Origin of the sequence: Dorea sp. BIOML-A1 (genome assembly GCF_009875615.1) — a bacterium.
GTDB lineage: Bacteria > Bacillota > Clostridia > Lachnospirales > Lachnospiraceae > Dorea_A > Dorea_A amylophila.
Map to the genome: position 1 here is coordinate 1 of NZ_WWSA01000019.1, position 57,671 is coordinate 57,671.

At 42.5% G+C, this 57,671-nt stretch carries 50 protein-coding genes and 1 riboswitch; of the genes, 5 read left to right on the forward strand and 45 right to left on the reverse strand.

Going from position 1 to position 57,671, the window contains the following annotated elements; genetic code table 11:
- From GT508_RS08640 to GT508_RS08650, 3 genes are all read right to left on the reverse strand, one after another.
- A partial coding sequence (locus GT508_RS08640) for a DUF5662 family protein (RefSeq protein WP_243144097.1) occupies positions 1-271 on the reverse strand: 271 nt, incomplete at its 3' end.
- Positions 231-1,988, reverse strand: a complete 1,758-nt coding sequence (locus GT508_RS08645) for an alpha-amylase family glycosyl hydrolase (protein ID WP_161144041.1) — start codon at positions 1,986-1,988, stop codon at positions 231-233. The genes GT508_RS08645 and GT508_RS08640, both read right to left, overlap by 41 nt.
- A gap of 33 nt (positions 1,989-2,021) precedes the next feature.
- Positions 2,022-3,041: a sugar ABC transporter substrate-binding protein gene (locus GT508_RS08650; protein WP_161144042.1), complete on the reverse strand. Its 1,020-nt coding sequence runs from the start codon at positions 3,039-3,041 to the stop codon at positions 2,022-2,024.
- A 142-nt stretch (positions 3,042-3,183) separates the two neighbouring features.
- Between GT508_RS08650 and GT508_RS08655 the strand changes: the two genes are divergently transcribed.
- On the forward strand, positions 3,184-3,495 hold the full coding sequence (locus GT508_RS08655) for a DUF1292 domain-containing protein (RefSeq protein WP_028086274.1): 312 nt from the start codon (positions 3,184-3,186) through the stop codon (positions 3,493-3,495).
- Here the strand turns inward: GT508_RS08655 and GT508_RS08660 are convergent.
- From GT508_RS08660 to GT508_RS08720, 13 genes are all read right to left on the reverse strand, one after another.
- Entirely contained in the window at positions 3,478-5,319 is a 1,842-nt protein-coding gene (locus tag GT508_RS08660; RefSeq protein ID WP_161144043.1) for an ATP-dependent helicase, read from the reverse strand. The genes GT508_RS08655 and GT508_RS08660 overlap by 18 nt on opposite strands.
- Positions 5,320-5,328: 9 nt before the next feature.
- Positions 5,329-6,792, reverse strand: a complete 1,464-nt coding sequence (gene gltX / locus GT508_RS08665) for a glutamate--tRNA ligase (protein ID WP_028086272.1) — start codon at positions 6,790-6,792, stop codon at positions 5,329-5,331.
- A 136-nt stretch (positions 6,793-6,928) separates the two neighbouring features.
- Positions 6,929-7,441 (reverse strand): threonine/serine exporter family protein, encoded by a 513-nt coding sequence (locus GT508_RS08670; protein WP_044924379.1) that lies wholly within the window; start codon positions 7,439-7,441, stop codon positions 6,929-6,931.
- Positions 7,441-8,601, reverse strand: coding sequence for a threonine/serine exporter family protein (locus GT508_RS08675; RefSeq protein WP_161144044.1), 1,161 nt, complete (start codon positions 8,599-8,601; stop codon positions 7,441-7,443). The genes GT508_RS08670 and GT508_RS08675 overlap by 1 nt, the downstream gene beginning before the upstream one ends.
- Complete coding sequence (locus GT508_RS08680) at positions 8,598-9,464, reverse strand: hypothetical protein (protein ID WP_161144045.1); 867 nt, start codon at positions 9,462-9,464, stop codon at positions 8,598-8,600. Before GT508_RS08680 ends, GT508_RS08675 begins: the two co-directional genes overlap by 4 nt.
- Positions 9,465-9,595: 131 nt before the next feature.
- On the reverse strand, positions 9,596-11,029 hold the full coding sequence (gene purB / locus GT508_RS08685) for an adenylosuccinate lyase (protein WP_055281233.1): 1,434 nt from the start codon (positions 11,027-11,029) through the stop codon (positions 9,596-9,598).
- Positions 11,030-11,080: 51 nt separating this feature from the next.
- Positions 11,081-12,508 carry an amidophosphoribosyltransferase gene (gene purF / locus GT508_RS08690; protein WP_028086268.1) on the reverse strand — a complete coding sequence of 476 codons (1,428 nt, stop codon included), beginning with the start codon at positions 12,506-12,508 and terminating at the stop codon, positions 11,081-11,083.
- Positions 12,509-12,707: 199 nt separating this feature from the next.
- Positions 12,708-13,391 carry an amino acid ABC transporter ATP-binding protein gene (locus tag GT508_RS08695; protein ID WP_161144046.1) on the reverse strand — a complete coding sequence of 228 codons (684 nt, stop codon included), beginning with the start codon at positions 13,389-13,391 and terminating at the stop codon, positions 12,708-12,710.
- A 12-nt stretch (positions 13,392-13,403) separates the two neighbouring features.
- Positions 13,404-14,054, reverse strand: a complete 651-nt coding sequence (locus GT508_RS08700; RefSeq protein ID WP_161144047.1) for an amino acid ABC transporter permease — start codon at positions 14,052-14,054, stop codon at positions 13,404-13,406.
- Positions 14,055-14,142: 88 nt separating this feature from the next.
- Complete coding sequence (locus GT508_RS08705; protein ID WP_117598051.1) at positions 14,143-15,000, reverse strand: amino acid ABC transporter substrate-binding protein; 858 nt, start codon at positions 14,998-15,000, stop codon at positions 14,143-14,145.
- Positions 15,001-15,107: 107 nt separating this feature from the next.
- Positions 15,108-15,887, reverse strand: coding sequence for a hypothetical protein (locus GT508_RS08710; RefSeq protein WP_161144048.1), 780 nt, complete (start codon positions 15,885-15,887; stop codon positions 15,108-15,110).
- Positions 15,862-17,145, reverse strand: a complete 1,284-nt coding sequence (locus GT508_RS08715; RefSeq protein ID WP_055281227.1) for a DUF5716 family protein — start codon at positions 17,143-17,145, stop codon at positions 15,862-15,864. The genes GT508_RS08710 and GT508_RS08715 overlap by 26 nt, the downstream gene beginning before the upstream one ends.
- A gap of 20 nt (positions 17,146-17,165) precedes the next feature.
- The gene (locus GT508_RS08720) at positions 17,166-20,462 is read right to left on the reverse strand and encodes a DUF5717 family protein (RefSeq protein ID WP_055281224.1); all 3,297 of its coding nucleotides are present in this window, start codon (positions 20,460-20,462) and stop codon (positions 17,166-17,168) included.
- A 127-nt stretch (positions 20,463-20,589) separates the two neighbouring features.
- On the opposite strand from GT508_RS08720, the gene GT508_RS08725 reads away from it, so the two are divergent.
- On the forward strand, positions 20,590-21,678 hold the full coding sequence (locus GT508_RS08725) for a pyridoxal phosphate-dependent aminotransferase (protein ID WP_161144049.1): 1,089 nt from the start codon (positions 20,590-20,592) through the stop codon (positions 21,676-21,678).
- A gap of 127 nt (positions 21,679-21,805) precedes the next feature.
- Here GT508_RS08725 and GT508_RS08730 read toward each other — a convergent pair whose 3' ends face one another.
- The 13 genes from GT508_RS08730 to GT508_RS08790 all read right to left on the reverse strand — a co-directional run bounded on the left by GT508_RS08730 (position 21,806) and on the right by GT508_RS08790 (position 37,685).
- Positions 21,806-22,150 carry a cupin domain-containing protein gene (locus GT508_RS08730; protein ID WP_022416046.1) on the reverse strand — a complete coding sequence of 115 codons (345 nt, stop codon included), beginning with the start codon at positions 22,148-22,150 and terminating at the stop codon, positions 21,806-21,808.
- Positions 22,151-22,234: 84 nt separating this feature from the next.
- The gene (locus GT508_RS08735; protein WP_161144050.1) at positions 22,235-24,163 is read right to left on the reverse strand and encodes an ABC transporter permease; all 1,929 of its coding nucleotides are present in this window, start codon (positions 24,161-24,163) and stop codon (positions 22,235-22,237) included.
- Entirely contained in the window at positions 24,156-24,923 is a 768-nt protein-coding gene (locus GT508_RS08740) for an ABC transporter ATP-binding protein (protein ID WP_028086259.1), read from the reverse strand. Before GT508_RS08740 ends, GT508_RS08735 begins: the two co-directional genes overlap by 8 nt.
- A gap of 144 nt (positions 24,924-25,067) precedes the next feature.
- On the reverse strand, positions 25,068-26,084 hold the full coding sequence (locus GT508_RS08745) for a sensor histidine kinase (protein WP_161144051.1): 1,017 nt from the start codon (positions 26,082-26,084) through the stop codon (positions 25,068-25,070).
- A complete protein-coding gene (locus tag GT508_RS08750; protein ID WP_161144052.1) occupies positions 26,081-26,755 on the reverse strand; it encodes a response regulator transcription factor in 675 nt (224 codons plus the stop codon). Before GT508_RS08750 ends, GT508_RS08745 begins: the two co-directional genes overlap by 4 nt.
- Positions 26,756-27,082: 327 nt before the next feature.
- Positions 27,083-27,739: a cell wall hydrolase gene (locus tag GT508_RS08755; protein WP_139009595.1), complete on the reverse strand. Its 657-nt coding sequence runs from the start codon at positions 27,737-27,739 to the stop codon at positions 27,083-27,085.
- A 233-nt stretch (positions 27,740-27,972) separates the two neighbouring features.
- On the reverse strand, positions 27,973-29,208 hold the full coding sequence (locus GT508_RS08760; protein WP_139009596.1) for an ABC transporter permease: 1,236 nt from the start codon (positions 29,206-29,208) through the stop codon (positions 27,973-27,975).
- Entirely contained in the window at positions 29,205-30,089 is an 885-nt protein-coding gene (locus tag GT508_RS08765) for an ABC transporter ATP-binding protein (protein WP_139009597.1), read from the reverse strand. The genes GT508_RS08760 and GT508_RS08765 overlap by 4 nt, the downstream gene beginning before the upstream one ends.
- A gap of 184 nt (positions 30,090-30,273) precedes the next feature.
- Positions 30,274-31,086 (reverse strand): hypothetical protein, encoded by an 813-nt coding sequence (locus tag GT508_RS08770; protein ID WP_139009598.1) that lies wholly within the window; start codon positions 31,084-31,086, stop codon positions 30,274-30,276.
- The gene (locus GT508_RS08775; protein ID WP_139009599.1) at positions 31,079-31,636 is read right to left on the reverse strand and encodes an RNA polymerase sigma factor; all 558 of its coding nucleotides are present in this window, start codon (positions 31,634-31,636) and stop codon (positions 31,079-31,081) included. Before GT508_RS08775 ends, GT508_RS08770 begins: the two co-directional genes overlap by 8 nt.
- A 271-nt stretch (positions 31,637-31,907) precedes the next feature.
- Positions 31,908-35,108, reverse strand: coding sequence for a carbamoyl-phosphate synthase large subunit (carB, locus tag GT508_RS08780; protein ID WP_117598060.1), 3,201 nt, complete (start codon positions 35,106-35,108; stop codon positions 31,908-31,910).
- A complete protein-coding gene (locus GT508_RS08785) occupies positions 35,108-36,178 on the reverse strand; it encodes a carbamoyl phosphate synthase small subunit (protein ID WP_028086254.1) in 1,071 nt (356 codons plus the stop codon). Before GT508_RS08785 ends, carB begins: the two co-directional genes overlap by 1 nt.
- 259 nt (positions 36,179-36,437) lie before the next feature.
- Entirely contained in the window at positions 36,438-37,685 is a 1,248-nt protein-coding gene (locus GT508_RS08790) for a transglutaminase domain-containing protein (RefSeq protein WP_161144053.1), read from the reverse strand.
- Positions 37,686-37,843: 158 nt separating this feature from the next.
- On the opposite strand from GT508_RS08790, the gene GT508_RS08795 reads away from it, so the two are divergent.
- Positions 37,844-39,109, forward strand: coding sequence for a peptidoglycan-binding domain-containing protein (locus GT508_RS08795; protein WP_161144054.1), 1,266 nt, complete (start codon positions 37,844-37,846; stop codon positions 39,107-39,109).
- A 128-nt stretch (positions 39,110-39,237) separates the two neighbouring features.
- Here the strand turns inward: GT508_RS08795 and GT508_RS08800 are convergent, their stop codons facing one another.
- The 16 genes from GT508_RS08800 to GT508_RS08875 all read right to left on the reverse strand — a co-directional run bounded on the left by GT508_RS08800 (position 39,238) and on the right by GT508_RS08875 (position 54,945).
- Positions 39,238-39,672 carry a flavodoxin family protein gene (locus GT508_RS08800; RefSeq protein WP_161144055.1) on the reverse strand — a complete coding sequence of 145 codons (435 nt, stop codon included), beginning with the start codon at positions 39,670-39,672 and terminating at the stop codon, positions 39,238-39,240.
- Between the two features lie 276 nt (positions 39,673-39,948).
- Positions 39,949-40,986: an RIP metalloprotease RseP gene (rseP, locus tag GT508_RS08805; protein ID WP_161144056.1), complete on the reverse strand. Its 1,038-nt coding sequence runs from the start codon at positions 40,984-40,986 to the stop codon at positions 39,949-39,951.
- Between the two features lie 8 nt (positions 40,987-40,994).
- Positions 40,995-42,137 (reverse strand): 1-deoxy-D-xylulose-5-phosphate reductoisomerase, encoded by a 1,143-nt coding sequence (locus GT508_RS08810; RefSeq protein ID WP_117598063.1) that lies wholly within the window; start codon positions 42,135-42,137, stop codon positions 40,995-40,997.
- Between the two features lie 9 nt (positions 42,138-42,146).
- Entirely contained in the window at positions 42,147-42,953 is an 807-nt protein-coding gene (locus GT508_RS08815; RefSeq protein WP_161144057.1) for a phosphatidate cytidylyltransferase, read from the reverse strand.
- A complete protein-coding gene (locus tag GT508_RS08820) occupies positions 42,946-43,668 on the reverse strand; it encodes an isoprenyl transferase (protein ID WP_117598065.1) in 723 nt (240 codons plus the stop codon). Before GT508_RS08820 ends, GT508_RS08815 begins: the two co-directional genes overlap by 8 nt.
- A gap of 149 nt (positions 43,669-43,817) precedes the next feature.
- Positions 43,818-44,369, reverse strand: a complete 552-nt coding sequence (gene frr, locus GT508_RS08825) for a ribosome recycling factor (RefSeq protein WP_028086241.1) — start codon at positions 44,367-44,369, stop codon at positions 43,818-43,820.
- A gap of 39 nt (positions 44,370-44,408) precedes the next feature.
- Positions 44,409-45,104 (reverse strand): UMP kinase, encoded by a 696-nt coding sequence (gene pyrH, locus GT508_RS08830; RefSeq protein ID WP_161144058.1) that lies wholly within the window; start codon positions 45,102-45,104, stop codon positions 44,409-44,411.
- 129 nt (positions 45,105-45,233) lie between these two features.
- Positions 45,234-45,812 (reverse strand): xanthine phosphoribosyltransferase, encoded by a 579-nt coding sequence (locus GT508_RS08835; protein WP_028086240.1) that lies wholly within the window; start codon positions 45,810-45,812, stop codon positions 45,234-45,236.
- A gap of 100 nt (positions 45,813-45,912) precedes the next feature.
- Positions 45,913-48,201 (reverse strand): xanthine dehydrogenase family protein molybdopterin-binding subunit, encoded by a 2,289-nt coding sequence (locus tag GT508_RS08840; protein ID WP_161144059.1) that lies wholly within the window; start codon positions 48,199-48,201, stop codon positions 45,913-45,915.
- Complete coding sequence (locus tag GT508_RS08845; protein WP_161144060.1) at positions 48,198-48,665, reverse strand: (2Fe-2S)-binding protein; 468 nt, start codon at positions 48,663-48,665, stop codon at positions 48,198-48,200. The genes GT508_RS08840 and GT508_RS08845 overlap by 4 nt, the downstream gene beginning before the upstream one ends.
- Positions 48,666-48,668: 3 nt before the next feature.
- Positions 48,669-49,481, reverse strand: a complete 813-nt coding sequence (locus tag GT508_RS08850; protein ID WP_022415574.1) for an FAD binding domain-containing protein — start codon at positions 49,479-49,481, stop codon at positions 48,669-48,671.
- An 89-nt stretch (positions 49,482-49,570) separates the two neighbouring features.
- Positions 49,571-49,993: a 4Fe-4S dicluster domain-containing protein gene (locus GT508_RS08855; RefSeq protein WP_117598067.1), complete on the reverse strand. Its 423-nt coding sequence runs from the start codon at positions 49,991-49,993 to the stop codon at positions 49,571-49,573.
- Positions 49,990-52,068: a molybdopterin-containing oxidoreductase family protein gene (locus GT508_RS08860; protein WP_161144061.1), complete on the reverse strand. Its 2,079-nt coding sequence runs from the start codon at positions 52,066-52,068 to the stop codon at positions 49,990-49,992. Before GT508_RS08860 ends, GT508_RS08855 begins: the two co-directional genes overlap by 4 nt.
- Positions 52,069-52,137: 69 nt before the next feature.
- Positions 52,138-53,484, reverse strand: coding sequence for an MATE family efflux transporter (locus GT508_RS08865; RefSeq protein WP_161144062.1), 1,347 nt, complete (start codon positions 53,482-53,484; stop codon positions 52,138-52,140).
- Positions 53,485-53,640: 156 nt separating this feature from the next.
- A complete protein-coding gene (gene lepB / locus GT508_RS08870; protein WP_161144064.1) occupies positions 53,641-54,171 on the reverse strand; it encodes a signal peptidase I in 531 nt (176 codons plus the stop codon).
- Between the two features lie 144 nt (positions 54,172-54,315).
- A complete protein-coding gene (locus GT508_RS08875; protein WP_138376964.1) occupies positions 54,316-54,945 on the reverse strand; it encodes a DUF1810 domain-containing protein in 630 nt (209 codons plus the stop codon).
- Between the two features lie 162 nt (positions 54,946-55,107).
- A riboswitch (TPP riboswitch) is annotated at positions 55,108-55,218 on the forward strand.
- A gap of 98 nt (positions 55,219-55,316) precedes the next feature.
- Between GT508_RS08875 and thiW the strand changes: the two genes are divergently transcribed.
- Entirely contained in the window at positions 55,317-55,844 is a 528-nt protein-coding gene (gene thiW / locus GT508_RS08880; protein ID WP_161144063.1) for an energy coupling factor transporter S component ThiW, read from the forward strand.
- A gap of 207 nt (positions 55,845-56,051) precedes the next feature.
- A complete protein-coding gene (thiC, locus tag GT508_RS08885) occupies positions 56,052-57,362 on the forward strand; it encodes a phosphomethylpyrimidine synthase ThiC (protein ID WP_022415567.1) in 1,311 nt (436 codons plus the stop codon).
- Positions 57,363-57,671 lie beyond the last annotated feature (309 nt).

Sequence of the window (57,671 nt, forward strand, 5' to 3'; positions counted from 1 at the left end):
GATCTACACTATAATCGATCCAATATTCATAATGATGTTTGTTACGTCCTTTATGATGTAACCATGCCTTAGAATAACCCGTTGCCTCCCGTTCAGCATTATTCGGACTTCTATTTCCCTGGTAATACCTGCATCCAACTAAAAATTCTGTCGGTGAATATTTAGACAGGTCATGAAGAAGTCCCTGTCTGTAAAGTCCTACTTTAAAGCATTCCTTCATAACAAGATATTTATGATGATTGATCGTCTGTAAGTGTTGTAATGTTTTCATTTTTCTTCGTTTCAACCTCCACAATCCGTTCTGCTGTAAGCACCGTAACCGACCGCTCTTTTAACTCTAATTTTCTCTGATCTTTCAAAAGCACCGGCACATCTAACATCCCCCGTTCCGTCGTCGCTTTCACATACCAGCCATATCCCTTTGGTAAAGCCGGCAGTGCAAATACATGTTCCAGCCAATGCATATTATATGCAACATAACAGTCCTCGCTTTTTGTCTGTGCTCCACTATAATATACGCCCAATTGCCTGCTCGACACTTCCCCCGGTATCTGCCACGCCTCTTCCCCGTGATAAGATACATCCGGCACACCGCAACAGCTAAGATCTATCCCCTGCAGTTCTCGCTCCGGTGTGAGAATCGGATGCGATTTACGGAATGCAATCAGTTCTTTTACAAAATCATGCAGTTCTTTCTTCTTTTCCAGTCCCCGCCAATCTGTCCATCCTATCGGATTATCCTGACAGTATACATTATTATTACCTTTCTGAGAATTTCCAAACTCATCTCCTGCAAGCATACACGGAGTTCCCTGTGCCAGAAAGAGCAGGAAAAATGCATTAAATATCTGATGATTCCGCAGTTCCATTACTGCCTTTTTCCTGCTCGGTCCTTCCGCCCCGCAGTTCCAGCTATAATTATAATCCGGTCCATCCTGATTATGTTCACCATTCTCCTCATTGTGTTTCGCATCGTAAGACACCAGATCATTCAGGGTAAATCCGTTCTGATCAGTAATGTAGTTAAAGATTCCCTGCTCTTTTGAATGGTGTTTCAGCCAGTAGATCACATCATGGATCATCCCTTCGTCACCTTTCAGAAATCTTCGCATGACTGTCTGGAATCCCAACTCGTGTTCCATAATCTTGGTGTTTTTCAAAAACGGATCTGCATGCACACTCTCCGTCGAAATCACAAATGGATTCAATATAAATCCATCTATATGGTATTCCATAACATAATACCTCAGACATTCTAACATCATCATCTTATCTGCAGCCGTGCAGAATGGCATCTCCAGAACGACCTCTATTCCTGACCGATGACATGCCTTCACCATATCTTTCAGTCCTCTGGCGCCGTCTCCATCTGCAGAATATGCGCTTTTGGGTGCAAAATAGCTTCCCGCACCGTATCCCCAGTAATTTCTATATATCTGGCATTCTTCAAATTCATATACCGGCATACAATGAATCTGGTTGATCCCTAGATCTTTCAGATATTCCAGCTTTTCAATTACTCCCTGAAAAGTTCCTTTCGCCTTTACTTTTGATGATGGATGTCTTGTAAATCCGCGGATATGCAGACTGTACGCTATTACCTGATGATAAGGTATCTGTAATGTATGATCTCCTTCCCAGTCATAATCACTCATCTGCAGCCGTCCCCGGATCTCATGTTCTGACAGTTCCTTTTTTACACCCCAGCGTTCTTTGCCGGCAATTGCTTTTACGTACGGATCAGTTACAACTTCTTTATTGATCAGATAATTGTATTCATAATCTCCCGGCTCGATATCCTCAAGTGCTATACACCTCACTTCACCGATCATTGGTTTCATATCAAACTGCCTGCACGGTTTCTTTCTCCCTGTGCGGTATAATAACAGTTGGCAGTCCTTATCTGCCGGAACTGCAATGGAAAAATTAACCCTGTCTTTACTTATCTGCACCCCCAGTGGTAATGGATATCCTTGAACCTCTCTCATCTCTGTTATGTCCTTCCCGTTGCCCGTCTGCGCCTATTGCCATCCGTCTGCGCCATACATTTCAACATTATCTTTATTAATCATAAATACGTCTATTGCCGTCTCTGCTTCAAAATCTTTTCCGTCAAGAACATTCAATGCAATATCGACTGCTTTTTTCCCGATATTGATCGGAGACTGTGCGACTGTCCCTACGATCTGACTATCCGCTTTCATTAATTCCTTCTTAATATCAGGCGAACCATCTACACTGTAGACAACAGTCTGATCATTATTCGCAAGATTCAGTGCTGTCTTCGCTGCAACAGCCATCTGGTCGTTTCCACACATGATTACCGTCACATCCGGTTGTTCCTCCAAAATCTTCTTAGCTGCTTCCAGCGCACTGTCAAATGTTCCGTTTGTATCTTCTCTCGCTACAACTTCAAACCCTTTTTCCGCCTTGGCAACTGCCTGCTCAAACCCTGTAATACGGTCATTCACCGAATTTTGTGTCGTAGCCTCCAGGATTGCAACTGTACCGCCATCCGGATACTTTTCAATCAGATCATTGCCACAAAGCTTCCCTGCCTCTGTATTATCAGAGCCCACATATGCATCAATATAATCTGTGTCTTTTACCTGTGAATCAATATTAATAATTTTTACCCCTGCGTCCTGCAATGCCTGAAGCGAAGGTGTGATCTTCTCCCAATCAACCGGGCAAAGGAAAATTGCATTGATCCCCTCATTGATCATCTCCCTGATCTGCTCTGCCTGTGTATCCGCATCAGATGCCGGATCTTTTACCACCATGGTACATTCTTCTTTTTCTACGATCTGTTGTGCAGCTTCTTCCAATGTTATAAAATATGGATTCTGCATATCGATCACAGAGAACCCAAACTTGTACTTTCCTGCGTCTTCTGTCTGATCCGTATCCTCCGAATCATCTGTTGTATTCTCACTGACTGCATTATCCACCGGCTTTCCAGCCTCTTTCTTGCATGCAGATAATGCGAAAATGCATACGAGTAATACTGCAATCACTCCTAACATTCTCTTCTTCATCATGTTGTTATTCCTCCTTATTATTGCGTTACATACAGCTACATTCTACAACATTTTTACCTGTTTGACTACTATCATCTTGCTTTTTATCCGTTTCTTTGTTAAAGTTAAGATAAGTTTTAATGTTAGTAAAGGAGACTATGATATGAGCGACACAAAGGAAACTGAAAGCTACACAACCGTAGAGCTTACACTCGATAACGATGAGATCATTGAATGTGCAATCCTCACAGTATATGAAGCTGCAGGCAAAGAATACATTGCCCTGCTTCCTCTGGATGAGAATCTTGAACCTAATGAAGCCGGTGATGTTTATCTCTATCAATACAATGAAACCGAGGACGGTGAACCAGATCTCGGCAACATCGAAGATGATGACGAATACGAAATTGCCGCTGATGCTTTTGATGAATGGATGGATTCCCAGGAATTTGATGAATCAGACGTCGAAGAGTAATTCGGACACAAAACGGGAAGGAGTCATATCTTTCCCGTTTTTTTCTTTTACATAACTGATGATCAGTTTTCTCTTCGCCCTGGTCATTGCTACATAAAAAAGCCGTCTCTCTTCTTCGATTTCCTCATCCGTCACTGCTTTCTTATACGGACTGCTGCCCTCATCTGCCTCGATCACAAATACCGTATCAAATTCCAGCCCTTTTGCCGCATGCATTGTCATCAGATTCACACCCTCTGCCGCATTTTTTTTACAATTCTGCTCCTTTAATATTTCCCCGTATCGTTCTACATGTTCAAACCAGTCACCAATCGTTCTATATCCTTTGGAATTCTGCCATATCTCTTCCAGCACCGCAAAAAGATCTTCCACTGAAATCTTCCGGTATGCCACATAGTCTTTTAAAAACTCATCATAACCCATATGTTTCCGGATATATTGGATTGCTGCATATGGTGTTTTGTCTTTTATCATCTTCATGTCCCATTCCAGCTGATCCACTCTATCCGTCATCCAGTTTTTATCCCGGTAATATTCTCTGAGCGAATCATAGGTAACTGTTCCGCCTTTCATACTATCCCTTGAGAAAAATCTGTTTGGCCGGTTTGCGATCTGCAAAAAATATTTCCGGCTATATTCCCCCTGTGAAAGGTGAAAATAACTGCTGATATCCTGTGCAATAAAATGTTCGTAAATATTATTCAGATGTTCTTTCATCACAAACGGAATCTGATATTCCATCATAAGTTCCGACATTGCCCTTGCATCTATATTCGTCCGGTACAACACAGCTATATCTGTATAAGCAATACCTTTTTCCTGACATTCCTTTATTTTTTCCAACACATATTCCGCCTCCTGCACAGGGTCTTTTACTTCCTGAACATGAACTGTTTCATCTGCTTTCTGAAACGCTTCGATCTTTTTTTCAAACCGGATTTTATTATTACCGATCACTCTTAAAGCACCATTGACAATATAAGCACTGCTGCGGTAATTAATATCCAAAAGTACCCTCTTGGCCTTTGGATAATCTTTCATAAATTCCATCATGATTCCCGGCTTTGCTCCACGAAATCCATATACCGACTGATCATCATCCCCCACTACAAACAGATTATTCTGCGGTTCAGCCAGCATACGAACCACATCATACTGTGCCTGATTCACATCCTGGAACTCATCTACCAGAATATACCGGAATTTATCCTGCCATTTTTTCAGAATATCCGGATAATTAAAAAACAGATCCCTGCACTGGATCAGCATATCCTCAAAATCAATCTTCCGGCATTTTTTCTTTTCTTCTTCGTAATCTTTGTATAGTGCACGGAATTTTTCTGTTGTATATTTTACCGGTTCATAGGCTTCAATAGCCATACAATTATTCTTTACATTTCCAATTTCTGCGGCCAGTTCCTGCAAATAGTCTTTTTCTTCATCCGTTTCCGGTTCCTGATCCCATCCGACTTTTGGCAGAAGAGTTCTTAACATCCGATATTTTTCTTCATCCGTAAGGAGATTCGATGGTTCCAGACGGTACGCCCATTTCAGGATTCCGTAATAGATTCCGTGAAACGTTCCGAATGTAACAGCATAAGAAGACGGACCACAGATCCGTCTGGTTCTTTCTTTCATCTCCTGAGCTGCATACTTAGTAAAGGTAATGACCAGAATTTCTTCTGGCCTTACCTTATACTTCATGATCAGATATTCTATTCTCTTTGCAATGGTTAGAGTTTTCCCCGATCCGGGGCCGGCGAGAACCATACATGGTCCTTCATTATGGGCGACTGCCTCTGTCTGAGCATGATTTAAACTCATAGAATCCCCTTACTTGCTTAATAATTCAATTCCGTCTTTGATTCGTTTTACAGATTCTTCTTTTCCAAGAATCTCCATAATCTCTGTGGCTCCACCCGGTGTACTCTGCTTTCCTGATACAGCGGTACGGATTGGCCACATTACATAACCGACTTTTACACCCTTCTCGTCAACATAACTCTTAAGAAGCGCAAACAGTGCATCATTACTATAGTCTTCCTGTGCTTCCAGAAGCGGAAGAACTTCTCTTAATACTTCCAGTGAATTTTCTTCATTGGTTTTCATCTTCTTATGGCAATACATTGCTGTATCATATTCCGGTACTGCTTCAAAAAAGTCGATCTGCTCTGCAATATCCGGGAAGATCTCAATTCGTGATTTTACCAATGCTGCGATTTTCTTCAGGTCATAATCTTTTGTAATAACTTTGCGGATATACCCTTCCGCTCTTTCATAGAACTTATCAAAATCCATAGCTTTGATATATTCACCGTTCATCCATTTTAATTTGCCAAGATCAAATACAGCCGGTGATTTATTCATGCGGTGGAAGTCAAATGCCTTTACCAGCTCTTCCAGTGAGAATATCTCCTGATTGCCTTCCGGCGACCAACCAAGCAGTGCTACATAATTAACAACTGCCTCTGTCACAAATCCCTGCTCGATCAGATCTTCATAAGAAGAATGTCCACAGCGTTTGCTGAGTTTCTTATGGTTTTCATCTGTGATCAGCGGGCAATGTACATATATCGGCACATCCCATCCGAATGCTTCATAAATCTTGTTATATTTTGGTGCAGATGACAGATACTCATTACCACGTACAACATGTGTGATTCCCATCAGATGATCATCGACAACATTTGCGAAGTTGTAAGTCGGATATCCATCTGATTTGATCAAAATCAGGTCATCGAGTTCTTCATTCGGAACTGTGATATCGCCGTAGATCTCATCGTGGAATGTAGTAGTTCCTTCTGTTGGCATGTTAAAACGGATTACATGCGGTTTTCCTGCTGCAAGGTTCGCTTCAATCTCTTCTTTACTTAAATGCAGACAATGCTTGTCATATACAACAATCTCTGTTCCGCCATCCTCGTCAGACACTTTGCTTTTCAAAGATTCCAGACGTTCTTTGTCACAAAAGCAGTAGTAAGCATCCCCCTGTTCGATCAGCTGTTCTGCATATTTCAAATAAAGTCCCTGTGCATTCCGTTCACTCTGCACATACGGTCCTACCCCGCCATCTTTATCCGGACCCTCATCATGAACCAGCCCGGTCTCTTTCAATGTACGATAAATGATATCCAGTGCACCCTCTACAAAACGTTCCTGGTCTGTATCTTCAATCCGGAGGATAAAATCTCCGTCTTCATGTTTTGCGATCAAATAAGTATACAGCGCTGTCCTTAAGTTTCCTACATGCATTCTTCCTGTAGGACTTGGTGCAAATCTTGTTCTTACCTTACTCATAACTGTCATTATCTCCTATTTCATTATTATTTTGAAATGTATGAAATCTATGTATTGCTACATACATTAGAACACTATCCGTCTCTACATTGTAGCACAAATCCAAGGCGGACAGCAACCTTTTATATCAGATCTTTCATCTGTGTCTTTCACCCGGAAGATTTACCGGATCCCTCTTTCCATTTTTCTGTTGTTTTGCAATCTTTCTTTCAACCCAGTATTCTTTCTGGAACACTTCTCTCGGGACAGATACAATGCAGACAATTCCAAGCACAATCCCAAAAGCTACTTTTATTGCTCCGATCCCTTTCGCAGCAGCCATTGCAAACTGATTTGTCACCAGATAATACGCTGTAAAATAGATGCCAGCTCCCGGCACCAGTGTAATGATACCCGAAATCATAAAGATAGTGATCGGACATTTCAGGCGGACCGTCAGCATTCTCGCAACCAATACAGCACATACCGTTCCTATAAAGGACGCAGCTGCAACCGAACAATATACAGACGCAAACTTGTACATCATCCATCCCACCGATCCGGTGATTCCGCATCCGATATAGAACCTTCTCGGCACCTGAAACATAACCGCATATGCAATCGTCCCGATAAATGAACATGCCAGATTTGCTATAATTTTTATGATCATTATAAAATGCCTCCTAACACATGATGATATACCGACAACGCCGTTCCCACACCGATTGCAATATAAACAAATACCATAACCGCATCAATCATTTTAACTGTACCCGCAAGATAATCACTGTCCGCCAGATCACGGATCGCATTCACAAATGCAAGTCCGGGCACCAGCGGCATAATCCCGCCGGTCACGATCCCTTCCATCCTAAGTCCCCCTAAAAACGGAATCTGCATTGCTGCCAAAGCCATAGAGGCAATAATGATCCCGCCTACAATGTGAATCAGAATCTTTGAAACACCGTGTTTTCCGGCAAAAAGTGACCATGAAAACACAACACAGCCGACAAAAAATGCCACAAATGCTTCCCTTGATGTTCCGCCAAGCAGATAACCCAATCCACCGGCGCTTAATCCCGCCGCCGCTATCTGATAAGGAATACGCTTGACCGGCATCTTGTCGATCTTCTTTAACTTCTTTATTGCTTCTTCAATTCCGACATGTCCTGCTGCAATTTCCCGGGACAGATCATTTACTTCTGCTACGATTCCAAGATGTGTAGAGGAAAGCGGTACCTGTTTTACTTTTGTATACAACTTTTCTTTATCCGTTCCTGCACAGATAAACAATCCATGACTCAAAGTAAACAGCTCCACATATTTCACCCCGAATCTACGACAGATTCTCATCATCGTCTCTTCTACACGAAAGATCTCGCCTCCGTTTTTCAAAAGCATTCTTCCTGCTTCCATTGCAAGATTAATTACACGTTTTGTGTCGATTTCCGACATCAGTTCCTTTTTCAGATATACCTCATCTTCATCTGTGAATCCACATTTTTCACAGAATTCCATGATGTCCCGGCATCGGTCTTTTTTCATATATCCCCAGTCATACTGTGAGCAGTAATGTTCACAGATATAATGGATCATATACCGGCCATACCCCTTGCCACGGTCTTTTTCTATGGTTACAATATTTTTTATCTCACATTTCTTTTCTTCCGAAAATATAACCACGCACAATGTACGGAGTTTTCCATGCTCTTCAAGTAAAAAGAGTTCACCTTCTTCCAATACTTTACGGATTCTGGATTCATCCGGATCTCCCATACGAAGCAATTCTATATAATCTTCTTTGCCGTCTGTTATCTGTCGAATATTCATGCCTTTTCTTTCTGCTCCTTTTTGCTGTAAAGAACTCCATCTATGCTTTGATATGCCGGATTGTCCGGTGCAACCTCTATATACATAAGATTTTCCAGTTTTTCCAGGGCTCCGGGTTCAATCCATGTAATATTGGCCGGAATATAGATTTCTTCCACTCCCGTAATTCCAGTTAATGCTTCTGCTCCGATCCCCTTACATCTGTCGTCTGACGGCAATATAATAATTCCATCCTCGGCAGCCAGAGACGGGTTCTCACAACGTTCGATCATGCCATTTTCTCCTATGATAAATCCATCAAGATTCAGCATACCACTCTGCTGTTCTTCTGTGCTGCTCTTGTCCTCTTCAGCGCTCTCAACCGCTGCTTCCGCAGTTGTTGTATCTGCCGCAACAAGTGCAGCGTCCGCATTCTTTTCAGCTTTCAAAATCTCAGTTCCATCTTCCGAAGCAGACGTGTTCATCTCTTCTGCAGCAGGCAGCTTTGTAATTCGGCTGTCATCTTTTCCGGCATCAGCTGTTGATGTGGTCACATTCATAATTGTTCGATTCGGTGCCGCTGCCTGAGCGCACAAATTTTCGATTATATTCTTCGCATTCGAAACACACGATGCTTTTATTTCCACATATCCTTTTACATTTTTCCGTCCGCAGCCTTCCATTATGCCGCCGGCTATCTTATACCCGTTCCGGCTTTGAATATATCTTTCCCCTGCATATTCCAGCCTCGTGAAACACTGTATGGAAACTGCGATCACAAGTACCATTGCCAGATCCGTATATCTGCACCTTCTGACCCGGTATTGTTTTTCTGACGCTGTACCATTCTTCATATTCTTAATCTTTTCCATAGCCTTTTCCATATATCCGCTTTCTTCCCCCTTATACTTCCATATGGATTTATTATAAATCATATATACAAGAAAAGAAAGTGATGTTCCATTGCTCACTGAAACTCCACTTTCTTTTTCATGTTTTTATTTGTTACAGAATCTTATACATTAATCTCTGCTGTTACTCCAAGAATATCCTTATTTGCTTCCAGCACAGGATTCACGACATTCTTCAGATATACATCAACCTGAATCGGCGCACGTCCCACATATTTTGCAGGATCCATCGTCTTCTGCAGTTCTTCCAGCGAAAGATTGAATGCAGGATCTGCAGCGATCAGTTCAAGAAGGTTGTTGTCTAATCCTTTTTCTTTGACATTGCGTCCGGCTTCCATAGACAGCTCACGGATTCTCTCATGAAGTTCCTGTCTGTCTCCACCTGCTTTTACAGCATCCATCATGATATTTTCTGTTGCCATGAACGGAAGTTCTGACATCAGTCTCTTTTCGATAACTTTCGGGTATACTACCAGTCCGTCTACAACATTCAGACACAGATCCAGGATACCATCAATTGCCAGAAATCCTTCCGGGACACTGAGACGTTTGTTAGCAGAATCGTCAAGCGTTCTCTCAAACCATTGTGTTGCAGATGTGATTGCCGGATTCATAGCATCTACCATCACATATCTAGAAAGTGAAGCAATTCTTTCACTTCTCATAGGGTTTCTCTTATATGCCATTGCCGAAGATCCGATCTGACTCTTTTCAAATGGTTCTTCAATCTCTTTCAGATGCTGAAGGAGACGGATGTCATTGGACATCTTGTGTGCGCTTGCTGCAATACCTGCAAGTACATTTACCACTCTGGTATCTACCTTACGTGAATAGGTCTGACCTGATACCGGATAACATGTCTCAAATCCCATCTTTTTGGCGATCATCGGATCGATCTTATCAATTGTCTCCTGATCTCCGTCAAAGAGTTCCAGAAAGCTTGCCTGTGTTCCGGTCGTTCCTTTTGATCCGAGAAGCTTTAAACTTCCTTTTACATATTCCAGATCTTCCAGATCCATCATGAATTCCTGCATCCAGAGTGTTGCTCTCTTACCTACTGTTGTAGGCTGTGCAGGCTGGAAATGTGTAAATGCAAGTGTCGGAAGACTCTTATGTGCATCCGCAAACTTTGCGAGTTCGGCAATCACATTGATCAGTTTCTTTCTGACAATCTCCAACGCTTCCGACATCAGAATGATATCTGTATTATCGCCTACATAGCATGAAGTCGCACCAAGATGAATGATTCCTTTTGCATTCGGACACTGTTTTCCATATGCATACACATGAGACATAACATCATGACGGACTACCTTTTCTCTTTCTTTTGCCACATCATAATTGATATCATCTGCATGTGCTTTTAATTCTTCAATCTGTTCTTCTGTAATATCCAGTCCCAGTTCTTTTTCCGTTTCAGCAAGTGCGATCCAGAGTTTTCTCCATGTACGGAACTTCTTATCCGGCGAGAAAATGTACTGCATCTCTTTGCTTGCATATCTTTCTGAAAGTGGACTTGTATATCTGTCATTACTCATACTAATAATCTCCTTCGTCAATTCTTCCACCCGACTATTTTAACCTGTTTTCTATTCAAATGCCAGCGAAACATCTCTTCCAGGTACTTCCATCGGATAATTACCGGTGAAGCATGCGTCACAATATGCCAGATCACCGACCATGTTTTTTAATTTATCAACTTCCATATAGCCAAGCGAATCTGCCCCGATCATCTCACGGATCTGCTCTGTTGTATGGGAATGTGCGATCAGTTGTTCATTCGAAGGCACATCTGTTCCGAAATAACATGGATGCAGGAACGGTGGTGAACTGATCCTTACATGTACCTCTTTCGCTCCGGCCTTTTTGAGCATCTTGATAATGTTCGCACAGGTTGTTCCTCGTACAATAGAATCATCTACCATAACAATACGTTTTCCCTTTACAACCTCTTCGATCACGTTCAGCTTGATCTTCACACTGCTTTCCCGCTGACTCTGTTTTGGCTTGATAAATGTTCTTCCGACATAACTGTTCTTGTGGAATGCCATGCCATACGGAATTCCCGACTGTTCCGAATATCCTTTTGCCGCAACCAGCCCGGAATCCGGTACTCCGACAACCAGATCCGCATCAACCGGATAAGATTCTGCCAGAGCTTTCCCTGCAACAATTCTCGCATGATATACATTCACATCATCGATCACGCTGTCCATTCTTGCGAAATATATATATTCAAAAATACATCTTGCCTGCTTTTTGGGATCGATTGCCATAGTTTTATCTGATTTCATTCCATGTTTTGTAAAACTTACAATCTCTCCAGGCTCTACGTCTCTTACAAATTCTCCTCCGACGGCAGCAATCGCACAGCTCTCCGAAGCCAGGAAATAAGTATTATCTCTTTTTCCAATACAAAGAGGTTTCAATCCAAATGGATCTCTGGCACCGATCATCTTTCTCGGCGAACTGACAACCAGTGCATACGCCCCCTGTATCTTCTTCATCGCATTTTTCACCGCATCTTCTGCCTTCTCTACATTCAGACGTTCTCTGGCGATATGATATGCGATTACCTCCGAGTCAATCGTTGTCTGGAAAATAGCGCCTGTGTACTCCAGTTCATGGCGAAGTTCAATGGCATTTGTCAGATTGCCGTTATGTGCAATTGCAAGGATCCCTTTCACATAATTGATAACCAACGGCATCGCATTCTCAGCTCTGGAAGCACCTGCTGTCGAATATCTTACATGTCCGACACCAAGATTTCCCTTCAATTCCTGTAAAGACTCTTCATCGAACACTTCATTTACCAGTCCAAGTCCTTTCTTGGAATGTACTTTTCTTTCTCCATATGTATCCGTTACCGCAATACCACAGCTTTCCTGTCCTCTGTGCTGCAATGCAAAAAGTCCATAATAAACGGATGGTGCAACATCTCCGCCATCCATATCATAGGCTCCAAACACACCGCATTCTTCACCCAGTCCTGTTGTTACTTTTTCAAATTCACTCATAAATGCAGACTCCATTCTTTTCAAATTTTTCATTTGTCAAAACTGTCTTTAAAAAGCATTTTGCTATATCAGTATAATACAAGGCAAACGGAAAAGCAATATTTCCATCTACCTTGTATTCCTGCTGATACATTATTTATAATGCGTCGTTTAATAAGCGCAGCTTATAAATTTGCTCTATTCATTAGTTTTCCCGCGGTTAATCATTGAATTTTCCGAGAAATTCTTTCATTCTTTCATTAGATGAATCGAACACTTCTTCCGGAGTTCCTTCTACTGCGATCACACCTCCATCCATGAAGATTACATGATCCGATACGTTTCTCGCAAAATTCATCTCATGCGTAACAATCACCATCGTCATATGCTCCATCGCAAGTTCCCTGATAACTTTCAGGATCTCTGCAGTCAGTTCCGGATCCAGCGCGGACGTCGGCTCATCAAAAAACAGAATATCCGGATGCAGTGCAAGTGCTCTCGCGATTGATACACGCTGCTGCTGTCCTCCCGACAACTGACAAGGATATGCATCTTCCTTGTCGGCAAGTCCCATCTTCTTCAAAAGTTCTCTCGCTTCTTTATAGACTTCTTCTTTCTTTCTCTTCTGTACTTTCAGCGGTGCATCAGTGATATTCTTCATCACCGAATAATGCGGAAACAAATTAAAATTCTGAAACACCAGTCCAAAAGTTCCGGAATAATGGATTTCCCCTGCATCCGCAGTCTCAAGCCCCGTTGCACATCGAAGAAGGGTTGATTTTCCCGAGCCGGAAGGACCGATGATACCAAGGACTTCTCCCTTTTCCACCTTCAGAGAAATGTCTTTCAGAACTTCGACCCCGTTAAAATTTTTTTTGATATTTTTCATTTCAAGCAGACTCATGATCTATTCCTCCTAGTGGTAATAATTCAACTTTTCTTCAATCTTTTCCATAATCATCGCAACAAGCAAATTAAATACATAATAGAAGATACCTGCTGCAATATACGGAACCATAGAAGTCTGTGCCGCCGCAATCTGTTTTGCCATTGTAAACATCTCCGTTACAGCCAGCACAAATGCCAGTGAAGTGTCCTTTACCAGCGTGATGATCTCATTGGTCACTGCCGGCAGAATATGCTTACATACCTGAGGAAATACGATCCGGAAAAATGTCTGGCTTTTGGAATATCCCAGTACCTTTGCCGCTTCATACTGTCCTACCGGAATTGCCTCAATCCCGCCTCTGTATATCTCAGCAAAATATGCCGCATAATTAATTGCAAAACCGATCAGCACCGCAGTCATACGGTATCCTATGGAAATGCGCATTCCAAACAGATAATATGGTCCGAAATACACTACCATCAACTGAAGCATCAGCGGGGTTCCTCTCATAATCGATATATATAATTTTGATATCCATCTGACCGGTGCAATCTTCGACATTCTCCCGAATGCGACCACCAGTCCAAGCGGCAGTGAAAAAAGTAATGTCAGAATAAATATCTCTGCCGAAATCCACATTCCTCCGCCAAGTTCTCTTATCAGTGTTCCTATCTCCATCTATAATGTCCTCCAGTTTTTTCACGCTTCTTCCGAATGAATGGCGAGCCAAAAGGGACCAATCCCCTCCGGGGTTGGCCCCTTCATTTTACTTGCTGTTCTTTCCTATGCAAAGAGCTCCCGGAACTCCGTAATCTGCATATTTTTCTGCAATTTTATCAACCGTTCCGTCTTCGGCCATCTCATCCAGTGTCTTCTGAACTTTATCTTTCAGCTCTGTGTTTCCTTTTTTGAATCCGACTGCATACTGTTCAGATGAAATTTCTTTGTCCAGGATCTTGTAATCATCCGGATTTTTCCTTGAATTCACCTGATAGTTTGCAACTCCGATGTCCATAGCGATTGCATCACATGCACCGGATTCCAAATCCATGAATGCTGTATTGTATTCTGCAACCTGATTAAGATCTGCGAAGGTTGCCGCCAGGTCCTTCTGATCTCCTTCCAGAGCCGCAAGTGCAGAAGAGTCTGTCTGTACTTCTACATGTTTTCCTTTCAACCCCGAAAAGTCATCAATACCCGAATCACTTCTGACTACCACAACCTGCTTGTTGTCAATATATGGATCTGACCATGTATAATCATCTTCACGACCATTCATAGTGAATCCATTCCAGATACAGTCAATTGTTTCCGAATTTAGTTCCGCATCCTTAGAATCCCAGTCTATCGGCTGTTTTACCAGTTTCCAATCATTTCTATCACATACTTCCTGTGCAAGATCAAGATCGAATCCTACATATTCTCCGCTATCATCTTTATAACCATACGGAGGGAAAGAAGCATCAAACCCAACGATCAATGTGTCATCATCATTTTCTACTTTTGATTCTTTTGCCGATTTCTTTCCACTGTCAGATGAACCTGAATCTTTACTTCCACAGCCTGCCAATACCGTTGTAGCTGCCATTGCCGTAACAAGGAGCAGTACTAATCTCTTTTTCATAACATATATCCTCCTGTATTCCTTTTACGTGTGCCAAACAGCCGCTACGCTCTTTTACCAGTTTAGCAGTTGATTACTTTACCACACTAAAATCTTTGGATATATTATCATATTCCACGGTGTTTGTCAATCCTGCGGTACTCCTTTTTCCATTCATTCAGCTTTTCTTCCGGAATATCCGCACCTATCTTTTTCTTTGTTTTTTCCATTTCATCACGCAAAATAGTGTCCAGACTCAGAAGGATTGGATTCCCCGACAGCATTTTTAAGTATTCATCATGCGGAAGAGCTTTATAACAGCTATAAAGATACGCCTTCAATATATCAGGCTGTTCACATATCTTATACGCTTCCTGATAAGCCTTTGCCGCTTCTTTATACAGGAACTGATGACCATATGCAGATCCCATGCTTGCATACACACGACCGTAAAACTTTTTATCTACCGATTCATGCCAGTCTTTGTTAAGGATGGACTGATATACTAGAATCGCTGATTCGTATTCTTTACTGTTTTGAAGCGTATCCGCCTTATATTTTTCTTTTTCTACGTCTCTCTGTGACTGCAGTTGTTCCAGAACACTCTGCATCTTATGAATTTCTGCCGCGGCATAGATATTAGATTCCTTCAGGATCGTAAGTACAAATTCTTCCATCGATCCATTCTCCCGAAGAAGCCTTCTTAATTCCTCTGCCAGCTTCGGCAGTTCCAGTTCATCCCCGACCCACCGGCACAATCGTTCATTGACGATCGTATAATCGATCAGATACAGATTATTACAGATGTAATAACACAATTCTTCTATCGTGTAAATCCGCATATGAACTCTGGATATTTCAAAAGGTCGTTTGGCCCGTTTTTTATGACAAAGAATTAAACTGCCCATTGATACCTCCTAAATGTAATTCCTTTTCTACAAGGAAATCTGATGCCGGATAAAATTCTCCGAAACCAACATCTTTAAAACGCAGCCTGCAGGTACGCTCATCCATAAACATGACTTCAATCTGAAGACGCAAAGAATAATCTGTTCGTTCCGGCAGTTCTTCCAGTGACACTGTCTCAACTTTAAGATCCTCTCCGTCAAGTGTCTCTATATGGATCTCAATATCCGATGTATCTTCCAAAATCACTTCCCACTGTCCGTCTGCCTCATACCAGTGTGTTCCCCATGCAACAATCGGATACCATCCTTCCTGTCCGCCAATTCTCATACGCAGGCAGATCTGTTCTGTCATCTTTGTTCCATCCAGATAAATCGGACCATCATCATACGGATCTGCATAGCGCATGGATGAATAACATGCACCCTTACTGTATAAGTTATTTCCAAGGAAAGCCCTCCGTCCGTTACACAGTACCTTCAGGGAATTCGGATACCAGTTATTCTCAAATCCTTCTCCTGTCAGATAAACAGACGATACCACTTTTTTATCAAATACATTCTGGATGAAAGACTTAAAACTCTCATCCGCATCTTTGGCTTTATCTACATTCAGCACAGGATAGATTGCTTCCAGTTCTTTCATGTGCGCATTGGCGACTTCTTCTACTGTCACAAACATATCCCTGCTCTTGGTGCTTACTGTATTCAGGCGGCGCAGCATATATGCACGGATTTCCTGCGCATCACAATAAAACAATGCTGATTCATATTGCCACAATTCTTTCGGCTGATAAAACATATACTGACAGAAACTTTCCTTATAATCCTGTACAAATACACATTCTCCCGGTACACCGATATATTTTCCGATTCCCTTTAACATCTTCGACATATCAACATTCGTATACGGAACGGAAAACGTAATATAATCAATCTGTTCGAATTTCTTCAATGTCATGGAAATGAACTTTGCAAGAAGCCATACGCCATCATGGATTTTCCCGCCTACACGTACTTTTTTTCTTTTTACAGCTTTACGGAACAGATGAGTGACAATATCTCCCTCTCCCGCTTCTCTCAGTCGTTTTGCTTCCTGTCCATATACCCATCGTTCTTTATAATAGCCAAGGATCAGAGGAATCTGATAATTATCAACTGCTGCTTCCATCGTTTCCGGTTCTTCTTTATTTTCATCATAATAACTGATCTGACAATTCTTTTCATTCAGATCATAGCCCAGAACACTTCCTTTTTGCATTATCGTCTCCTCCTTTCATTTTAATATATCTTAAATATCTGATCTGCCATCTGTTCTTCTTCTTCAAACTCAAGCATGGCTTTCGAACGTTCCGCATCCGAATCCATATCTGTCATTGCATTCAGCATCTGATATTTTCCGGCAAATACACGTTCTTTATCTGTTTTCAGCGTCTTCTTGTCTGTTGTGATCATTTCTCCGTTTCCGGATTCCTGGAAATAATAATTCACTGATTCATCATTATAAAGGACAAATTGTTTTACATACAGGTTTTCATAGACCGGCATCATTGCCTCTGCCCGGTATCCCAGTTCTTCCCGGTCTTTTTGTTTCATCTTATAGTACAGTCTTACTTTTCCTCCCGGTTTACAGCGGTATGCTGCCATCACCTTATTATAGAGTTGTACTTCCCGCAACCATTCCTCTTTATAATTCATATAATATGGGAAGACTAGTTGTTTTTCGCACATTTCCCGTAGTACCTGATGAAGGACATCTTCCAGTTCACCTGTGTATTCTTTATCTGAATAATATTTCAGAAGTGCAATCTTACATACATCCGGCAGATCTTCTTTCTGATCACATTCATTTGCAATGATTTCAAATACACATTTTTCCAGACTTCGTCCATACACGATATATTCCCTTGTAACGTAAGCAAGATATGCCTGTTTTAAGCGGAAATATACATTGTCCGACAGATAATAATCTTCAAAAATATGCTCTTCCTCATACAATGTCTCCGAAAAGACCATCTGTGTAATGATCCGTTCACTGACCTTATAAGACGGAACCCCATATTGTTTTAATACTTTCCAGAGCCGCTTCATATCTCCGATTGCGCCACAGTAATACTCCGCAAGATACGTAAGTGTCACCTTGTCATACTGTCCTCTCCGGAACATTTCAAAAGCAAGATAACTTAAGAAGTCATCCTCCGTATAATTTTCTTCCCTGATTCTTCTGCTGCAAACCAGGAAGACATCCTTATCCTCAAATGAATCTATCCCCTTTGCCTGGATCTTTTCATAATCCGGTTTTTCTTTCTCCGGCTCCTGATTCCAGAATCCTGTAGATGCTGCATATTTTCTGCACATATCTACAAAACGCGGCTCATAAAACAGTCTTTTCGTCTCATATGGAATGGAATCCGTATAATGTCTGCCCTCTACAGACTCCCATACAATTCTCGATTCCTTATCATACAGATAAATGATAGCTCCATTCTTCGTATCATACGGGATACGCTGACGTACCGAACCATCTTTTTCAATTACCAGCACACATTTCATCCCGCGTACCTTTGTCCTTACTTCATAAGAATAACAGATGTCACGCATCGCCTCCATACGTTCTGCCGTCATCTCGTCTTCTCTGCAAAATCTTTTGTACAATGTACGCAGTGATTCTGTTATGTGGCGCTTTTCCAACTGTTCCCATGTAAATGCCACCATCTGTTCTCTGTAATTCAGATACAGATCTCCTGCCTGTTCCTCATGGATCACAAGACTTGCATACAGATACGCAGCCTTCTTATAATCGAGAGCATTTCCATGCATAAAATATAAAACCAGCGATTTCGGCAACGGTCCGTGCGCACTGTCTTCGTCGATTGTCATCATATAATATTCATAAAGCTGGGCAATCTTAAGATCCGAATCAACTGCCTTCTGATACCATGAAAAATACTTCTTTGCCGTTTTATTTCCTTTGATCAAAAGTGTACAGATCGTATTCAGTATCATCGGCTCTTCATACATCTTATAGATTCTTTCCAGGATTCTGAACAGATTGTCACTGTATTTTTTCTGCTGACTGGCAAAATTTGAAATATAAAGTGCCAGTTCTTTTGTCATCATGCGGTATTTGGTCGCAAAATTCAACACCTGAATCTCAAATGTGCCTAATTTCTTAAGAAGTGTCGGCTTTTCCTGATAGCACAGATATGCTTCCAAATAGAACATTACTGCATGGATTCCATACTCAAACTGCTGTTCCAGAACTTCCAGACGTTTATAAGGATTCTTATATCTGTTGTCAAGATTCAGTATCATATAGAGCAGCCACCAGGAATCCTGATGACGCATATATGTTTTTCCGACCTCATCCAGCACCCGTTCTTCATAGTTCACATCTCCGCGGATCTTTGCAGTCAGATACAGATAATAACAGTTTGTCAGCGGATCTTTTCCGATTGCAAACCGATTATAATTGTAATTCTCAAGAATCCATTTTGCTTCTTCCGTCTTACCTCCGAGCAGATAGATATTACCAAGCATCAACTGATATACTTCATTCAGAGGATCCAGCTTACGCAGTGCTACCATCTTCTCGACCGCACTATCCACCCAGTGTTCCAGTGTCACTCTTCCTGCCACATATCCTACATATTCTTTGATGATCTGAGCCAGTAAAAGTTCCGGCATCCTGTGATCTTCGTCATACTCCTGATTCTGCAATACCTCAACTTCATAAGTGAGTGTCTCGTATGGTGTCACGAACTTCAATGCTCCGTAATTCCGTCCGCCATGAAGTTTCTCTGCTCTTACTACATATTCGATCTCATGTGCATTTCCCACAAAATCTTCTGTGCTGATCTCAGGTCTGGACACCCGGATAAAATCACCGACTGTCTCAATATGGATCGGCATATATCCCCATGTATTTTTCATCAGAGTCAGTGTTCCCTTTGTCGACTCTGTCAGATCTTCGAATAGCATTCCCTCTCCCTGAAGCGTAAGGAAAATGCATTCTTTCTGTTTGATCCCTACCATGAATTCTTCCATGGCCTGTTCTCCGAGAGACCATTTGCGCATATTATCGTACAGATAGAATGTACGCTCATTCTCATATTTTAAAATCTCATAGAATTCTTTGGAACGGAAGAGCCTTCCCGCTTCTGAAAAATCCTTAATTGCAAGTTTACGGAAATCATCGGTACTCTGTACTTTTCCATAGGTTGTCATCACATATGGTTTCTCAATGATTGCCGTAAAAGCCAGTTCAAACTCACCCCCGGTACATACGACCGTGAATTTTCCTTCCTCTACATGTCCCGGGCGAAGTCCCCGTCCGTCATACGTAAATTCCACTCTTGCCGGATTTCCCTCAAATCCCTGATCTTTAAAATGGACGCGGAAAGAAGACGAGTACACCAGTCCTCGTATCCTTCCCTCATTGTTCGCCCTCATTGTAAAACTTCCTCTGTATACTTCCCCTTCACCTATAATGAGTACCAGATTGGTCTCATCGAATATAACATCAGGTCGTATCAACTGAAAGTCGCCTTTTGAAAATTTTTGGATTTTATTTTTCAAGTCCTACACCTGCTTCTTTCGTTGCTTTTTTCTTAAAACATACTATAATAAATTATAGCATTGTTTGTCAATGAATAGCAATGCCGTAAAGAGAAAATATCAAAAATGTGTCGATAGGATGAAAAATATGAAAAAAAAGCCAGAATTTCACGGAAGCGATCTGGAAAAGATCGCAGATTATTATCACCTTAACAAGGAAAATATCATTTTATTTGGAGCAAATGTAAACCCTCTCGGATTATCCGGGCAGGTAAAAAAAGATCTCGCAGAACATCTGGATATCATCAGCAGTTATCCAGACAGAGATTATACAGATCTGAAAAAAGCAATTGCTGCATATACCAATACCTCGCCGGAACATATTGTTGTCGGAAATGGTTCTACGGAGCTTATCTCACTTCTGATCAGCCAGCGCGCACCAAAAAGAGCACTGCTTCTGGGACCGACCTATTCCGAATATGCAAGAGAGCTGAATCTGGTCGGCGGAACACTGGAATATTATAATCTGAAAGAAGAACAGGATTTCAGACTGGATATTTCCGATCTGACCGATACACTGAAAAGTGATATTGATCTTCTGATCATCTGTAATCCGAACAACCCGACCTCTTCAGCCATCAGTACCGCTGATATGAAAAAGCTGTTAACCGTATGCCGGTCACTTGGTATCTTCGTTATGATCGATGAGACTTATATCGAATTCGCACCGGAAGGCACTTCCCTCTCTGCAGTTTCTCTTGTACCGGAATTCGACAACTTCATGGTCATCCGCGGTGTATCCAAGTTCTTCGCCGCACCTGGACTTCGCTTTGGTTATGGTCTCACCAGTAATCAGGCATTTCTTCAGACACTTCTTACCCACCAGAATCCGTGGAGCCTGAACAGTATCGGGGCTTACGCCGGTGAACGGATGTTGAAAGATACCGATTATATTCAGAAAACCTGGTCTCTCATTGATTCTGAGCGCACCAGAATGTGCACAGAGCTTTCCGGACTGGATACCGTAAAGATTTACCCAGCTTATGCCAACTTTGTCCTTGTAAGGATTTTAAAAGAAGGACTCACTTCTTTCGATGTCTTTGAAAAGGCGATTCACCAGAATCTCATGATCCGGGACTGTTCTTCTTTCGAAAGCCTGAACGGAGAATATGTACGGTTCTGCATTATGAATCCAGAGGATAATGACCGGCTGCTGGATGTATTCCGTTCATTATAATCAATGCAGAGAACCTGCCACTGGCAGCTTCTTCCGAATGCATGGCAATACAAACACCTGTCTGCGGCCCGGTATCATTCCTGAAATGATCCAAGTTACAGACAGGTGTTTTTCATATTTTCCAATATTATTTTTTTAAGATCAATGCCATAAAGGTAAGTTCTTCATCACCGGTGTTCTTAATTCCATGTGCATCTCCGTCTTTACACAGGAACAGATCGCCAGGATTTGCCGGCTGTTTTTCACCGTTATCGTCATAAGTTCCGTGTCCGGTCAGAATAAAGTAAGACTCCGTCTCACCATGATGATAATGGTATCCTACTTCACATCCCGGATCCAGATGAATCTTGGCATACATCTTACATGCTTCTCCAACTTCTTCCGAAGTAACCATTGCTTCTCTTACAATATAACCGTCTCCGCCATTTACATGTTCCACTTTTACCAGTTCTCTTTCGCCTTCTCTTGTCATTTTTAAGTTCCTCCTTGATTCGTAAAACATTCTAAAACAACAATACAACCTGAAAGATACAAAGTCAATGGTAAACCCTTAATCTTAATTCACGATCCGGTAATATTCTTTCGCAGTTATGCTGTAAACGATGATATAGAATACCGCAAACACCGCTATCGTAATGATTGTGCATACCGCAAACAACGATACATTCGTAAGATTTAATACTCCCAGAATTTTTGTCATTACTTTAAAGGCTACTGCAACATGGATCACTGCTACAACCAACGGCAGGAAGAATACGCTTAAGACCTGGCTTCTGATGGAGCGCTTCACTTCTTTTTTACTCATACCAACCTTCTGCATGATCTGGTAACGCTCCCTGTCATCATAGCCTTCCGATATCTGCTTATAATAAATGATCAGTACCGTTGCCATAATAAACATACTTCCCAGATAGATTCCAATAAAGAACAATCCGCCGTACAATTCATAAAAAGAAGAACGGCTTAACATACGGCTTTCCATCGTTCCATCCGGAAACTTTTCATAAAATTCGTTCTGTATCTGTTCCAGTGCCTCTTTTTGTTTTCCGTCATCTCCCTTCAGGTTGAATTTATCTGCATAAGAAAATGACTCGATACGTTCAATCTGCTCTGCATTTGCAAATACAATGTATAATGTCTTATACATTTCTGCCGTGCTCTTCGGCTGGCTCGTCATCTCGGACAGTTCTTTTTTCACCTGATAGTTCTGTCCTGCAATGTTTATCTGTTTTTTTCCACATTTGCCGTTCGTGGTATAGGTCAGTATTTCCTGTTCCTTTAACGAAACATTCTGTTTTTCTATCCGGTTATACTCTTCCTGTGTGATCATCTCTACATAGTAAAAATGATTGTCCGGATAGTACTGCTCTACCTTTTCCAGATTATTTCCTTTCAAAACCGCATTCATACTGCCATATCTGTACCGGACTCTGTCTGTTATTTTTACCCCTGCTTTCTCACATTGTTCTTTTATCAGTCTCTGAAGAGTCTCTTCATTATTTGTATCGGCTTCATTGCAGACAATTGAAACATCTCTCGGAAAACGTGAGTCCAGGATATCTTCCATTCCCGCATACAAAGATACCGTTGTGGATACCATAACCAGCACCATCGTACTTAACACACAGATGTTCGCAAGTCCCGCTCCGTTTTGTTTCATACGATAGATCATGCCTGATACACTGGTAAAATGCTTTGGATTATAATAATAAGCTTTATTTTTCCGGAGTATTTTCAATACCACAATGCTTCCGGCAATAAAAAGTGCATAAGTTCCAATAATCACACAGACCACTGCAACAAAGAATTTCAAAAGTGCTTCTAACGGTGCCTCTGTTGTAAGTGCAATCCAGTAGCCATTGCCAAGTGCCGCCACACCGACGATCACAAGCAGCCATCTGCTCTTCGGCTCTTTCTCCCCCTGATTGCCTCCGTGCAGAAGTTCCACCGGATTCACCAGCTGTATCTGTAAAATGTTATATAAATACGTCAGAAGAAAAATTCCTGCAAATAATATGACAGTCTGTACAATTGCAGTCCCATTGACCGAAAACTGCATATCTACGCTGTTGTGCAGAATCTTAAGAAGCAGCAGATACATCAGTTTCCCAAATATTATTCCAAACACCAGACCGCCAAGAATACTGATTCCCGCCGTCAGGATCGTCTCAACTGCCATCATTCGTGCAATATGCCGCTTTCCCATTCCAAGAATATTGTATACTCCGATCTCTTTCTTTCGTCGTTTGATCAGGAAACTATTCGTATAGAACAGAAAAATCACTGCAAATACAATGATCACACCCGTTGCATACTGAAGACATATCTTCAATGTATTCTGGGTAATACCTTCCCCCTTGCTCAGTGCGTCAATGATATAGAACATCATGACGGTCAGAACACCTGTAAAGATATAGGGTACATAGGTCTTACGGTTATTCTTAAGATTGGTCACAGCAAGTTTTTCATAGATGAAATTATTCATCCTCCTCACCTCCTGTGGTAAGAATCTTCAGCGTATCTGAAATTCTTTCATACATTTCTTCGTTCGTAAGATTCCCCCTGTAAAGCTGATGGAATACTTTTCCGTCCTTGATAAAAAGCACCCTTTTCGCACTACTCGCCGCTTTCACACTATGTGTCACCATAACAATCGTCTGACCTTCCTGGTTAATCGTTGTAAAAAGATTCATCAAACTGTCTGCCGCTTTCGAATCCAGTGCTCCCGAAGGTTCATCGGCAAGAATCAGCTGTGGTTTCGTGATCAGCGCTCTTGCAATTGCAGCTCTTTGTTTCTGCCCACCGGACACCTCATATGGATATTTCTCCAATAGTTTTTCAATTCCAAGTTTTTCTGCAATCGGTTTTAATCTCTTTTCCATCTCCGGATATTTCTTTCCGGATAATACCAGTGGCAGGAATATATTATCCTTTAATGAAAATGTATCTAACAGGTTAAAATCCTGAAATACAAAGCCGAGATTCTGACGTCTGAACGTTGCGATCTCTTTTTCTTTTAATTTCCCCAGATCCCTGTCTTTTAAATAAACCTTTCCTTCTGTCGGTTTATCAAGTGCCGCCAGAATATTCAGCAGAGTCGTCTTTCCCGATCCAGACTCTCCCATGATTGCAACATATTCCCCGCGTTCTACCGTAAAATTCACATCTCTTAAAGCCTCTACCTGATTGCTCCCAAAACGAGTCGTATATATCTTCTTCACATTTTTTACTTCCAGTAATGACATAAGTTTTTCTTCCTTTCTTTTTAAGATTTCTTCTTTACGGTATCTATTATAAAAAAAAGAGGAAATATCCTGCCATCGAAGCATGTGACATTTCCCCTGTTTAATCTTACATTCCTGTAAGGTTTTTCTCTTTTTGTCTGATCGTTATTCCGGATTCCATTCTTTCCTTGTCAGTTCCAGATATACACGGGTTCCTTTTCCCACCTCTGAATCAATCCATATCTTATGTCCCATCTTATCCATGATCTTTTTGCAAAGATACAGTCCAATCCCGGTAGACTTCTTATCTGCTCTTCCATTATATCCGGTAAACCCTTTTTCAAATACTCTAGGAAGATCTTCTGCCTGAATACCGATTCCATTATCCTCGATCACCAGACACTCCCGTCCTCTTTTTTCTTCCAGACAGATTCTGATCTTGCCGCCATTCTTTGTGTATTTCAAAGCATTAGACAGAATCTGTTCTGTCACAAACTCCAGCCATTTTTCATCTGTAAGAACTATTCGTTCCACCGGCCGGTAATCCAGACAGATCTTCTGAAAAATAAACATCTGAGAATATTTCCGGACAGATTGTTTCAGAATCTTATCTAAAGATACCTTCTCAAACTGCAGATCCCCGGACATATCTTCCATGCGGAGATACGTCAGCACCATCTCCACATACTGTTCCATTTTAAAAAGTTCCATCTTCATCTCTTTTAATTCCGGCAGTGCCGGGTTTTCATCTTCCACCGATTGCAGCAATATGTGCATCGCAGCGATAGGTGTCTTGATCTGATGCACCCACATACCATAATAATCACTTAAGTCCTGGCCTTTGATTCTTGCCTCTGATTTCAACTCCAGAATCTTTTCGTCAAAGATCCCCAGTAATTCCTGATAATCCAGTTCCAGAAGATTCCTGCACTCTGGAAGTTCTTTTGTGCACTCCTGCGTGCTCTTCTTAAACCGTTCCAGCAAAAGATGCTTCTTCCGGAAGCGATGATATTCCGTTATTACATAAAGGAGCAGCCACAATATCACCAGCAGCAGTGCATATTTCAACGCATCCATCCTGATATTATAAAGAAATGCTACAACAATAAATATTCCGACCGTTCCGGCATAAAGGCTGATCTCTCTTGTTTTATCTTTAAAAAATGCTATTAACAGTTTCATGCCTCCACCATATATCCTATTCCTTTTTTTGTGATGATCTTTCCGCCAAGGCCAATCTGTTCCATTTTTTTACGAAGTCTTGCCACATTGACCGTCAGTGTATTGTCATCAATAAATTCATTGCTGTCCCAGAGTCTCGTCATAATACTTTCACGGCTTACGATCTTCCCTGTATTTTCCAGAAGTATCTGCAGAATCTTGAATTCGTTCTTGCTCAGTTCCAGTTTCTGGTCCTGATACAGAACTGTCGCATCTGCCAGATTCAGGATCGCACCGTTCCACTCCATGACATCTGCCGTTCCACGGAATTCATAGGTTCTTCTTAACACGGCCTGCACCTTTGCCGTTACCACATTCAGGTCAAACGGTTTCTCGATGAATTCGTCGCCGCCCATATTCATTGCCATCACAATATTCATATTATCATTCGCCGATGACAGGAAGATGATCGGCACTTTCGAGATCTTCCGGATCTCCTGACACCAGTGAAATCCATTAAAAAATGGAAGTACAATGTCCAATAACACAAGCTGCGGCTCAAAGTCCACAAATTTTCCCATCACGTCTTTAAAATCTGTCATACATTCTGCCTGATAATTCCATTTTCCCAAATGGTTTTTCAGACCGCCTGCTATTGTTTCATCATCTTCCACGATTAAAATCTTATACAATCTTTCTTCTCCCCATATATTCAGCTTTTGTCCCTGTATGTAACACCTCTCAGATGTGTACCTGACATCTACATGACCTGCCACCTACAGAACTTGCCACCTACAGAACTTGCCACTGGCAACTTCTTACGGATGCTTTGGCAACTGGCAGCTCCTTACGAATGCATGGCAATAGCAAAAGGACAAAAGTTAAAAACTTTTGCCCTCTTATCGTAATACATTCGTAATGCAATTGTCAATTCCGGCTTTCTTAAGATTTCTTTCGAATTTCTGAAGAACTCCGACTCCACCCTGTATGCATTTCTTTCTATATTGTTTCTGCAAATATTAGTGGAAATAATGCGCTCCGATCTTCATTCCGGCACCGCCCTGGTCAAAATACAGGCAGCTTCCGATCGGATTCGAGCCATTCAGCGCATCTACAGCGGCTTGCAGAGCCGTCTGTGAATATCCCTTTGAACTTCTGACTCTGTTCAGCCATCCGGTCGCAGCCGGTCCAAACTGTCCGGACTGATAGATGACTTCTTCGATAGAATTCGGATAGCATCCACTCTTGACACGGTTCATGATCACCGCACCGACAGCAACCTGTCCTTCATACGGCTGATTTCCCGCTTCACAGTAGATGATGGATGCCATCAGTTCCTGATTCGCTCTTACGTATGCTTCTCTTGCTTCGCGTTCTGCTTTTTCTTGTGCTTCCTGCTCTGCCTTTTCTTTTGCGAGGCGTTCTTCCTCTTCTTTTTTTGCTATATTATCTGCGATTACCTGCTGACTTACATCTGTCATCTCCTGTGCAGATGCTACGATATTCTGTGATATCGCCTGTACAGCAGTGTGTGTATTCGTATTTTCCCCTTTTGTTTCTGTGATTGTTGTTACTTCCGACTGTTCAGAGGCTGCCTGACTGGTAAAACCAGTTGCCATTACTGCGCATGCTGAATACAGCACGAACATCGATTTCAGTCTCTTCGCTTTTAACATAATATAAATACCCTCCTGATTTTGTTGCAATGATTTACATTTCTTTTAATAAAGTATATTCACTTTTTGCAACTTTATTACAAATATTACAGATTTGTTACAAGCAACGATTGGTATCATATCATGTACGCTGTATTTTGTCAACTTTTTTATTTACTTTTTTCAAACACACAGATTACACTGCTCTTTTTTCTGCTATTATTACTTATTTTTCTCTGTTATTTCACCGCTTTTTAAGCCTCTTTTTTACAATAGCTCACCACTGTTACGACCAGACATACCGGAATCCAGATTCCTGCTGCAATTGCAATAATATATGGCGTCCAGTAATATCCGCTGCCGATCTGTACAAAGTTTCTGGCAAGCAATTCTCCCTCCAGGCTGTTCATAAAGGCAAGTCCACTGGTCGGGAAGATACATCTTAAAATATCCAAAATATTCCGGCTGTTTGATATTGTAAATATCACCATCGGTACAAATGCACCCGCAAATGCACAGATCAGTGCCGACTGTACCGTCTTGCATTTTGCCGAAAAGAACAGTGTACTCGATCCAACTGCCACAAGTGAAAGCAGCGCTCCCGCAACCATGACCTTATACATTTTTCCTACTGTAAATGCAGGAATATAGTACAGATATCCAAGCATCTGCAACGGATTTTTAAATACTTCTGCGCCATATAGTAGACGCATTATGATGGAAAAGACTGCCGTTCCTGCCGCAAATACTGCAAAAATCAATGTGAATACCACTGCGATTTTTGTAACCGCAAGGCGGAATTTTCCATGTTTCGTACAGCGCAGGATCTGGTCTGATCCGGTCTGATACTCGGTTGCAAATACCGGTGTTATGATCACCATAAAGAAAATCATGACCAGGAACAGATAGATTTCATAATAATCCAGCTGATCCGTCGTAATCTCCGGATAATAACTAAATGGGGTCCGTATCTGTGCTGTCATCTGATCGATCTTCTTTTGAATTCCGGGATTTTGGTTCAGATTACAAACATTTTTCCTGTAAGCTACATATACATTCTTTGCATCCTCTTCACTGATATCCGAATATTTCATGGTATAAAGATTCTTTCCGTCCGGAACGACTGTCTGTTCCAGCACTGCTATGATATCTAAATGCGGATATACTTTTTGCACATATACTTCCAGAGGAATATCCTGCCGGCTCAGTGAGCCATATTCTTTTAATACTTCTTTTATATCAGTGATTGTCTCGCGGATCTTTGCTTCCGTCATTTCACCTTGCAGTGCTTTTTTATCCGCCCTTTTCACCTTTATTGCTTCTCTTCCGCTTACTGCCTCGATATTCCCGGACTTATCTGTCTTATATGCCTGAATATATGTTACCGGTACATATGCCATTACTGCCGAAAGTACAAGTGCCGCGATCAATAGGAAACTGACACTTCTTGTCTTCAACAGACGTTTTAATTCTAATACATATAGTCTCATCGTACTTCCTCCCTTCCCTGTTCCGGAAACATCCACAGATACAGATCTTCCATTCTTGCATCTGCCGGTTCCGATCCCGGAATAACCGGCCGCTCTGCCAGATAACGCAGCACCGTTTTTCCATCTTCGCGGTTGTAAATGTTCACCACTGGGATTTTTGTCTCGTATGTCATCACTTCTGCCATATCAAGGACTACATTCCATACTTTTCCCTCGACTTCTTTTACCAGTTCTTCTGTCTCTCCAACCGCTGCAATCTTTCCATTTTTCATAACTGCATTGCAAGTGGCAATGTACTCCACATCCGACACAATATGCGTCGAGATCAGTACGATCCTGTTCCTTCCGAATTCCGATAACAGATTCCGAAAACGCATTCTCTCTCCCGGATCCAGCCCGCTGGTCGGCTCATCTAAGATCAGTACTTTCGGCTCATTCAACAATGCCTGTGCGATTCCCACACGGCGTTTCATTCCGCCGGATAATTTGCTGATTTTCTTCTTTCTGACATCCGTAAGTGATACCAATTCCAGAAGTTCCTGTATCTTTTCTTTTGTCTCTCTTTTGCCGATTCCTTTTAATGCAGCCATATATTCCAGATAATCCTGTACCGAGAATCCCGGATAGAATCCGAATTCCTGCGGCAGATATCCGAAGATATCTCTGTATTTTTCTCCCATTGTGCCGATCTCGATCCCGTCGTAACGGATCTCTCCGCCAGTCGGCTTCATAATCCCAGCGATCATCCGCATAAGTGTCGTCTTACCCGCACCATTTGCTCCCAGAAGTCCCCAGACTCCCGGTGTCAGTGTCAGGCTTGCATGATCGACAGCACATTTGTCTTTGTATTGTTTGCTGACATCACATATTTCAAGTTTCATATTTTGTTCCTCTTTCTTTCACAAAAGTTTCTAGGTTAAGTCTTATGATAAGGTTCTATAGTAAGTACCTTGGATTCATTTCTTATCCATATTTATCTGTTTCATTCAGATCGTTTATCATTATCCTTTTTTATTTATCTCTTTTAGATATACTGTCATTTTAAAATTTTATCCCATTTTACTTCTAAAATTGTACAGCAATTATCTTCCTTCCCTTATACACCATAGTTCCAGCTGCAATCACCAGAATAACAGTCCACCATCCTGCATTTCCATACACAGATGGAAGTTTCAGGTATAAAAGATATTGCAAAATCAAAAGTCCCACACAGGCACCTTCACAGATCCGGATACATCCGGAGGCCTGATCTTCCATATCAAGTTTTGCTTCTATCTTCTGCATCCATCCCGCACAGAAGCTTCCTGTCAGGAATAGCGGTGCCAGATACCACAAAAGAACCATACCTGCCGATGCATAATTCTTACTGCTGATCACAAACATACACAACAGAACGGTTACCAGATCTCCGGCCGACAATACGATCATCCGGCTTAAAAGCATCCCCGCCAATCCATGCTTTGTGGCTTTTTCCATCTCATACATCCGGTATCGGAAAGACTGCATCACATAAGGAATCCCGATCATTGCCATGACAGTTCCCAGTGCTCCGACCAGAAACGCAAGTCTTCTTCCCGCCAACAGCCATGTTACATCCACAGTTCCTGCGTCCGTTCCATAAAAGAATACGACCGCACTTATCATAACCAGCGCCTGTATGCTCCACATCTTCCATCCGATGAACGGAATCTGACGGATCAGGAATGCTGTAAAGTCTGTCCGTTCTCTCTTCTTCCCGGTCAGCCAGTCGACCTTACTGATCTCCATGATTTTTCTGATCTGTTCTGACTTTTCTTCTTCGCCAATCTGCAATGATCCGCTTAACTTCAATGCTTTATATAAATACGCTTCTTCCTTTCTTCCCTGTCTGTTATACATCCGGCTTTCCCTCCTTTTTTCTTAATTTCTTTAATGCGATCCTGAGTCTCGACTGAACCGTTCTTGCCGGAATCCCGAGTATCTCCGCAATTTCACGAAACGAAAGTTCCTGTGCATACTTCAGATATACGACTTCTCTCTGATCTTCCGGAAGCTTCCGGATCAGTCTCAGGAAATTGATATCACCTTCTGTCTTTGCATAACCGGTTTCCAGATAGATCATTTCTTCTGGCAGTTTTTTCTCACCATCCGATGCTTCGGTATCTGTATCAAACCATTCTTCTTTTGTGCATTTCCTCCACTGGTCTTTGCAGGTGTTTGCGGCCACCTTGTATAAGAATGCCCGGAATTTCCCACGATGTCTGTAGTCCGGCATATACCGGATCACCTTCAGAAATGTCTCCTGTACCGCATCTTCTGCCGCCGTCTTGTCCGGGGCATGGTAGATACAGTAGCGGAGAATATCCTCGTAATACATCCCGATCAGTTCTTCCCAGTATTCTGTTTCACCTTTTGCTATCTTTTTAAGTAATTCATTTTCACGCGTCAAAATTCTTCCTCCTGAGGGCGTCCCCTGTATATAGAACGTATTACATGTTGTAAATGATCACATATTTTATATTTTTTACTTTAGTATCTACTGAATCTGCCACTGGAAGTACTTGATACTGGCAGATTCTTTCGAATATCTGGCAACAAAAAAGCAGCATACCGCAAAATAATCATGCTGTATGCCACTTCTTATTTATGTTTTTACAAATATCAATTTTTCAAATTCTGTTGCACAAAATTCATTTACACAAAATTCGATTGTCCAAACTCTATTTGATCTTAGCAATGTCAATCAGTGTCAGCTTCTGGATATCTGTATTCTCCAGACTGGTGATCAGTGCTTTTGCTGTATCGATCGCTGTCAGTACATTGACACCTGTCTCGATCGCATTTCTACGGATCACGAATCCGTCTCTTGAGTGATCAGCTCCCTGCGGAGGTGTGTCGATAACCAGGTCGATCTTATGTCCGAGGATCAGATCCATAAGGTTCGGTGATTCCTGCTCGATCTTATTCACTGTCATAGCCTTTACTCCGGCATCTGTCAGAACCTTGGCAGTTCCTTCTGTAGCAAAGATCTTGTAACCGATCTTCTCGAATCTGCGTCCGATCTCTACTGCTTCTTCCTTATCTTCATCACGAACTGTCATAATCATGTTCTTGTGTTTTGGAAGTTTGACTCCGGCACCGATGAATGCTTTATAAAGAGCCTCATCAAATGTCTTGGCAATTCCCAGACACTCTCCGGTAGACTTCATCTCAGGTCCAAGGCTGATATCAGCACCGCGGATCTTCTCAAATGAGAATACCGGCATCTTGATTGCAAAATAATCTGCTTCCGGCTGTAATCCAGGTGTATAACCAAGTTCTTTGATCTTGTGTCCGATGATCACTTTTGTTGCAAGTGGTACGATTGGAATACCTGTTACCTTACTGATATATGGAACCGTACGGCTGGAACGAGGATTAACCTCGATAACATATACATCTTCTCCACATACGATGAACTGAATATTGATCAATCCGATTACGTGTAATGATTTTGCAAGTCTTCTTGTATATTCGGCAATTGTCTCTTTTGTCTTCTGAGAGATGCTCTGTGCAGGATATACAGAAATACTGTCTCCTGAATGGATTCCGGCACGTTCGATATGCTCCATGATACCAGGAATCAGGATATCTTCTCCGTCACATACGGCATCAACCTCGATCTCTTTACCCTGTAAATACTTATCAACCAGGATTGGGTGATCCTGTGCGATACGGTTGATGATTCCGATAAACTCATCAATATCGTGATCGTTGATCGCAATCTGCATTCCCTGTCCGCCAAGTACGTAAGAAGGTCTTACCAGTACCGGATAACCCAGTCTGTTTGCAACTTTCTTCGCTTCTTCTGCTGTAAATACAGTTCCACCTGTCGGTCTTGGAATCTCGCACTGCTCAAGAATCTCATCAAACAGCTCACGGTCTTCGGCTGCATCTACATTTTCAGCAGATGTTCCAAGAATCGGAACGCCCATCTTCATAAGAGATTCTGTCAGCTTGATCGCTGTCTGTCCACCGAACTGTACAACTGCTCCGTCCGGTTTTTCCAGATCTACGATACTTTCTACATCTTCCGGTGTCAGAGGCTCGAAATACAGCTTGTCAGCGATATCGAAGTCTGTACTTACTGTCTCAGGGTTGTTATTTACAATAATCGTCTCGTATCCTTCTTTGGCAAATGCCCATGTACAATGTACAGAACAGAAGTCGAACTCGATACCCTGTCCGATACGGATCGGTCCGGAACCAAGTACCAGTACTTTCTTCTTGCCGGAAGTTTCAACTACTTCATTCTCACTTCCGAATACAGAGTAGTAATATGGTGTCTCTGCTGCGAACTCAGCCGCACAGGTATCAACCATCTTATAAGAAGCTGTGATGCCATTGTCATGACGAAGGTCATGGATCTCACGCTCTGTCTTTCCTGTCAGTTCTGCGATCACATTATCCGGGAACTCTAAGCGTTTTGCTTCTTTTAATGTCTCTGCTGTTAATTCTTCTGTCTTTAATTTCTGTTCCATCTCTACAAGAATTGCGATCTTGTCAATGAACCAGTTGTCAATCTTTGTAATTCTGTGAATGTCTTCGTAGCTGATGCCCTGACGGATTGCTTCTGCGATTTTCCAGATACGACGGTCATCTACAACTTTCAGTTCTTCTAACAGTTCTTCTCCTTTTAAATGAGAGAAGTCATAAGACATAAGGCTGTCTACATGCTGTTCCAGAGAACGGATGGCTTTCATAAGTGCTCCCTCGAAGTTATCACAGATACTCATAACTTCTCCGGTCGCTTTCATCTGTGTTGTCAGTGTACGTTTTGCACTGATGAACTTATCAAATGGAAGTCTCGGGATCTTTACAACACAGTAGTCAAGCATAGGCTCGAAACTTGCGTATGTCTTCTTTGTTACTGCGTTCTTGATCTCGTCCAGTGTATATCCAAGAGCGATCTTTGCTGCAACCTTGGCAATCGGATATCCTGTTGCCTTAGATGCAAGTGCAGAAGAACGGCTTACACGAGGGTTAACCTCGATTACACAGTACTCAAATGAATCTGGATTCAGCGCATACTGTACGTTACATCCACCAGTGATATTTAACTCACTGATAATATTAAGAGCAGATGTACGGAGCATCTGGTACTCTTTATCGCTCAGTGTCTGAGAAGGTGCTACTACGATACTGTCTCCGGTATGTACACCTACAGGGTCCAGGTTTTCCATATTACATACGGTAATGCAGTTACCATTGCTGTCACGCATTACTTCGTACTCGATCTCTTTCCATCCTGCGATGCAACGTTCTACCAAAACTTCCCCAACACGTGAAAGACGAAGTCCGTTTTCCAGGATCTCTACGAGTTCTGTTCTATTATCCGCGATTCCTCCGCCGCTTCCTCCAAGTGTATAAGCCGGACGAAGTACAACCGGATATCCGATGCTTTCTGCAAATTCAATACCTGTCTGCACATCCTTTACGACTTTAGAAGCTGCACAAGGCTCACCGATCTTCTCCATCGTCATCTTGAATTCCAAACGGTCTTCCGCTTTTTTGATCGTCTCGGAAGTAGTACCGATCAAACGTACATTATTTCTCTTAAGGAATCCATTTTCTTCAAGTTCCATAGCCAGGTTCAGCGCTGCCTGTCCGCCAAGTGTCGGAAGAACACTGTCTGGTTTTTCTTTTAAAATCAGCTGTTCTACTACTTCAACTGTCAGAGGTTCAATGTATACGCGGTCTGCGATATCTTTATCTGTCATGATTGTAGCCGGATTAGAGTTCAGCAGAACTACTTCCAGACCTTCTTCTTTTAACGAACGGCAGGCCTGTGTACCTGCGTAGTCAAACTCCGCTGCCTGTCCAATGATAATAGGACCAGAGCCAATTACTAATACTTTCTTAATATCTTTAATTCTAGGCATTATTTTGCTCCTTTCATCATATCCATAAATCTGTCAAACAGGTATCCGGAATCCAGTGGTCCCGGACAAGCTTCCGGATGGAACTGAACTGTAAAAATGTTCTTTCCTTCATATGCAAGTCCTTCGTTGGTTCCGTCATTAACATTGATAAACGCTTCTTTTGCTACTTTCGGGTCAATTGACGTACCATCAACTGCATAACCATGATTCTGTGAAGAAATATAAACCCTGTTGTTGGTCAGATCCTTCACCGGATGGTTACCGCCGCGGTGTCCATATTTCAACTTATAAGTCTTTGCGCCATTTGCAAGTGCCATAAGCTGATGTCCAAGACAAATTGCAAAAATAGGAATATCAGTATTGTATAATTTCTTGATCTCTTCGATAATAGATACGCATGTCTCCGGATCTCCAGGTCCATTAGACAACATAATACCGTCCGGTTCAGAAGCAATGATTTCTTCTGCCTTTGTACCTGCCGGATAGACTGTTACTTCACAGCCACGTTCATTTAAAGACTTGGCAATGTTCTTTTTCGCACCAAAGTCCATAAGAGCTACCTTTGGTCCATTGCCTTCTAAGACATATTTTTCATCACATGTTACTTTTGATACCACATCACCAACTGTATAAGCTTTTAGCTTCGGAAGGATCTCGTCTAAATTATAATTCTCATTGGTGGTGATCATTCCATTCATGGTTCCCTTTTCACGAAGAATCTTTGTAAGGGCACGTGTATCAATTCCTGCAATTCCCGGAATATCCTGTTCTTTCAGGAAATCCTGAATTGTTCCTTCACAACGGAAGTTGCTTGGCATTCTGGAAAGTTCTCTTACGATATATCCATCCGGCCATGCCTTCCTTGACTCCATATCCGGTGTGATGCCATAATTTCCAATCAATGGATAGGTCATTACTACGGCCTGTCCCGCATAAGAAGGGTCGGTTAATACCTCCAGATAACCTGTCATTGAAGTATTAAACACTATCTCACTAATCATGTCTTTTGTCGAACCGATACTGGTTCCGGTAAAGACAGTCCCGTCTTCTAATATAAGAAATGCTTTCATATATTCACCTTTTCCCTTCTGTGTTTCTTTTTCTTTTTTATGAAGCCATTCCGCCGTCCCTCAGGTATATTCCTATATTTGGGCAAAAAAAATTCGTTGTAACAAGGAATTTTTTCTTAAAAATATAGAACAAAAGGCAGTTTGTGCAAGCACAAAACTGCCCTGTTTTGATCCATCGGTACCAGACAATTTATGTCTTCACAAATTGTAAAAATTATACTACATAATCCGAGGATTTTCAACGGATATTTTTGTTTTTTTATGAATACTGCCAAAATATTACAATCTTGTGTAATCTCGGATCATCGATGTACTGGTACTTCACCTGTGATAACCCATAGTAGTCTGCCAGATTCTGCGCTGCTTTTGCAAGTTCTTTCTGGAAAATGTCATCATGCGCCTGTTGATAAACCGCATTGTCAGAGAACTTGAAAGTGGTCGCACTTTTCTTCGTCCAGATTGTCTGGTTCATGGCTCCCAATGCCTGTTCCGCATCATACTGCGTGTAATACATTCCATTTACCACATAATAATTGCAATCCATCTTGCTGCACTCCGGCATCTGCGTGTCTTTATCCAGGATATGTGTCTGGAACAGCTGTGTATCATCACAGCACATGTAATCATAACTGATATTTGTCTTATTCCCGGAAGTGTCTGTTTCTTGATTTGTATCCCGGGATATATCCTCGCCTTCTTCCTGCTGAAACACCGGATCTCCCCAGGTTGTGTCAACGTAATAATAATCGCCGTTGCACTTCACCAGATTCCATGCATGGTTTCCGCCTTCTGTCGTCTTTCCTGTCACATAAGTACAGAACACACCAAGTTGTTCCAGTAAGTATTGCGTTGCCTTTGAATATCCGGCACATACGGATTGCCTGTTGACAAATATGCTGTAAATGTTCTGGTTATCCGGTGCACTCTCGTCATAGTCCACTTCATCTACGATTTTTTCATACACATAGAGAATTTTTTGATACTCATCTGCGTCAGCATCCAGACCTGCCAGCCACTTTGCTGCCGCCTGCGTAATCTCTGTCTGCATCGTCTGGCTTTCCTTAGCTGTATAAAAATATTTTGGTTTCAGAACCGTATAGCTTTCCGTTCCCTTATGCGTTGTAGCTGTCGCTGTTCCATCACACCAGAAGATATCCGGTTGATCTTTCATCAGCTTCCGGAATATCTGATTCGTCTCATCCGCATCTGTATCATGTACATATATCTCCTCTGTGTGATTTCTGACACCTTCCAGGATTTCCCGATAAACTTGCTTCTGTTCTTCCGGCAATTGCCGGTAATAGTATTTTTCTGTGTTCTCTTCTGCCGTTTTGGATACTTTCTGATAAGGAATCGCTTCCTGTTTATTGGAAATAAATTGTTCCATATCTATGTATCCGATTCGCTCTGCTGCCGCGATTCCTATGAGTAAGATGCATATCAGAATCAGGATGAGCGTTTTCTTTTTTCTTCTTTTTCTATATATTCGCAAATGTCTTCTTTTCATGCTCTGTTTTTCGCTCCTGTTTCTATCATTCTTATGATTTCCTGCATAATGTAGGAATACTTTATTATACCGGTTTCTTTCTCTTTCCGCAATTCTCACATTTTTCTTACTTTTGCATACTCTGTCAGTAACAGAGTCTTAAAAGAGGTCCTATTATTATGAATGGAGCGACTCCAACCACTCAGGATACTCCTGATAAAGGCCGTCTGCAGATCAATCTTGTCTCCGACATCACTGCATATCCGATTCAGGGAGCCCGGATTTCCATCTCCTACACCGGTATCCCGGAAACTCCTTTAGAGCAGCTTACTACCGACAGTTCCGGACATACCGATATGATCGATCTTTCCGCACCACCGCTGGAATACAGCCTGGACCCGGAAAATGAGATCCAGCCGTATTCAGAATACACCTTACAAATATCTGCTGCCGGATATGAATCCGTCAGCATTGCCGGAACAGAGATTCTGCCCCACGTAACAGCCCTGCAGAATGTCAGCATGAAACCCGTCGATAACCAGGAAGAAAATGAAGCTATGTTCGTCATACCCGCTCATACATTATATGCCACATACCCACCCAAGATTCCAGAGGATGAGATCAAGCCAACCATCGAATCCGGTGAGATTGTCTTAAGTCGTGTCGTCGTTCCTGAATATATTGTTGTCCACGATGGAAGCCCGCGGGATTCTACCGCAAGAAATTATTACGTAAAGTATAAAGACTATATCAAAAATGTGGCTTCCAGCGAAATCTATGCTACCTGGCCTGAAGATACGATCCGGGCAAATGTTCTGGCGATCATGTCCTTCACACTGAACCGTGTGTATACAGAATGGTACCGGAACAAAGGATATGATTTCACGATTACCTCATCCACCGCTTTTGACCATAAATGGATTCCCGAACGGAATATCTATGATACGATCTCTGTGATCGTTGATGAATTGTTTGCCGATTATCTTTCCAGACCGAATGTGAAGCAGCCGATACTGACACAGTATTGTGACGGGCGGCAGGTGCAGTGTCCGAACTGGATGACACAATGGGGATCCAAATCATTAGGCGATCAGGGCTACTCTCCTATCGAAATCCTACGCTATTATTATGGTGATGACATGTACATCAACACCGCCGAAGCCATCTCCGGCATTCCGTCCTCCTGGCCTGGTTATACTCTGAAGATTGGCTCATCCGGCAACAAAGTCCGGCAGATGCAGGAGCAGTTGAATGTGATTGCCGGTGCTTATCCGGCTATTCCAAAGATCACTGCTGACGGTATCTATGGACCGGCAACTGCCGAAGCTGTCCGGGTATTTCAAAAAGTCTTTGGACTGCCTCAGACCGGAGAAGTGGATTATACGACCTGGTATAAGATATCGGAGATATATGTGGGGGTATCGCGGATTGCGGAATTGAACTGACAACCATTTTCCCCACATGGGAAAATGCTAACTTTGAGTTCTACGTCACCTAATGCTTTAAAAAGGCATGAAAAAAATGTCCATTCATTTTTCGCATGCCTTTTGATTATATAATCTGAATTTTTCAATTAGTGTAATCCTTTTACGAAGTCCACTGCATTTTTCATATCCTCTTCATCTGGATGCCCTTTAGCAATACCGCCAACCAGTTTAAATGGACCGAATGTGTCATACCCTTTACAGCCAAATTTTCCAACCACACTGGCATGTTTTTTATTCAAAATCTGTTCTATAGATTTAAAATTTGCACTTCCACCATAAGTACAGATCAGAAATACCTTTTTGTCGGCTGATAAATTCTCCTCAGAAAATTTTAATATTGACCGGTGGAATTTTGAATAATAGATTCCTGATGCGAACCCAATCATATCATAATCATTTAAATCTGCGTTCATTTGTTTTATAGCATCTATCAAATCCACCTGACATTCTTCTACTATCCTTTTTACTAATTTTTCCGTATTTCCATGATGCACAGATGTGTATACAATCGCTTTTCTCATTTTTCTTCCTTTCTGCTCCGTCAATCCATTCACCAGATACCTGTTCATAAAAAAGGCAGTGATTTTCACTTGCAGCTTTTAATTGATGCAATAAGTCTTCATCTGTCATTTTCCCAACTATATATTTTACTGCAACATGCGCAGCCAAGCGCACAGAAAATCGGAAAGATCTCCTTTTTGATTTCTTTCCGATTTAAAAACAAAATTATAAAAATAATAGTAATTATTTCACCAAATCTGCAACGCAAATCTTAAGATCATCAATAATGATTTCTTCTATCCCCCAAAGAATATCCGATGCACATCATTAAACATCACAAACACCATAAGCGCCATCAACAGCACGATCCCTGCGAAATGTACATACCCTTCTTTCTCCGGCGGCACACGCTTTCCTCTGATTGCTTCGATGATCAGGAACACCAGTCGTCCCCCATCCAGTGCCGGAAGCGGCAGAAGGTTCATCACACCAAGGTTCGCCGACAGCAGAATTGCCAGATTCAGCATCTCTACAATGACGACAAACAGACCATAGGAACGGCTCTGCTTATAGGTGGTATCTACCGTATTAACAATTCCGACCGGTCCGGAAAGTTCGTTCACTCCGATCTGTCTGGTCACTAACATCTTCAGACTGTCCAATGTCGTGCAGATCCAGAATTTCACTTCATAGCCGCCATATTTGACCGCCGTCAGTGCATTGGCTTTGGTATAACCGGAACTGCCGATTCCGAGTCTCTTATATCCCAGTTCTTTGTCCATCTTCGGAGTCAGTGTAACGGTCTTTTCTTTTCCGTTTCTCAGCACAGTGACAACCACGTCTTCATCAGAGTGAAACTGATTATAAAAACTGACTTCACGGAAAATGTGGATCTTTTTATCCCCCATCTGCACGATCTCGTCACCTTTTTTCAAACCAGCTTCCGCTGCCGGATATCCGGATTCCACTGCCCCGATTACCGGCTTATCGTAACCAACCATTGCCGTTATGATCACTGCAAAGATAAAAGCCAGAATAAAGTTAAACACAGGCCCTGCCGCTATGACTGAGATTCGCGCCCATACGGATTTATTATTAAAGTTATTCGGCGAATCATTCGCCTCTTCATCTTCCCCCATCGCACAGAACCCTCCGATTGGAAGGATACGTACGGCGTATCTGGTCCCTTTATATTCTTTTGAATAAATTGCCGGTCCCATTCCTATAGCAAACTCATCTACATCAATTCCATTTTTCTTCGCCAGTAAGAAATGCCCCAGCTCATGAAAAAATACGATGAAGCTGAATAACAAGATTGCTAATATAATTCCCAAATTTCTAATTACCTCCTGCTGTTGATTCTTTCATAGGTCGCTGCTTCTGTCTCCAGAATCTGTTCCAATGTTGGATTTTCAATATTTTTGTGTGCCTTCATACAGTCTTCGATGATCTCCGTGATCTCCAGATACTTGATTTCTCTGTTCAGGAACTTGCTTACCGCAAGTTCATTTGCTGCATTGAATACAGTCGGAAGGCTTCCGCCCTTTCTTCCTGCTTCGTATGCAAGCTCCAGTCCATAGAATGTATCTGTATCCGGCTTCTCAAATTCCAGTTTTCCCAATGTCCAGAAGTCTACTCTGTCCCCCGGGAGGAATCTTCTCTCCGGATAATATAATGCATACTGGATTGGAAGCTTCATATCCGGTGTTCCAAGCTCTGCAATGATCGCACCATCTACATACTCTACCATAGAATGAATAATACTCTGTGGCTGTACTACAACCTGCACCCGATCCACATCTACATCAAATAACCATTTGGCTTCGATGACTTCGAGACCTTTGTTGACCATTGTAGAGGAATCAATTGTGATCTTACGTCCCATTGACCAGTTTGGATGCTTCAATGCATCTTCCACCTTGATTTCCATCAGTTCTTCTGATTTTTTCCCACGGAACGGACCGCCGGATGCGGTCAGAAGAATCTTATGAACTGCCCCGTGACGATTGCCCTGTAATGACTGGAAAATGGCGCTATGCTCACTGTCTACCGGGAGAATCGATACTCCCATCTTTTTTGCCAGCGGCATAATGATATGTCCTGCCGTTACCAACGTCTCTTTATTGGCAAGCGCAATATCTTTTCCTGCCTTGATTGCTTCAATTGTAGGACGGATACCGATCATACCGACAACCGCTGTCACAAGAATCTCTGTATCATTCATGGTTGCGACTTCCAGAAGTCCATCCATGCCTGCCACGATCTGCGTGTCCGTATCTGCTACATTCACACGTAATTCCTCTGCTTTTTCTTCTGACCATACAGCCACGATCTGCGGATGGAATTCACGGATCTGTTCTTCCAGCACCTTAATATTACTTCCGGCTGCCAGTCCAAGCACTTCAATATCGCCGTTCTCTCTGACCACTTCCAGCGTTTGTGTCCCGATAGAACCAGTGGAACCTAAAATTGCTATCTTTTTCATATGAACCTCCTACAATCTGCCTGCAAGAAATGTTGCAAGATAATAAATGATCGGCGCCGTAAAGATAACACTGTCAAATCTGTCAAGAATTCCGCCATGTCCCGGAATCAGTTTTCCATAATCTTTGATATCATGATTACGTTTGATCGCAGAAGCTGCAAGATCACCAATCTGTGAGATCATTCCTCCAACTCCACAGATAATTGCATACTGTCCCGGATTCACACTTGCTCCTGTAATCTTATTCGCTGCAAGAGCAAAGATTGCCCCTAGAAGAGCTGCTCCTACGATTCCACCGATTCCACCTTCTACAGATTTCTTCGGGCTTAACTTCGGTGCCATCTTATGCTTTCCAAGAAGCATACCTACGCAGTACGCGCAAGTATCGCATCCCCAGGAGCTCAAAAAGATAAGCCATACTGCAACAGCTCCGTCATCCAGCATTCTTGTCTGGTATACATAAGACAGCATCACTGCAACATAAAATACACCAAAGAATACCGTCATCACCTGCTCTGCTTTAAATACCGGAAATGAAAATACATATACCGCCATCAGTACGACCAGAAATACAATCGTAAGAAATGTCACATACTGCATCTGTCCGGTATATAAGATTCCGTAATATACAACGGCTGCCAGATAACCGGTAAAACCTAATATCTTGCTCTGCACATCCACAACTTTATAAAGTTCCGACAATCCGATCAGACTGATCAGTGCCAGAAAACCGAACAACAATCCGCCACCGGTTCCAACTGTTGCTATTAAGATAATGACCAAAACAATCCCACTTAATAATCTTGTCTTAAACATTCTGTTCTTCTTCCTCCTTCACACCGCCGTAACGTCTGTCGCGGTGATTATACTGTTCAATCGCCTTTTCCAGTTCTTCTTTACTGAAATCCGGCCATGGAACATCTGTAAAATAAAACTCTGTATACGCCAGCTGCCATAACAGATAATTGGAAAGTCTGAGTTCCCCGCTTGTGCGGATCATCAGATCCGGATCCGGAATTCCCTTTGTATCCAGATATTGTTCAAATGTCTGTTCTTCAATCTCTTCCGGATTCACTTTTCCATCTATACAATCCTTTGCAAGCTTCCGGATTGCACGGACCATCTCATCACGGCTTCCATAATTGATCGCAATCTGGAAATTCAGACCGCTATTATTCTTCGTTGCCTCTTCCAGTTCCAGAATTCTCTTCTGAATATCTTCATCCAGTCTGGTGATATCTCCAATCACACGGACCTTCATATCATTCTTTGCTGCTGTCTTCAGACATGTCTTCATATAATTACGTAAAAGCTTCATCAATGCATTGACTTCATCATCCGGACGGTTCCAGTTTTCTGTAGAAAATGCATAGACAGTCAAGTACTTAATCCCCATTCTCCATGCTTCCTCACAGATACGCTCTACATTCTTACTACCCTGTGCGTGACCATAATTCCGGGGCATTCCCTTTGCCTTAGCCCAACGGCCATTTCCATCCAATATGATTGCAACATGCTTTGGTACATTCATATGATTATTTCCTCCTACTAACACATTCGAACTTATGTAACCCAAAAACTTTTTAGTGCTCTTCAGTCATACAAGAACAGAGGGGACAGTTCCAGATTCTCTGGATCTTATCCCCTTCTTATTCTATACCTTTTTATCTGTTGCAGATCTTATACTGTCATAACCTCTTTTGATTTTGATTCTACAGCTTTATCCACTTCTTTTACATATTTATCTGTCAGTTTCTGCAGATCATCTTCCATGTCCTTGATCTCATCTTCTGAGACATCTGTTCCTTTTAATTTCTTAGCTGCATCAATTCCGTCACGACGGATATTACGGATTGCAACTTTTGCAGCTTCCCCTTTTTTCTTAACATCTTTAACCAGTTCTTTTCTACGATCCTCTGTAAGTTCCGGGAAGAGAAGACGTACAGTTGTTCCGTCATTGGTAGGATTGATTCCGAGATCAGAAGTCATAATTGCTTTCTCGATCTCTCTTACCATGCTTTTCTCCCATGGCTGGATCTGGATCATACGCGCTTCCGGTACAGATACGTTAGCCACCTGCTGGATTGGTGTCGGTGTTCCATAATAGTCTACTACAATTTTATTTAACACATTTGGATTCGCACGTCCTGCACGGATTGCTGAAAGTTCTCCGTCCAGATTTCCAATTGTTTTTTTCATCTTTTCCTCAAATGTTTTTAATCTTTCATTCATAGCGTGATCTCCTTTTATCGCAATAATCCATTATAATACTTATACAGTTACTTTTGTTCCTGTAAATGTTCCCTTCATCGTCTCAACAATGCTGTTCTCTTCATTCAGTCCGAATACCAGCATCGGCATCTTATTCTCCAGACACATAATAGATGCTGTCAGGTCTACAGCCATCAGCTTCTTATCAATAATTTCCTGAATAGAAATCTCGTCATATTTCTTTGCTTCCGGATTAACCTTCGGATCGCTGTCATAAATCCCGTCAATTGCTTTTGCAAGAAGCATAGCATCTGCTTCAATCTCAATTGCTTTTAAAACCGCACCAGTATCTGTCGAGAAGTATGGATGTCCTGTTCCACCTGCGAAGAACACAACTTTTCCTTCATTCAGTGCTTCTACTGCCGCATCTTTAGAAAACAATGTAGTAAATGCGCCACACACAAATGGTGTAAATACTTCTGTCTTCATTCCTGCATAACGGAAAATATCAGATACATAAATACAGTTCATAACTGTTGCCAGCATCCCGATCTGGTCTGCTTTAACACGGTCTATCGTCTCGCTGGTTCTTCCTCTCCAGAAGTTACCACCACCTGTTACAATCGCAACCTGTACCCCATCATCTACAAGCTGCTTTACCTGTTTTGCAACACCCATACAGGTAGCTTCATCAAATCCTGTCTTTTTATCGCCTGCGAGAGCTTCCCCGCTGAGTTTTAACAATACTCTTTTCATAAGTTCTTACTCCTTACTATAAGTTCTCTTTATGCATTCACATACTTATCATAAAGTATAGCATAGGAATAAAAAAAAGGGAATATGAAACCCTCACATTCCCTTAAAAAATCCTTTGAATTTTAGCTGTTAATTACGGAAAACGACTTCCCCTGTCTTCTCATCCATACTTTCTACGATTGCCAGAGACTCCAGATGAATTCCTTTGGAGCGGATGATATCTCCACCAACCTGAAATCCTTTCTCGATTACAACACCAGCTCCGACCAGCTCGGCTCCTGACTTTTTAACCAGTTCTGCCAGTCCCTCCAGTGCTTTCCCGTTAGCAAGGAAATCATCAATCAGAAGAACCTTATCTCCTTTTCCAAGAAATTCTCTGGAAACGATAATATCGTAAACTCTTCCGTGTGTGAATGATTCTACCTTTGTTGTATATACATCCCCTGCAATATTCTTTGTCTGTGTCTTCTTTGCAAATACAACCGGTACATCAAATACTTCAGCCGCAACACATGCGATTCCGATCCCAGAAGCTTCGATTGTAAGAATCTTCGTAATCTCCTCACCTTCAAATCTTCTCTTGAATTCCTTCCCGATTTCCTGAAATAGCTTTACATCCATCTGATGATTGAGAAAGCTGTCCACCTTTAAGACGTTGCCTTCTTTTATCTTTCCATCCTTGCGGATTCTGTCTTTTAATAACTGCATCTTAGCGGCCTCCACATATTTTTCTAAACGTTACCCCATATTGTAATGACTTTTCGTTCTGATTGCAAGTCATTTATACATATATTTTTTAATATATGATCTATTTTATATCTTCCTTCTCAAAAACTCCCATTGCGATCTGCTCACTGGTAATCGGAAGTTCCTTAAACCAGATTCCTGTCGCATTGGCAATTGCATGTGCAAGTGCCGGTGCAGGAGTATTAATTACGATCTCTCCGATGGATTTTGCTCCGAACGGTCCCGTCGGCTCAAAACTGCTTTCAAATTCCACCTGGATGTTTCCCATATCTCTTCTGGACGGGATCTTGTACTGCATGAAAGAATTATTCAACATGGTTCCTTTGTCATTGTACTGGATGTTCTCATAAAGCGTCATGCCAATTCCCTGTACCAGACCACCTTCGGTCTGTACTCTTGCAAGATTTGGATTCACTACTGTTCCGCAGTCCACAACCGCTTTATAATCCAATATCTCCACATGACCGGTCTCTTTGTCCAGTTCAATCTCCACAGCTCCTGCCATGAATGGCGGCGGTGATGTCGGTGAACTGTTACTTTCTGTCGCTTCCAGTGCACAGCCATTTCCACACATTGATTTCGTACCAATATCTATCAGTGATACAGACTTCCGTACTTTTGGCCATTCTACACGGTCGCTTGCAAATTCCAGTTCTTCCACCGGTGCATCCAGCATACCGGATGCAATCTCAAGAATTCTGGCGATCAGTTTCTGGCAGGCTTTTTCTACCGCTTTTCCTGTTACATATGTCGTACTTGACGCATAAGATCCCGAATCGTATGGAGACGAATCCGTATCTGCTCCGAGGACTTCTATATTTTCCACCGGACAATCCAGGCATTCTGCCGCCATCTGTGCAAGGATCGTATCACATCCGGTACCCATATCTGCCGCTGCGATCATCAGAGTATAGAATCCATCATCATTCATCTTAATGGTTGCAGATCCTACATCGACACCGGAGATTCCGGAACCCTGCATAGCCATTGCGATTCCCACACTTCTGACTTTGCCGTTTCCCATATCTTTGTATGGATATTTATCTTTCCATCCGATCAGCTCCGCAGTCCGTTCAAGGCAACGGTCAAGTGCACAGCTCTTCGCCGTCTCACCGTAATATGCCGGCATAACGTCGCCTTCTCTTACCATGTTCTTAAGACGAATCTCCACAGGATCCATATGAAGTCTCTGCGCCATCTCATTTACCGCAGATTCCACCGCAAAGATTCCCTGTGTTGCTCCATATCCGCGGTACGCTCCTGCTGCCATGTGATTTGTATAGACAACATCATATGCAAAACGGTGTGCTTCTGCAGAACTATATAAAGGAATGGATTTGTGTCCCGATAATCCGACTGTTGTCGGACCGTGATCTCCATATGCCCCTGTATTTGACAGTGTATACACATCAATCGCACGGATTTTTCCTTCTCTGGATGCACCAAGACGTACATGAACTTCCATCTCATGTCTTGGAGACGATGCAATCTGTGATTCTTCTCTCGTAAAGATCATCTTCGATGCTTTCCCGGTCTTCCATGTAACAAATGCTGGGAATAATTCAGCCACAACCGACTGTTTTGCACCAAATCCTCCTCCGATCCTTGGCTTACTGACACGGATCCTGGATTTCGGAATTCCAAGTGCATTGGAAATGATTCGTCTTACATGATATACGATCTGCGTGGAACTTAAAATATTCATTCTTCCATAAGCATCCATAAAGCAAGTGGTACGGAATGTCTCCATCATGGCCTGCTGCGCAGCCCTGACGTGATAAGTTCCTTCTACGACCTCATCACAATCTGCCAGCACTGCATCCACATCTCCGTCTTCCGTAGAATCGCTTGCACAGAGATTTCTCTTATTATCGGCGCCTACCTTGCAGAGTGCTTTCCAGTTATCTTCCGGATGTACCAGAACATCACCATCTTTTGCCATATGAAAATCCAGAACTGCCGGAAGCACTTCGTATTCCACCTTCAGCATCTTTAACGCTTTATCCACACATGCCTCATTCTCACCTGCAACGATTGCCACCGGATCTCCCACATATCTGACATGCCGGTCCAGGATCAGCCGGTCATATGGGCTGAACTCCGGGTAGGTCTGTCCTGCTGTTGTAAATCTTTCCTGCGGCACATCTTCCCATGTGTAAACGTCTTCAATCCCCGGCACTCTTTTTGCCACATCTGTCTTTACTGATTTTACGATCGCATTGGCATGCGGGCTTCGGAGTACCTTTACGATCAGGCAGTCCTTTGGAGCAAGATCATCCATGAATACCGGTTTTCCTGTCACCAGTGCCATTGCGTCTTTTTTTCTTATCGGTTGTCCGACTGCTTTCATGATCTTTCTCCTTTCTTTCTGTATTCGATAAATGCTTCCATTGCACGAAGCTGTCCTTCATATCCGGAACATCTGCAAAGATTTCCCGCAAGATATGCCTTGATCTCTTCTCTTGTCGGCTCCGGATTCTCGCAGAACATGGCAATTGCATTCATGATCATTCCCGGATTGCAGAAACCGCACTGTTCTGCACCCTGATCTGCAACAAATGCACCGAATTCTTTTGCTTCTTCCTGAAGTCCTTCTAACGTATCCACCTTGCATCCGTCAACCCTTGCTGTCAGCATAGAACAGGACAATACCGGTTTATCATCTACGAATACCGTACACAGACCACAATTGGACGTCTCACATCCACGTTTTACACTATAACATCCATGATCTCTGACAAAATCGATCAGAAGCTGATCGCTGGATATTTCCGCTTCTCTCATTGTCCCATTTAAAAGAATCTTTACTTTCATATCCTACTGATCTCCTCCTTTTGTATTCAGTGCTTCCAATGTCCTGCGGATCAGAACATATGCCAGACGGCTTCTGTATTCTTTGCCGGCGCGCATATTACTGTCCGTCTTCACCTGTGAAGCAATGCATTCTGCCTCTTTCTTCATCTCTTCTTCAGTACAGACACCGCTCCATACTTTTTCTCTGACTGCTTCTGTCAGTTCCAGTCGGACCGCCTTCTGCGGTCTTGCACCGATACATACGCATCCATTTTCAGCATTTACTGAAACCGCACATGTCAATACCGGAAAATCTGTCTTGGAATTTCTATGTGCCAAATAAATCATATTTCTCTGATCCTTTTTTACAATGACTCTGACTAAAATGTCATTGTCTCTTTTCATCTGCGCAAATTCCTGTAATGGAACAATCCCTCCTTTATACAGTTCTACGTAACTGTCCATTGCAAGAAACACCGTCAGTACATCCGAAAATCCATAGCGTCCGAATATACTTCCACCAATCGTTGCAAGGTTCCGGAACTGTACGCCGACAATATCACTGACCGCATCTTTTACTGCGCCTTCACACCACTGGTTCAATCTTTCATGACATTCCAGTTCACGGAGTGTCGTCATACATCCGATCCGGAATTCTTCTTCCGTCTCTTCGATCTGATTCAGACCAAGTCCGGACAGATCAATCGCTTTCTGTACATTCCGGTTCGACATCTTAAGCCACAACATGCCGCCCAGAATGCAGTTCGTCCTCTTCTGGTTCAGTTCATATGCCTGTTCCAGACTTTCTGCCTTCACATATTCCTTGATTTTTAACATACGCCTTTATCCTTATCTCTCTTTACTTAGCTTTATCCAGTTTCATCTATTCTTACTTTTATCAGTCTCACCTTTTTATCTATTCGTCTTTATTCCAGTGTGATCGCACCGGGAAAACAGACTCTGACGCAGGCAGGTTCCCGCCCTTCCCTGATTCTTTCAATACACCCGTCACACTTTTCCATTTTTCCGTCCTTGTCAAAATGGATCACGTCTTTCGGGCAGACCTTTTCGCAGGCATGACATCCAATACATTTTTCTTTGTCTGTCAGTACAAATCCAGTCTTCGGATCTTTGTAAATTGCCTGCACCGGACAGGCTTTGATACAGATACCGCAGTGATCACAGCCCGGACAGATATTCTTTTCAAACTGATTTTTCACTACCTTTTTGACCGTCCGATGGCTCTTTGCATCTACATCTTCCACATCATGGTGTGCATCCAGACAGGCTATATGACAGGCATAACAGCCGACACATTTATCCGGATCAAATTTTAATCGGTAACTCATGCCTTCACCTCGCCTTTTTCTTTCTCGATTTTACAGAAATAACTTTTATATCCCGGGAATCCTGAAATTGGATCCAGATAATTTCTGTCTATCAGATCATTTGCCTCACCCTTTGCATTGCCATGATAGACGTGTACAATTCCCGGCTGGCTGTTCAGGTAAACCGCCGCAATTCCGCAGATACTTCCCACCGGGGAAGATACCCTCACCATGTCACCATCTGCAATATCATACTTTTTCGCATCTTCCGGATGGATCTCTACCAGTGTTGCCTTTTCAAGTCCTGCAAGCCACGGTACCCGGTATGTTCTTGCATGGAAAAGCTGTGGTTTTCTGGAACCGGTATTCAGAATCAGTGGATATGCTTCCCTGTCCATGCCTGACACCTCACGGAAATCTCTGTATTCCGGAAGTCCGGAATATCCGTGGCTGTCTTTGTAACGTTCGAGTATCTGTGATACAAATTCCACCTTACCGGATGGTGTATGAAAGCCTTCTTTTTCATATTTCTTAAATGCCGGCGGAATGATCACACGTCCTTTTACCCCTTCCGGATGCGCCCGCAATTCCTCCAGTGTGACACCGGATGGCTCCAGAATATATTCCATATATTTCTCATAGCCATGTTCCAATGCTTCATCATGTAACTGCATGGCACGAAGCATGCCGATCATGATCTCAATATCATTCTTCGCCTCTCCGATCGATTCGATTGCTTTTTCTGACAGGAAGAACATTCCTCCCCGTCCATTCAGCACAACATCTCGTTCAAAGGAAGACGCTGCCGGAAGAACCAGGTCTGCCATCTTGCTTGAATCCGAGAAAAACAGATCTACATTCACATAAAAGTCCAGCGCTTTTAATGCTTTCTGAAAATGCTCCGGCTCCGGCCACATTCTGTGGTTCAGGCCGAATCCCACCACAGCTTTCAACGGATATGGTTCTTCCTTCAGAATATAATCTGCAATTCTTGTACACTGCGCTTCCTCACACGGGAGATCAAACCATGCCGGAAAATCTTTCTCACCAATGGCTTCTATCGTATCCAGCCGTTTTACTTTTCCATATTCATTGCAAGGAGACACCGGACCCGGTCTTGACGGATTGCCACCCGGAATATCATAGTTGCCGGTAAGTGCGATCAGACACATCACTGCCCGGTAATTCTGCATTCCATTAATATTATGTACAACTGGAGACGCTGAAAACATTATGCCAGCCGGGCCGTTAGACGCATACATTCTGGCAGCCTCACGGATCAGTTCTTTATCTACACCGGTGATCTTCTCTGCTTTTTCCGGCGGAAACTGATTCACATACGCCTGATACTCCTCAAAACCATATACATATGTTTCTACAAATTCTTTATCATACAGCCCTTCTTCTATGATCACCTGTGCCATAGACAGCGCAAGTGCCCCGTCCGTTCCCGGCAGAAGTTTCAAGTGGATATCCGCTGCCTGTGTCGTTACGGTCTCTCTTGGATCTACGGCTATGATCTTCGCCCCACGTGCTTTTAACGACTGATAAGGTCTTGCCATTCCCACATTGGAATGATACAGATTGTTACTCCATACGAGAACCGTCTGTGCATGCATCAGATCCGGAAAGCAGATGTCATTTCCATAAATAGATCTCCATGCCATTGCCGCCGACTGAAAACAGGTACTGGATTCCGTACAGTAATTCGGAGACCCGTAAGCATTGGCAAGCCGCAGAAGTGCCGGTCTGTACCATTTCGGATATCCCGCATAAAATACTGCCGCCTGCGGACCATATTCTTTTTTGATCCTGAGAAGATTCTCTGCAATCATCCGATACGCTTCATCCCAGGATATGCGTTCAAATTCCCCGCTGCCTTTTTTCCCGATCCGTTTCATCGGATACAGAATCCTGTCTTTGTTATAAACATACTGCCTGGAAGCAGCTCCTTTAGAACATAATCCTCCACTCTGCCCCGGAAGATCCCGGCTGCCTTCTACCGACACAAGCGTTCCTTCTTCTACATAAGCATCGATCGGACATCCCGCTGAACAGATATTACAGCGGACTTTTTTTATTACTCTTTGATTCATGCTGTTTCACCCATCAATGTTTCTATGTTTATTCGTACATTTTATTATAACAAGTTGCTTTTCAGTTTTCTATCTATTTTTCAAATTTCTGTCTTTCTTTCCTTTCATGATCTCAAAGTACATAATAAGAAGAAGTGTTCCCGCCAGCACCCATGCCGCCGGAGATGCCAGACAGATTCCCATATAGCTGCCAAAATGTGATGCAATCAGCGCTGCACCGCTCCGTCCGACAAGTTCTGCAATCCCCGCTGTCATCGGAAGCAGTCCATATCCCATTCCCTGAATTCCGTTTCTATACAAATTAACAATAACAAGAGGCAGGAATGACACGCTTACACACCTCAAATAAATATCCACATATTCCATGATCTGATTTACATTCTCTGATACAAAGAATATCGTCATATATTTTCCGACAAAGAAAATAATCACACCTGTCACAACCGCATAAATAAATCCAATCAATGTTGCACTCTTAAATCCTTTACGGATTCTCGTATATTTCCCTGCGCCCATATTCTGTGCACAGTAAGTCGCCATCGTTGTACCAAGCGCAACGTAGGCCTGCGTAAACACCTGCTCGATCTTGCTTGCTGCCGCAAATCCGGCTGCAGCTGTAGAACCGAGGATATTCAGGCAAGACTGTACAACAATCGTTCCTATCGCCGTGATGGAATACTGAAATGCCATCGGAAGTCCGATCTTCAGCTGCCATCCGGCCAGATTCTTATCTATTTCCCAGTCTTCTCTATGAAGATACAGTGCGGGAACCTTCTTTGCAATATATAGCAGACACAGGATTCCCGAAATTCCCTGTGCGATCACTGTCGCATAGGCTGCCCCTGCCGCTCCCATTCTAAATACAATGATAAACACCAGATCCAGCACAATATTCAAAAGTGCTGCAATCACAAGAAAATAAAGCGGACGCTTACTATCGCCCAGTGCCCTTAATACACTTGCAAGATAATTGTAAAGTGCCTGTGCCACAATCCCGCCGCAAATGACCATAATATATCCGTAAGCTTCTCCATACATGTCTGACGGTGTATTCATCAAATGCAGCACCTTCGCCATACTGATCATGCTCAGCAATGTAAGAATAACGGTTACGATCCCTGTAAGTACCGCACCGGATGCCACAGACTTCTTCATCGCCTTCATGTTTCCGGCTCCGAAGTGCTGTGCTGTAACAACCGTAAATCCCGCCGTAACTCCCTGCAGGAAGCCAATGATCAGAAATACCAGTGTTCCACATGCTCCTACCGCCGCCAGTGCCGCATTACCGACAAATTTCCCGACGATCACCGTATCTGCCATATTATAAAACTGCTGAAAAATATTACCGATAAAGATCGGCATTGTAAAATTGAAAATGATCTTCCCTGGAGTGCCGGCCGTCATATCTTTTTCCATCCTGTTTTCCTCCTTTTCCGTCATCTGTGTATATCGCTATCTTTCATCTTCAAGCTGCCTTCTATGTGTTTACGTTAAGAAAAGACCCTGATATCGCTTCAGAGCCTTTTCTCGCAAAACTTTATTCATTATATAAAACACGGAAAACAATTGCAACTATTTTTCTGCAGATTTATTTACAAATCCAACTTTATTAAGCGGCCAGTACCGGAATCCTGCTTTGGCCAGAATTGCCTCTTTCTTTACATACGTGTTATCCCAGTATCTGGAATCCAGACTATTGTTCCGGTTATCCCCCATTACAAAATAACTATCTTCCGGAACTTCATAAGGTCCGAAGCTTCCTGCCATCTCTTCCGGGCAGAAGCTTACCGCCTGTGTCTGCTCTTTTCCATCAATGTAAATCTTCCCGTCTTTCACGGTAACCGTCTCTCCTGGCAGTCCGATCACGCGCTTGATAAAAATCTTGGACGGATCATCTGGATATTTGAAGATTACAATGTCATATCTCTCCGGGTTATCCTTTATATATGCCAGACGGTTTCCCAGTACACGGTCCCCCTTCATGATCGTATCCTGCATGGATTCCGACGGAATCACGGCATTGATATACACCAGTTTGTTCATTGCAAATACAACACAGAATATGATCAGAAATGTTTTCAGATAATCCCATACAGCCGCCATACCGGTCAGTTCTTCTTTCTCTTCTTTTCTTTTCTTCTTGGTCTCTTTTTTCTCGTCTCTGTCTTTCACCTGAAACTCCCCTTTATTACTTATTATTACCCGTCTTATTTACTTATCGTCTTCTGAAACGGCTCCCTGATCTGTTTACATCTTAATCATGACTCCGTCCGGACTGACTGCAACTTCGCTCCCCTCAACAATCTCTTTCCGGTAAAGTTCTGCATCCGGAATCTCTAACTGGATCTCTTCTTCACTTTTCAGCTTCAGAAGGGTTACTTTAGCCATTGGTTCTACCCCGTCCGGTCTTCCTTCACATCCAAAATCCGGTTCATCAATTTTCATTACCAGATATCCCATATCCAAAATATCTACCGTCTGTGCATCCGGCTGATTATCATAAAATTTATCCAGAACTTTTAAGAACACCTCATTCTCCTTCGTTGCCAGTGCAAATAATGTCATGGAAGAACGGAGTTTCAAATCATCCGGCCATCCCATCACCTGCGTAGCATCGTTCGATTCCAGTGAAAGCAGTGTTTCTGAGATTTCTCTTAAATGCGCACCTGTTACCGGATTTTCTATATATTCCTTTGCTTCTTCATAGTTCTCAATAGCGTAGTACATTGCAGTACCACTACTGCCAAGTCCCTGTATCTGTGGGAAAATATACCACATCCAGCAGTTTCTCTTATGTCCGCTCTTGATTTCTGCAAGAGCCGTCTTATAATCAGAATCCTGTGCTTTTATAAACCTTGCCAAATTATTCTCTCTCATTCTTCTGAGCCTCCAGTTCACACATCTGTGCTTTAAAGCAACATATTCATTTACAACATCTTTCTATATATTACCATAATTTTCTATCACATGTATATAAAATTTCTCATTCTCTCTTGCTATCTGATATTGACTACGCTATAATAATCCGTGAACAAAGTTCATATTAACAGGGGGAGCTGGAGAAAACCGGCTGAGAGGAAGCGTAATTCCGTTTCGACCCTTTACCTGATTTGGATAATGCCAACGGAGGGATTCATACCATGTATTGATTTGACAGAGATGCCCCCGCATCTCTTCTTTTTTTACTTTTTGTACCCTCCATCTGCTTTATGAATGAAGGGTATTTTTTATGAAAGGAATGTTTATTTATGACACACACAACTCTATCATCAGACTCTTCACGGACAAGACGACTGGCTCTTGCCGGTGTATTTACGGCTCTTGCCATTGTCGGAAGTTTCTTAAGCTTTCCGGTTGCAGGCAGTAAATGTGCACCTGTACAGCATATTATTAATATCCTGGCAGCAGTCACATTAGGGCCCTGGTACAGTGTAGGAATTGCATTCTGTGCCAGCCTGTTACGAAATCTGTTTGGTCTTGGCAGCATGATGGCTTTTCCCGGAAGTATGGTTGGAGCACTTTGCTGTGGACTTGTATACTCCATTTGCCACAAGCTCAGCCTGACTTGTCTTGCAGAGGCACTCGGCACAGGAATTCTTGGCGGCCTGGCTGCTTATCCTGTTGCAGTATATATTATGGGAATCACTCCTGCCGGAATCTTCGTCTATGTAGTTCCATTTCTGATTTCTACTATTGCAGGAAGCATTCTTGCATTTCTGCTGATTACAGCGCTGAACAAAAGCGGCGTAATGGCTATGATAAAAACGACTCGTTAAGAGTTGTTTAGAAACGGTACATTGGGGACACCACCTTGTACCGCATACACAAGTATCAGATTTCCCATCTGATATAGGCGTCAGTAATTTCATAGTTCTTTTATGAACCTCAGATCTGTGTAGAGAAATGTTTTCCTGCATCGAAATCTGTGTGTTTTTGCTGACGCATTATAACCTTATATTTAATTTTTTAACGGAGGCAAACACATGAGAAATTACACAACACAGATGGATGCTGCAAGAAAAGGAATTGTCACTCCTGAAATTGAGATTGTAGCAAAAAAAGAAAACATGACAACAGAAGCACTTATGAAACTTGTTGCTGAAGGCAAGGTTGCAATCTGTGCCAACAAGAATCACACCAGCCTTGATCCGGAGGGTGTCGGAAGCATGCTCCGTACCAAGATCAATGTAAACCTTGGTGTATCCCGCGACTGTAAGGATTACAATATTGAAATGGAAAAAGTTATGAGCGCTGTAAATCTTGGTGCTGAAGCCATCATGGATTTATCGAGCCACGGTAACACACAGCCATTCCGCCAGAAACTGACACATGAATGTCCTGCTATGATCGGTACTGTTCCTGTATACGACAGTGTCATCCACTATCAGAGAGATCTTGCAACTCTGACTGCGCAGGACTTCATCGACGTTGTCCGTCTTCACGCAGAAGATGGTGTGGACTTTGTCACACTTCACTGCGGAATTACACGTAAAACGATTGAACAGATAAAAAAACACAAACGTAAAATGAATATTGTAAGCCGTGGCGGAAGTCTTGTATTTGCATGGATGTGTATGACCGGAGAAGAAAATCCTTTCTACGAACACTATGATGAGATTCTTGATATCTGCGAAGAATATGATGTTACTATCTCCCTTGGTGATGCATGCCGCCCTGGATGTCTGGCTGATGCTACCGATGTATGCCAGATTGAAGAACTGGTGCGTCTTGGAGAACTTACAAAACGTGCATGGGACCACAATGTACAGGTAATGGTAGAAGGACCGGGACATGTACCGCTTGATCAGGTTGCTGCCAACATGAAAGTACAGCAGAGTATCTGCATGGGTGCTCCGTTCTATGTACTTGGCCCTCTTGTTACGGATATTGCTCCAGGTTACGATCACATCACATCCGCTATCGGTGGTGCAGTTGCTGCTATGAATGGTGCTGCATTCTTATGTTATGTAACACCTGCAGAACATCTGGCGCTTCCTAATGTAGATGACGTAAAACAGGGGATCATTGCTTCCAAGATTGCTGCCCATGCTGCCGACATCGCCAAAGGTGTTCCCGGAGCACGTGATATTGATGATAAAATGGCTGAAGCACGTCAGAAACTTGACTGGGACGCACAGTATGCCTGTGCATTAGACCCTGAAACAGCCAAAGCCATCCGTGACAGCCGAAGCCCGGAAGATGATCATAGTGATACCTGCAGTATGTGTGGAAAATTCTGTGCAGTCAGAAGTATGAATAAAGCTTTGGCCGGAGAATATATTGATATTCTGTAATTCTTGGGATTTAATTTATTAACGGGGAAGCGACCTCTCAGTCCTTGAAGGAAACAATAGATAAGGCTTCTTGTTCAGGTTCCATACCATAAGAAACACTAAGAGAGTCAGAACCACCTAAAAGCAAAGGAACTACGCTCAAACTCGGCGTTCGCCTCAAACACGTTCGCTTCGTTCCTTTAACGGTGATTCTGACTCTCTAACTGTTTCTAACAGCATTCCACATTCACAATAATCCTTATCTATTGTTTCCTTCAAGTCGTGACTGGCTACGGATGCTAATAAATGAAATATCCGGAAGTGTAACCC

Excerpts from the sequence above, each read along its gene's own strand:
- GT508_RS08650 (WP_161144042.1), bottom strand. The coding sequence starts at position 3,041 with ATGATGAAGAAGAGAATGTTAGGAGTGATTGCAGTATTACTCGTATGC.
- GT508_RS08715 (WP_055281227.1), bottom strand. The coding sequence starts at position 17,145 with ATGCAAAAAGGAAGTGTTCTGGGCTATGATCTGAATGAAAAGAATTGT.
- thiC (WP_022415567.1), top strand. The coding sequence starts at position 56,052 with ATGAGAAATTACACAACACAGATGGATGCTGCAAGAAAAGGAATTGTC.
- GT508_RS08755 (WP_139009595.1), bottom strand. The coding sequence starts at position 27,739 with ATGTTAAAAGCGAAGAGACTGAAATCGATGTTCGTGCTGTATTCAGCA.
- purF (WP_028086268.1), bottom strand. The coding sequence starts at position 12,508 with ATGAGTGAATTTGAAAAAGTAACAACAGGACTGGGTGAAGAATGCGGT.
- GT508_RS08740 (WP_028086259.1), bottom strand. The coding sequence starts at position 24,923 with ATGTCATTACTGGAAGTAAAAAATGTGAAGAAGATATATACGACTCGT.
- GT508_RS08785 (WP_028086254.1), bottom strand. The coding sequence starts at position 36,178 with ATGAAAGCATTTCTTATATTAGAAGACGGGACTGTCTTTACCGGAACC.
- gltX (WP_028086272.1), bottom strand. The coding sequence starts at position 6,792 with ATGAGTAAGGTAAGAACAAGATTTGCACCAAGTCCTACAGGAAGAATG.
- lepB (WP_161144064.1), bottom strand. The coding sequence starts at position 54,171 with ATGGCGGCTGTATGGGATTATCTGAAAACATTTCTGATCATATTCTGT.
- GT508_RS08820 (WP_117598065.1), bottom strand. The coding sequence starts at position 43,668 with ATGAATGTACCAAAGCATGTTGCAATCATATTGGATGGAAATGGCCGT.
- GT508_RS08765 (WP_139009597.1), bottom strand. The coding sequence starts at position 30,089 with ATGAAACTTGAAATATGTGATGTCAGCAAACAATACAAAGACAAATGT.
- purB (WP_055281233.1), bottom strand. The coding sequence starts at position 11,029 with ATGAGTAATGACAGATATACAAGTCCACTTTCAGAAAGATATGCAAGC.
- GT508_RS08705 (WP_117598051.1), bottom strand. The coding sequence starts at position 15,000 with ATGAAAAAGAGATTAGTACTGCTCCTTGTTACGGCAATGGCAGCTACA.
- GT508_RS08710 (WP_161144048.1), bottom strand. The coding sequence starts at position 15,887 with ATGGGCAGTTTAATTCTTTGTCATAAAAAACGGGCCAAACGACCTTTT.
- carB (WP_117598060.1), bottom strand. The coding sequence starts at position 35,108 with ATGCCTAGAATTAAAGATATTAAGAAAGTATTAGTAATTGGCTCTGGT.
- GT508_RS08800 (WP_161144055.1), bottom strand. The coding sequence starts at position 39,672 with ATGAGAAAAGCGATTGTATACACATCTGTGCATCATGGAAATACGGAA.
- GT508_RS08660 (WP_161144043.1), bottom strand. The coding sequence starts at position 5,319 with ATGAGTTTAAATCATGCTCAGACAGAGGCAGTCGCCCATAATGAAGGA.
- GT508_RS08850 (WP_022415574.1), bottom strand. The coding sequence starts at position 49,481 with ATGTTAAAAATCAAGGAATATGTGAAGGCAGAAAGTCTGGAACAGGCA.
- GT508_RS08695 (WP_161144046.1), bottom strand. The coding sequence starts at position 13,391 with ATGAGTCTGCTTGAAATGAAAAATATCAAAAAAAATTTTAACGGGGTC.
- thiW (WP_161144063.1), top strand. The coding sequence starts at position 55,317 with ATGACACACACAACTCTATCATCAGACTCTTCACGGACAAGACGACTG.
- GT508_RS08730 (WP_022416046.1), bottom strand. The coding sequence starts at position 22,150 with ATGACAAGAGAAGGCGAAAGAGAACTGGTAAAAGTGGAACATGTAAAT.
- GT508_RS08815 (WP_161144057.1), bottom strand. The coding sequence starts at position 42,953 with ATGTTTAAGACAAGATTATTAAGTGGGATTGTTTTGGTCATTATCTTA.
- GT508_RS08810 (WP_117598063.1), bottom strand. The coding sequence starts at position 42,137 with ATGAAAAAGATAGCAATTTTAGGTTCCACTGGTTCTATCGGGACACAA.
- GT508_RS08700 (WP_161144047.1), bottom strand. The coding sequence starts at position 14,054 with ATGGAGATAGGAACACTGATAAGAGAACTTGGCGGAGGAATGTGGATT.
- GT508_RS08735 (WP_161144050.1), bottom strand. The coding sequence starts at position 24,163 with ATGAATAATTTCATCTATGAAAAACTTGCTGTGACCAATCTTAAGAAT.
- GT508_RS08790 (WP_161144053.1), bottom strand. The coding sequence starts at position 37,685 with ATGAAAAGAAGACATTTGCGAATATATAGAAAAAGAAGAAAAAAGAAA.
- GT508_RS08745 (WP_161144051.1), bottom strand. The coding sequence starts at position 26,084 with ATGAAACTGTTAATAGCATTTTTTAAAGATAAAACAAGAGAGATCAGC.
- pyrH (WP_161144058.1), bottom strand. The coding sequence starts at position 45,104 with ATGAAAAGAGTATTGTTAAAACTCAGCGGGGAAGCTCTCGCAGGCGAT.
- GT508_RS08680 (WP_161144045.1), bottom strand. The coding sequence starts at position 9,464 with ATGGAAAAGGCTATGGAAAAGATTAAGAATATGAAGAATGGTACAGCG.
- GT508_RS08875 (WP_138376964.1), bottom strand. The coding sequence starts at position 54,945 with ATGAGAGAGAATAATTTGGCAAGGTTTATAAAAGCACAGGATTCTGAT.
- GT508_RS08840 (WP_161144059.1), bottom strand. The coding sequence starts at position 48,201 with ATGAAAGCAGTCGGACAACCGATAAGAAAAAAAGACGCAATGGCACTG.
- GT508_RS08670 (WP_044924379.1), bottom strand. The coding sequence starts at position 7,441 with ATGATCATAAAAATTATAGCAAATCTGGCATGTTCATTTATCGGGACG.
- GT508_RS08655 (WP_028086274.1), top strand. The coding sequence starts at position 3,184 with ATGAGCGACACAAAGGAAACTGAAAGCTACACAACCGTAGAGCTTACA.
- GT508_RS08770 (WP_139009598.1), bottom strand. The coding sequence starts at position 31,086 with ATGTATAACAGACAGGGAAGAAAGGAAGAAGCGTATTTATATAAAGCA.
- GT508_RS08865 (WP_161144062.1), bottom strand. The coding sequence starts at position 53,484 with ATGGAAAAAGATATGACGGCCGGCACTCCAGGGAAGATCATTTTCAAT.
- GT508_RS08675 (WP_161144044.1), bottom strand. The coding sequence starts at position 8,601 with ATGAATATTCGACAGATAACAGACGGCAAAGAAGATTATATAGAATTG.
- GT508_RS08835 (WP_028086240.1), bottom strand. The coding sequence starts at position 45,812 with ATGCAGTTATTAAAAGACAGAATCCGCAAGGATGGAAAGATAAAAGAA.
- GT508_RS08725 (WP_161144049.1), top strand. The coding sequence starts at position 20,590 with ATGAAAAAAAAGCCAGAATTTCACGGAAGCGATCTGGAAAAGATCGCA.
- frr (WP_028086241.1), bottom strand. The coding sequence starts at position 44,369 with ATGAATGAAAGATTAAAAACATTTGAGGAAAAGATGAAAAAAACAATT.
- GT508_RS08845 (WP_161144060.1), bottom strand. The coding sequence starts at position 48,665 with ATGAAAGTAAAGATTCTTTTAAATGGGACAATGAGAGAAGCGGAAATA.
- GT508_RS08860 (WP_161144061.1), bottom strand. The coding sequence starts at position 52,068 with ATGAATCAAAGAGTAATAAAAAAAGTCCGCTGTAATATCTGTTCAGCG.
- GT508_RS08645 (WP_161144041.1), bottom strand. The coding sequence starts at position 1,988 with ATGAGAGAGGTTCAAGGATATCCATTACCACTGGGGGTGCAGATAAGT.
- GT508_RS08855 (WP_117598067.1), bottom strand. The coding sequence starts at position 49,993 with ATGAGTTACCGATTAAAATTTGATCCGGATAAATGTGTCGGCTGTTAT.
- GT508_RS08795 (WP_161144054.1), top strand. The coding sequence starts at position 37,844 with ATGAATGGAGCGACTCCAACCACTCAGGATACTCCTGATAAAGGCCGT.
- GT508_RS08760 (WP_139009596.1), bottom strand. The coding sequence starts at position 29,208 with ATGAGACTATATGTATTAGAATTAAAACGTCTGTTGAAGACAAGAAGT.